This window comes from Actinomycetota bacterium (genome assembly GCA_035697485.1).
GTDB lineage: Bacteria > Actinomycetota > UBA4738 > UBA4738 > HRBIN12 > JAOUEA01.
The window spans coordinates 1-43405 of the sequence record DASSCU010000053.1 but is presented as its reverse complement, the minus strand read 5'-3'; the positions used below and the strand labels follow the sequence as shown (position 1 = coordinate 43405).

Below are 43405 nucleotides of genomic sequence, written 5' to 3'. Positions count from 1 at the left end.
GACAACTGCATATGGGGGTGTACTGGCTTCGATCTGGGCGTTCATCGCTCGGGAGAAGCGGGCCGTGATCCCGGATGTCACGTTAAACGCCGGACAACACACAAGCGCCAACGAAGAGTACGCGCTCGCTGCCTAAGCGGTAGCCGTCCCCCCCGGGACGTCTGCGACCGGGGGATGGGCGTCGTGAGCAGACTCACTCCGCCGGTTCGGCCTCGGGGCCGGCGGGGGACATCGCACCGAGGCTGGCCGATGGGAACTCTGCCGGTGGGAGCCCAGAGGCGAGATCTCACCGCCTGGCTGCGCCCGGAGAAGACCCGAGTGGTCGCCGAGAGACAGGGGTTCGAATCCCCTCACCTCCACCATCGACGCGCGACGATCCATCTCGTCCGCGACTCGTCTCACGCTCGCCGAGGGACCCCGAGGTGGTCGAAGATCACGTCGGCCTTCGTCGCGGCGGTGGCCGCTTCCTCGGCCCGGCCGGTCGCATCGAGCGAGCGGGCGAGTCCGGCGAGGGCGTGCGCCTGCTCGAATCGACCGCCCCAGGCCTCCCAGTCCGGGGCGAGCGAGCCGAAGCTCACGGCGGCCGTCTTCGCGTCCCCGCGAGCCTCGGTGAGCAGGGCGTGCGACGATGCCACGGCGAGTCGCGTGCGTCGCACGTGCACGGGTCGGTCGCCCACGATGCTCGTCGCCAGGTCGAGCCTGCTCGCCGTCAACAATGCGCGGACGACCTCGGGGAGGTACAGCTCCCGGTACTCCGTCGGCCCCCGGCTCGTCGCCACGTCGAACTCCTCGGCGAAGGCCACCGACCGCACGACGTCGCCCGCCGCGGCGTGCGCGTCGACGGCCACGACCAGTGCGGGCGCCAGCACCTGCAGGTCCTCGATCTGGCGGGCGACCGGCGTGAAGGTCTCGGCGAGCTCCACCGCGGCCTCCGCATCGCCGCGGTGAGCGAGCACCCGCGCCTTGTAGAGGTCGGTCACGGTGGCGAGCTGCGTGTCCCCGTGTGCAGCCGCCCATTCGGCGAGGTCGCTCGTCTCATCGAGCAGGTCGTCCCAGAGCCCCGCGTCGAACCGCAGCCAGAACCCCTCGGCGCGCGTCCACATGCCCTGCCCCTCGATGCCTCGGCGCCGGCAGAGATCGACCGTGGCGCGGTTCATCGGCAGGCCGGTCGCGGGTCCGTCCTCGAGGCCGACCCATTCGAGCAGATAGGAGTGCGACGTGACGATGTCGATCGCCACGCCGGACGCCTCGGCGACCTCGAGCGCCTTCCGGAGGTCTTCGACCCCCCCGAGGTCACCGGCCTCGCACCGAGCGTTCCCACGCAGATGCAGCGCCATCAGGGTCACCGACTCACTTCGCGGGAGCTCGAGGGCGCGCTCGGCCCAGCGCAGGGACTCTCGGGATCGACCGGCGAACATCTCGGCCTCCGCTCGGCAGGCGTAGAGCTCCGACAGCACCTCCCGGCCGTCGGGGTCGTCCTCGACGAGGGCGATGCCCTCCTCGAGGGCGCGGTGCGCGGCCCCGGTCTCGCCACGCAGGCCGAGCTGGAAGTAGATCCTCCGAAGCACGCGGGCGGCGAGACGGGGATCGCCCGCCTCCATCGCCTCCCGCTGGGCCGCCCGGTACTCCTCGAGCGCGGCTTCGCTCGTCATGCCACCGGAGCGCCATCCGAGGCTCGTCGCCGTGCGGCGGATGTCGGCGCGCTCGGTGCCGGGGGGCGCCAACGCGAGCGCCTGCCGGTAGTACCCGGCGGCACGGGCCGCGTCGAGCGACTGCTGCCGATCGCCGGCGAGCACGAGGTAGCGCAGGGCGGTTGCCTCGAGCTCGGGCAGCTCATCGTCGAGGCCTGCGGCCCGAGCCAGTTCGAGGGCTCGGGTGGCATGCGACGCGAGCAGGTCCGATCTCGAGGTCAGCCCCGCGTCCTGCACGGTGGCGAGCCACGTCGTCACGGCCCGATGCAGCCGCGACCGGGCTGCCCTGGGGAGGCGGCCGTACGCCACGTCGCGGATCAACGCGTGCGCGAACGAGAACTCGGCTTCCCCTTCGATCGCGCTCGTCGAGGAGCGCCTGATCAGACCCCGCCGTTGGAGGACGTGCACCGACGCGTCCAGATCCGAGGGGTCGGGCTCGAGCGCGACGAGCGCCCCCCGCCAGAAGCGGTCGCCGATCACCGAGGCGGCCTGGAGCAGCACACGCTCGGGGGCCTCGAGCGCGTCGAGGCGTGCCGCGATCAACGCTTGCACCGTGTCCGGCACCCCCACGCCCCCCGGGCCCGCAGGATCGGCGCCGATCGACCGACCTTCCTCCCCGCGGTCCTCCAGCATGTGCACGAACTCCCGGGCGTAGAGGGGGTTGCCCCCCGCGCGACGCAGGAGCGCGCCGCTCTCATCGGTCGACATCACCGATCGCAGCAGCAGCGAGCTGAGCAGCTCGGACATCTCGGGGTCGGTGAGCGGCGAGAGGGAGATCGTCGTCGCGTTCGCGACGCCCGCGGCCCAGCCCGGACGACGCGCGAACAGCTCTGGCCTGGCCGTACACACCAGGAACAACGGAACGTCGGGAGCGCGTTCCATGAGCCGCTCGAGGAACTCGAGCAAGGCGTCGTCGGCCCAGTGCAGGTCTTCGACGACGATCGTGAGGGGCGCGCGTTCCGACGCCGTCTCCAGGTAGCGCGCCCACGCGGTGAACGTCTCATCGACGTCGGCCGGTGTGTCGTCTTCGCTCGGCAAGCCGACGAGCGGGCGGAGGCGAGCGGCGAGCCAGTCCCGATCCTCGGCGTTCAGATCGAGACCGGCGAGCTCGGCGTCGAGACCGGCCCTCAGCGCCCCGCCCGCGGCGCTCGGCTGGATACCGGCGATCGAGCGCACCACCTCATCGAGCGCGGCGTAGGTGATCGACTCCCCGAACGGCCGGCACCGGCCACGATGCCAGCTGACGCCGTCGTGGGCCCGCAAGTGATCGTTCAGGTCGAGCACCAGGCGCGTCTTGCCGATGCCCGGCTCGCCCACGACCGTGACGAGCCGTGGGGTCCGGTCGCCGACCGTGCGCTCGAGCAGGTCGTGCAGCAGCTCCCGCTCGCGGACGCGGCCGACGAACGGGGGAGGGTCGTCCTCCTCCCGCTCGGGCGTGTCGGCGCGCACGGCGGTCGCCACGAACGCCGTGAGTGGCTCGGCCTTGCCCTTCACCCGGGTCGCCGGCAACGGCTCGTAGCCGACCACGTGACGGGTCGCCCGCTCCGTCGGTTCCCCGACGATCACCGAGCCCTGTGGCGCGAACGACTGCAGCCTCGAGGCGGTGTTGACGACGTCGCCGGCCACGCGTTCCCCGACGGTGGGGCCTTGCCCGAACGTGACCAGCGCCTCGCCCGTGTGCACCGCGATGCGCACGGGCAGGTTGCCCTCACGCACGCGGTCGCGGATCGCGAGGGCGGCCCGGACCGCTCGCTCGGGATCGTCCTCGTGGGCCATCGGGGCGCCGAACACGCCCATCGCGGCGTCGCCGATGAACTTGTCGAGCGTGCCGCCGAACCGCTCGATCTCCTCCTTCGCGACCGCGTGGAACGGCACCAGGATGCGCCGCACGTCCTCCGGGTCAGCCTGATCGCTGTGCTCGGTGAAGCCGGCGAGGTCGGCGAAGACGATCGTCACGAGCCGGCGCTCCTCGAGGGGCTGGCCGGCCGCGGTGGGGCCACCGAGCGGCGAGCCACAGGTCGGGCAGAAGCGGGCCTGCGTTGGCACCTCCGCCCCGCACGCCGTGCAACGCAGGCCGAGCGGAGTGCCGCAGCTGGCGCAGAAGCGTGCGTCGTCGTCGTTCGACGCTCGGCAGCTCGGACAGGGGATCGCCACGCGGCGAGTGTAGCCGCGGCGTCTCGATCGCCGGATGGGCGTGGCGAGCTCAGCTGGGCGAGATGTCGACGCGGCCTCCGGCCTCCGCGTTCACCGTCACCGTCGAGCCCGTCACGAGGGCCGGATCGGCCGAGACCACGACGGGGACCGCGATGCCGTACAGCTCCGCGGCGACGATCGCGCCGAGGGCCACGATCGCATCGGCCTCGCCGAGCACCACAGCGACGGGCGCGGTGCCGGCGCGGATCGCCTCGGCCAGCACGTACGAGCTCGAGCTCGATCCCCTGCCCGAGGGCATCACGAGCACCCTCCCGGCGAGCGACGCGCCGACCTGGGGATGGTGGGCGTCGATCAGCGCCCCCGACTCCGGGTCGAGGCCCCCCCAGAAGCTGAGCGGTTCGTCGAGGACAAGCACCTCGCCCGTGGCCATACCGGGCACGAGCGTCCGGGCGCCGGTCGTCGACGACTCACTCATCGCCCCACACCTTCCGGTCGCGGACGAGGTGGCCCGCTTCCGCCGAGTCGACACACTCATCGAGTGTGGCGATGGCGACGTCGAAGCCGAGGTTGCCTGGTGCGTACCACGCCCACTTGCCGGAGTTCGTGACGACCGGTGTGGCGGCCCGCTCGATGATCGGCGTGATGTAGGTGCACGTGTCGGTCACGATCGTGACGCCGGCCGCCGACAGGGCGTCGGCGACCGCCGGAACAGCAGCCAGCACGTCGCGGCCGGTGTTCACGTAGCACGGCACCGCGAGCCTGCGCCCTTCGACGAGTCCGGCGAGGCGCCGGAGTTCGGCCACCGAGCAGTGCGGCGTTCCCAGGCTCACGCTCCCGACGGCGGCGCCGACCTCCACGGTCGACAGCTCGTCGCGCGCCGCCCGCACGTCGGCGGGTCCGATCTCGAGATCGAGCACCGGCTCCGCGCCCCCGGTCGCCGCCTCCAGCGTCGGCGCCTCGGGCGTCACACCGGTCGCGTGGAACATCGCGACGGCGCCCGACGACGCCGCCGCTGCGCCGAAGGCCTTCAAGTGGTCTTCCGTGGTCGACAGCGGCAATCCCACGATCGCCGGCACCGCGTTCCCCGTGCGACGACCCACCAGGTGGCCGATCGCCGCGAACGCCGCCTCGTCGGCGAGCAACGGTGCGGGGAGCGTTCCGAGGCGGAACACCGTCCTCGCGAGTCGTTCCCCGTCCAGATGCAGGCCGGCCGCGGGTGCTCGCCCGGTGATCGCGCAGCAGATGTCGATGAAGTCGCCGTAGCGGCCGGTGCGGGCTCCGAGCACGGAGTTGGCGAAGACGATCGCGTTCGACTCGGCCCAGGCGACGTGCTCGCCGAGGGCCGGCCGCACTGCCAGCTGGTAGGGGGCGCACGTCCAGGTGGGACGGCACCCCATCGCCAGGTATGCGTCCATCAAGGCCCGGGCGTCCGCCACCGTCTCGCGGTCGAGGTGCACGAGCTCGGGGTGGAGCAGGTCGAGCGAGGAGACGTTGAGGGTCGTGGGGATCGCGACGCGGGCACCGCCGTCGGCGAGGCGCCTGGCGAAGTCCAGCCCAGCACGGCCGTGGTACAAGCAGCCGTCGATGTGCGCCGAGGACACCTCGAGCAGGTGCGGGGCGTCCATCGCCTCGGCCGTGCGGGCGAGGATGCGCATCGCGAGCTGCGCAGCGGCACCGCGCTCACCGTCGAGCGCCGCGAGATCGTCGTCGGAGAGGGAGAGCGAGCCGGGCACGCGCGCATCCTGTCACGCGAACGGCCCGTGTGTAACGCTGAGGCTCCCGGGTGCGACGGCGCCGTATCGGACCGAGCGAGGGAGGGGCCGTGACCGACCTGCGAGCTGTGATGCTGAACTGCACGCTGAAGTACGCCCCCGAGGTCTCCAACACCGAGGCGCTGATGCTGAAGGTGAAGGAGTGGTGGGACACGATGGACGTGCAGACCGAGATCGTCCGCGTCACCGACTACGACGTCCGCTTCGGGGTCAGCTCCGACGAGGGGAACGGCGATGAGTGGCCGCGCATCCTCGAGAAGGTGAAGGCCGCCGACATCATCTGTATCGGCACGCCGATCTGGTTCGGGGTGCGTGGATCGGTGGCCCAGTTGGTGATCGAGCGACTCGACGGCACCTACAACGAGCGCAACGAGGCCGGACAGTACCCGCTCTACAACAAGGTCGGTTGTGTCGTGGTCACCGGGAACGAGGACGGCGCCCACGCTGCCGCCGAGACGACCCTGTTCAACCTGTCGCACCTGGGCTGCGCGATCCCGCCGAACGCCGACACCTATTGGGTCGGTGACGCCGGGCCCGGTCCGAGCTATATCGAGGCGGGCGGGGAGCACCACGCGTACACGCAGCGCACGACGCGGTGGATGGCGCACAACACCGTGCACCTCGCGCGCATCCTGAGAGGCACGCCGATCCCGGCCGAGGGGAACACGTTCGACGAGGAGACCGATCACGGTCCGATGCACAACGGGTAGCCGACCGGCGCGGGTACGATGGCAACGTGACCCTCCGGATCGATGTCGTCAGCACGATCGTCACCCGTGACGACCCGGGGCAGGGTCCGACCGAGGTCCAGAACAACGTCTGGGTCGTGGGTGGCGCCAACGAGGTCGTCGTGGTGGACGCCTCGCACGACGCCGGTCCGATCGTTGACGCGGTCGCCGGGCGGCGTGTGACGGCGATCGCCTGCACGCATGGGCACTGGGACCACGTCGACGCCGCGTTCGATCTCCGTGACGCCGTCGATGCCCCGATCCTGCTGCATCCCGCCGACGCGCCCGTCTGGAAGCGCACCTGGCCGGATCGCGCACCCGACCGTGACCTCTCGGAGGGAGACCTGCTCGTGGCCGACGGCGTCGAGCTCCGGGTACTCCACACCCCGGGACACACCCCTGGGAGCGTCAGCTTCCACCACACCGCGAGCCACGATCTGTTCGACGGCGACACGTTGTTCCCGGGCGGCCCGGGTTCCACGGGTGACGAGCTCGGCGATTTCGAGGTGATCATCGCGTCGATCCGCGAGCGCATCCTCATCATGCCGCCCGAGACCGCCGTGCACCCGGGACACGGCGATCCCACGACGGTGGGCGCGGAGGCCCCGCACCTGCCCGAATGGATCGCACGCGGCTGGTAGTCCAGCGTAGACTAGATGAGGCCGGGCAAACCGTCCGGGTCGCCGTCCGCGTAGACGGTGTCGCCGTACCTCGCGAGGTCGCGATCGGCGAGCGACTCGAGGAACGTCGTGCCGAAGACGGCCGCGAACTCCTTCTGGTCGAGCAGGTCCTGCTCGACGGCGCTGCGCGGCACGTAGGCGCCGATGTTCTGCCGGTATCGGTAGTCGGCGAGCGAGGCAGCGACGTCCTCGATCGTGGCGCCGCCATTGTCGCGGAGCCGGTCGACGTTCAGGAAGACCTCCGAGGGTACGACGCTCTCGACCACGCCGGTCACGCCCGAGAACCGTGACTCGACGAAGCGCTCGAGCTGGATCGGGTCGAGCCGCACGCCGCCCACCGAGTCCGGCAGCGGGCACTGTCCGTGGTCGGCGGTCACGATCAACGCGTACTCGTCGGGGAAGCGTTCGTCGAGCATCATCCTCAGCCGCCCCAATTCTTCGTCGACCGCGCGCAGCTGCAGACCGGTCCATTTCGAGCCCATGCCGTAGACGTGGCCCGTGTAGTCCGGCGACTTGTAGGTCGTGGAGAGCAGGCCGGTCGCGCCGTCCCCGATCGGCTCGGAATCGAAGGCCGCTTCGATCACGTCGCCCTGATACCGCACGATCGGCGGGCGGCAGCACGGCGACTGTCGCCCGACGGGCGTGAAGTCGGAGTCCCAGCCCGGGTCGTCGAACTCGTCGAGATAGCGCTGGTAGTCGTCGGGGGTCGGCATCGACGCAGGGAGCCGGAACAGCTCGGGGTTGTGGGGTTGCCAGGTCGCCGTGCCGTCCTCGTCCCAGAAGACGCCGACCGGCAGGTCGTCAGCGGGACGGTCGCGTCCGCCGTACCCCATCATGCCGAGGTGCCAGACCTGATACCCGATCTGCCCGACCCACGCGTTCGTTTCCTCGTGCCAGAGGTCGGACAGGGTAGGGATCCAGATGTCGCCGGGCCGCGCCTTCCCCGGGGTGTCGTAGGCCTTGCGAACGACGCCCTGCTCGTCGCGGATATTGTGCCCGGTCACACCGTGACGGTTCGGGAAGGCGCCCGTGCCGATCGTGCCGTGGGCGCACGCGGTCACCGCGGGGAACGAACCCACGATCGCGTTGCGGAAGTTCGCGCTCTCGTCCATCAGCGCTCGCAGGTTCGGCCAATCGTCCGGGAAGGCCTTCAGCACGTTCCAGCCGCCTCCGTCGATCACGAACGTCACGACGACCCGCGGGGGCCTCGTCGATCCCGTGGCGCTCAGCGGCAGCGGCGAGCCGTCGCGGTCGTCGGGCCAGCCGTCGAACCCGATCAGCTGCGCGGTCGTCGGGGCGAGGTCGGCGAGCGTGACCCGTGCGTCGGAGTCGCTCGCGGCCACGAGGCCGGGTGCGTGCATGAGCAGCGGGATGCGTTCGAGGTACATCCACACGCTGGCGTGGCTCGTGCGCGGATCCTGCGGCACGAGCGAGAGCGACTCCTGCGGGTAGTTGGAGCTGTTGTAAGGAGCGAGCAGCAACTGAAGGTCACCGGAGCGTCGCGGGATGAACGTGCGCCGCACGAGCTCCAAGTACTCCGAGCCGAGGTCGGTCGCCATCGCCTCCTGGATCGGACGCGGGTCGGGGCGCCCGAGCTTGCGCGCCGCCCAGCCGATCGAGGGACCGGCGACCGCCCAGGCGAGCCCGCCCAGGCCGGCGGCGACGAGCAGGTGGCGCCTGCCGGGGTCGGCCTCGGCTCCGCCCCCACGGCCGTGGCCCAAGACGGTGATCGCGAGCCCCATCCCCAGCGTGATCAGGCCGACGATGACGCCGAGCACCCACGATCCGGCGATGCCGACGACGAGCCCGACGAGGCCGGCGAGGGCCGCGAACACGATCAGGGCACGGGTGTCAGAGCGTCGTTCCATCGGCGACTCCATGTTCCCAGAGGCGTGACGGGCGGCGCAGGAGGCGCGTATGGCGTTCCCGTTGCGACGGAAGGTGCGGCTAGGTGCGCTTGCGATCCAGCTCGAGGAAGGGCAGCGGCACGACGGTCGCGGCGACCTTGCCGCGCTCGCCCTCGACGCTCCACTCGACGCTGAGGCGTGTGCCGGGCTTCGCGTGGCCCTTGTCGACCGAGCCGAACCCCACCATCTTCTTGATCGTCGTGCCCCACGTGACCGAGGTGGCGCGACCGACCTGCTTCCCCTCCTTGTTGTAGACCGGCACCGGGTCGCGGTGCACGAAGGGGCTGATCGCGGGGGCGAGGCCGTGCTTCGCGTACATGGCCTCGATGCCGAGCCAGTCGAGCTCGACGCCGACGAGCCGCCGGGCGGGACCACCGGCCGCGTGCTCGGCACGCAGGGCCCGGCGACCGGTGAAGTCGGTGGCCTTGCCGAGGTCGACGAGCGGCTCGAAGCCGAGCTCGTAGGGCGAGTACTGCTGCTCGAGGGCGACGGCGTGGCGTGCGCTGGTGTACTCAGCCTCGATCAGGATCAGGCCGGCTTCCACGCGCGCGACGTCCATCGCGTTGATGCCGACGGGGAAGATGCCGGAGCGCTCGCCCACCTCGAAGATGCGGTCCCAGACGGGCAGCGCCTGGTCGGCAGCGATCCAGAGCTCGTATCCGCGGTCGCCGGTGTAGCCGGTGCGGGTGACGTCGACCGCGACGCCGGCGATCTCGGTCGTGCGGCGGCCGAAGTACTTCAGATCGGTCCAGTCGGCCCCGGTCGCGTCCTGCAGCACCTCGCGGCTCAGCCGTCCCTGCAGGGCGAGGGCGGCGGTGCGGTCGCTGATGTCGCCGATCTCGACGTCGAGCCCGGTCGCGTTCAGCATGAACCAGCGGTAGCAAGGGTCGGCGGCGGTGATGCGGTACGTGGTGTCGTCGAGGCGGGTGATCGTGCCGTCGTCGAGCACCTTTCCCTCCTCGTCGCACCACGGGGAGTAGACGACGCGGTCGACCCGCAGCTTCGTCATGTCGCGGGTCATCACCCGGTCGAGCAGGCGCTGCGCGTCGGAGCCGGAGATCTCGTACTTGTAGAGCGGGCTGATGTCGATTACCGCCGCCGCCTCGCGGATCGCGCTGTACTCGATGTCGTGGAAGTCGGCGTAGACGGGCACCGAGAAGTACCCGGACCACTCGCCCCAGGCCATCTTCGAGTTCAGCGCCTCCTGGCGCGGGAAGAACGCGGTGGGCACGCTCACGGGTGGACCTCCTCGGTGTTCTCGGGCGCACGGGAGACGCTCGACAGCGGGTAGGGTAGCCGACCGTCGCCGAGCCCCGGCACGGACCGGACTGACCTGAGGTCAAAGGGCCGTTGGTGTGCGTTCTGACCCCCGACTAGCATTGGCGACCGGCGACCCGGGCCGTGTTCGGGGACGCCCCGTTGACTTCGAGTCACCCAGGAGGCACCCCATGGCGAAGCGGTACGACGCGGTCGTGATCGGAGGCGGGCACAACGGCCTCGTCAACGCCGCCTACCTCGCGAAGGGCGGGCTGAACGTGCTCGTGCTCGAACGCCGGCACATCCTGGGCGGGGCCACCCTCACCGAGGAGATCGTGCCCGGGTTCAAGTTCTCGGTCTTCAGCTACGTCGTGTCGCTGCTGCGGCCCGAGATCATTCGCGACCTGCAGCTTCCCAAGCACGGGCTCGAGATCCTGCCGCTCGACGGCACGATCACGCCGCTCGAGGACGACTACCTCTGGCGCGTGAACGACCATGGCAAGAACGTGCGCGAGCTGCGGCGCTGGAGCCTGAACGATGCCGAGGTCTACGAGGAGTACGGCCAGCTGATGGCCGAGATGGGCCGGTTCATCAAGCCGATCCTGTCGATCGCGCCGCCCGACCCCGGGAAGATCACACCGGGCCACTGGCTGCCGCTCGGTCCGCTCGCGAAGGCGTTCAAGGACCTCCCGAAGAAGATGCAGTCCACGTTCATCCAGCTGATGACGATGAGCGCGGCCGACTTCCTCGACCAGTGGTTCGAGACCGAGCCGCTGAAGGCCACGATGAGCGCCTCGGGCATCATCGGCACGTTCCAGGGGCCTCGGTCACCCGGCACGGCCTACGTGCTGCTGCACCACTACATGGGCGAGATCGACGGCGCGTTCCGTGCGTGGGGTGTGCCGCGAGGCGGCACCGGGTCGGTGGCTTACGCGATCGCGAACAGCGCGCTCTCGCTCGGCGTGGAGATCCGCACCGAGGCGGGCGTCTCGCACATCAAGACCGCGGGCGAGCGCACCACCGGCGTCGTGCTCGAGTCTGGCGAGGAGATCGAGGCCGACGTCGTGATGAGCTCACTCGACTCCCGGCAGACGTTCATCAACCTGCTCGACGAGCACGACCTCGAGCCGTCGTTCCGCGACGAGGTGATGCGTTACAAGTACCGCGGCTCCAGCGGGAAGGTGAACCTCGCGCTGAGCGGGCTGCCAGAGCTCGCCTGCAAGCCGGGCGTCGGCCCGTGGCTGCGCGGCGCGATCTCGTTCTCGCCCTCGCTCGACTACATGGAGCGCGCCTACGACGACGCGAAGTACGGCCGTCCGTCGAAGCGCCCCTACATCGACTGCATCATGCCGACGCTCGTCGACCCGACGATGGCGCCCCCCGGCAAACACGTGATGAGCTGCTTCGTGCAGTACGCGCCCTACCACCTCGAGAACGGCGAGCGGTGGGACGACGAGAAGCGCGAAGCGTTCGGCCAGAACGTGATCGACACGCTCGAGGAGCGGTTCCCGAACATCCGGTCGCTGATCGAGGGCTCCCAGTTCGTGACGCCCAAGGACATCGAGGACATCACGGGGCTCTCCGAGGGAAACATCTTCGCCGGCGAACTCTCGCTCGAGCAGCTGTTCTTCAACCGGCCCGTGCCCGGCTGGGCGCGGTACGAGACGCCCGTGAAGGACCTGTGGATGTGTGGGTCTGCGACGCACCCGGGCGGGGGCATCATGGGTGCGCCGGGCATGATCGCGGCGCGCGAGTACCTGAAGCAGCGCAAGCGCGGAAGGAGGGCGGCGTAGTGGCGCTCACGCACCGAAGGGGGAGCGCAGGATGATGGCCCGCACCGACGTCGTCGTGATCGGGGGAGGCCACAACGGCTTGGTCGCCGCCGCCTACCTGGCGAAGGCGGGCAGGACGGTTACGCTGCTCGAGGCGGCGCCCGAGGTCGGAGGCGTCCTGCGGACCACCTCGCCCGCCGAGGGCGTCACCGCGCCCGGTCTCGCCCACACGGTGGGCCGCCTGCGCGCGTCGGTCGTGAAGGACCTGCAGCTGTCGTCGTTCGGGTTCGAGGCGATCACGCCCGCGGTGCGGTTGTTCGCCCCCCAACCCGACGGCTCGGCCGTCACGTTCTGGGGCGACCCGGCACGTACCGCGAGCGAGCTGCGTGACCGCAACACCCACGACGCCGATGCGTTCGGAGGGTTCGACGCCAAGGTGCGTGCGATCGCGAGCTTCCTCGCCTACGTCAACGTCGCCACCCCGCCCGACGCGAAGTCGCCGTCGATCGCCGACGCGATGATGGGGCTGAAGCTCGGGAAGGCCTTCCGCGACCTGGGTGGCAAGGCCGGGCGCGAGGCGATCCGGGCGTTGCCGATGGCCGTCGCCGACCTCGTGCAGGAGGTCTTCGAGGACGAGGCCGTGCGCGGACCGCTCACGACCCGTGGCGTGCTCTACACGGCGATGGGCCCGTGGGCGACCGGCACCGCGGCCGTGTTCTTGAACGACTCTGCCGGCACCGACGGGGGCGCGGCCGGCACGACGGTGTTCGCGCGCGGCGGCACCGGCGCCCTCGCGAGCGCGCTCGAGGCTGCCGCGAAGGCGCAGGGGGTCGACGTGCGCACGGGCGCCGAAGTCGTCGCGATCCGCTCGAAGGACGGCCGCGTCCGCGGGGTCACGCTCGCCGACGGCTCGGAACTCGATGCGACGCTCGTCGTGTCGGCCGCCGACCCGAAGCGCACCCTGCGCCTGTGCGATCCGGTGGCGCTGAACCCCTACGAGGTCTGGCGCGCCGAGAACATCCGCCAGCCCGGCTCGACCGCCAAGGTCAACCTCGTGCTGTCGGACCTGCCGTCGTTCAACGGCGGCGACGACGTCGAGCGGCTGAAGGGCCGCATCGTCGTGGGCCTGTCGATCGATCACGTCGAGCAGGCGATGGACGCGAACAAGTACGGGCACGTCGCCGAGGACCCGATGCTCGAGGCGACCATCCCCACCCTCGTCGACCCGTCGCTCGCCCCCGAGGGCAAGCACGTGATGTCGGTGCTGTTCCAGGCGGCGCCGCGGAAGCTCCGCGACAGGGACTGGGCCTCCGAACGCGACGGCGTCGCCGACATCGCCGTGAAGTCGATGGAACGCTTCGCCCCCGGCCTCGGCGAGCTCGTCGAGGCGCGAGAGGTGATCACGCCCGAGGACATGGAGACCGACTACGGGCTCACCGGCGGCCACGTGTACCACGCGGAGCCCGGACTCGACCAGTACTTCGCCTGGCGTCCGTTGAACGGGGAAGCGCGCTATCGCCTGCAGATCGACGGGCTGTACCTCGCCGGATCGGGCGCGCATCCCGGGGGCGGCATCACCGGCGGCCCCGGGGCGAACGCCGCCCGCCAGATCCTCGCGGACACGAAGTAGGGGCTCGCCGTCGCGAGCGCCGCCGCGGGTAGCGCGTGCGACCGACCGTCCTTTCACCTACGGATTCGCCGGCGTGACGTGCGTGCCGATCGTCCGCTCGTTGGACGGTGCCGAGCGGCGCCACTAGGGTCGATCGAACGATGATCTCGCTCGAGCACGTCGAGAAGCGTTACCCCGGAACGACCGTCCCGGCCGTCGGCGACCTCACCCTCGAGATCGACGAGGGCGAGACCGTCGCGCTCGTCGGGCCGTCCGGTTGCGGCAAGACCACGACGCTCAAGATGATCAACCGGCTGATCGAGCCGACCGGCGGGAAGATCGTGCTGGACGGCACGAACGTGCTCGAACAGGACCCGGTGCTGCTTCGCCGGGGCATCGGCTACGTGATCCAGCACACCGGATTGCTGCCACATCGCACGATCCGCCAGAACATCGCGACGGTGCCGCATCTCGTCGGCTGGGACGGCGCTCGCACCGACGCCCGCATCGACGAGCTGCTCGAGATCTTCGGCCTCGACCGCGAGTTGCTCGATCGATATCCGGCCGAGCTCTCAGGTGGCCAGCGTCAGCGGGTGGGCGTGGCCCGCGCGCTCGCCGCCGATCCGCCCGTGATGCTGATGGACGAGCCGTTCGCCGCCGTCGATCCGATCGTGCGGGGGAGGCTGCAGGACCAATTCCTCGACATCCAGGCGCGCCTGCGGAAGACGATCGTCTTCGTGACCCACGACGTCGACGAGGCGATCAAGCTCAGCGACCGCATGGCGATCCTGAACATCGGCGGGGTGCTCGAGCAGTTCGCGCCGCCCGAGACCGTCCTGCGGGAGCCCGCGAACGACTTCGTGCGCGAGTTCGTGGGGGCCGAGCGGGGCCTGAAGCGACTCGCTCTCATCAAGGTCGGCGACATCGAGGTGGAGGCCGGCCCGGTCCTTCCTCCCGGCGCGAGCGCCGACGAGGCCCGGCGGGCCATCGATGCGGCCGGCTTCGGATGGGTCAGCGTGGTCGACGACGGCGAGCTGCTCGGTTGGGTCGACCACCACGCCCTGGAGGGACGCGCCACGGTGGGTGAGGCGACGCCGAAGCGGTTCAGCGCGTACGTGACGGCCCGCGATTCCTTGCGCCAGGCCCTTGACTCGATCGTCACCTCCCGGACCGCCGTCGCCGTCGTCGTCACCGAGGGCCAGCACTACCGGGGGATCCTGACGCTCGAGCGCATCTCGAAGGAGATCGTCGCGTGAACGACTTCGCCGCCGCCATGTGGGGGTCCCTCGCCCAGCAGGACACCGAGCCGCTGATCCGCTGGATCTGGATCTCCGACCATGTCGACGAGATCGTTAGCCGCGGATTGCAGCACGTGTACCTCACCGTGGTGACGGTGGTGATCGGGTTCTTGATCGCGTTCCCGGCAGCCGTCTACGCGTCGCGACACCGGTGGGCGGTCTCGCCGATCACATCGATCTCCGGGGTCCTGTACACGATCCCGGCGTTCGCGTTCATCTTCCTGCTCCTGCCGATCACCGGTCTTTCGCTCACGACGGTGGTGATCCCGCTGATCGCATACAGCCTGCTGATCCTCTTCCGGAACACGCTCGCGGGGCTGGATTCCGTGGAGGCGGAGGTCAAGGAAGCCGCCGTCGGCATGGGGCTGTCGAAGCGGCAGCTGCTGTGGCGGGTGGAGGTGCCGCTCGCGATGCCGGTGATCATCGCGGGCCTGCGCATCGCGACGGTGAGTTCGATCGCGCTGATCACGATCGCGGCGTTGATCGGTCGCGGCGGGTTCGGACAGTTCATCCTCGACGGTCTGAACACGTTCTTCTGGACGCCCCTGATCGTGGGCGTCGTGCTCTCCGTCGCGTTGGCGTTCGCCGCCGATCTGCTGCTGCTCGGCCTGCAGCGGCTCGCGACGCCGTGGGCGCAGGCATCCGGCGTGAGGGCGGTGGCGACGTGAACGGGCTGCTCGAGGGCCTGCGGTGGCTCGTCGACCCGGCGAACTGGTCGGGGATCGACGGCATCCCGACTCGGGTCTGGGAGCACGTGCAGCTCTCGGTGATCGCGCTGGCGTTCGCGACGCTGATCGCCGTCCCGGTCGGCCTGTGGATCGGGCACACGAGGCGAGGGCGATTCTGGACGGTGCAGTTCGCGAACGTCGGGCGCTCGATCCCGTCGCTCGCCGTCCTGTCGATCATGTTCCTGATCGCGGTGAAGGAGTTCCCGACGCTCGCGTTCGGATTCCTGCCGACGATCGTCGCTCTGACGCTACTGGGGATCCCGGTGATCTTGATCAACACGTACGTGGGCATCCAGCAGGTCGACCCCGACTCGGTGGAGGCAGCGAAGGGCATGGGCATGAGCGGGAGACAGGTGCTCTGGACGCTCGAGGTGCCTCTCGCGATGCCGTTGATCATGACCGGCCTGCGGCTCGCGGCCGTGCAGATCGTGGCGACGGCGGGGCTCGCGGCCCTGATCGCCGGGGGAGGGCTCGGTCGCTACATCGTCGACGGGTTCGCGCTGCGCGAGAACGACAGGATCGTCGCCGGCGCGATCCTCGTCGCGGTGCTCTCCCTGATCACGGACGCCGTCTTCACGCTGCTCTCGAGGGTCACGTCGCCGAAGCTCAGCTCAGAGCCCGGGAAGGTTCGCGCGTAACGTTCGGTTCCTTGCCGTCACTGACCTGCACCCTTCGCAGGAAGACACGCACCGTTGATACGGTGCTCGATGTCCACCGTCGGGGAGATGGACACCCCATGACCGGATGGAGGGGTACCCATGCGGAAGCACCGCATGTTCGTCCTCGGGGCGGGCCTCCTGGCGCTGTCGCTGTTCGCGGCCGCGTGCGGGGACTCGGGTGGGGACGGCGCGGGCGACGGCGCCACCGACACGGCGAGCGCCGAGCCCAAGGGCGAGATCGTCGTCGGTGTGTCCGGCGCGTTCGCCGAGAACCAGGTCGTCGCCGAGATGTATGCCCAGGTCCTCGAGGCCAACGGATGGACCGTGACGCGTGAACTCGACATCGCCGACCGAGCGGTCGGCAACGAGGCGCTCGCGGCCGGCGAGATCGACCTCAAGCCCGAGTACACCGGCTTCGACCTGCCGCTGTACGACGAGAAAGCGCCGACGAACGGCGATCCTGAGGCCGTCGCGGACGCGCTGACCGCCGCGCTCGAGCCCGAGGGCCTCGTCACCTATGCGATCTCACCCGCCAACAGCACGAACGTGTTCGTGACGACGCCCGAGACGGCCGAGGCGAACTCCCTCACCGACATGAGCAGCCTCGCGCCGGTCGCCGGCGATCTGTCGCTCGGAGGACCCGCCGACTGCCCGAAGGCCGCGTTCTGCGTGCCGGGCCTCGAGGAGACGTACGGCGTGACCTTCGCGGAGTTCAAGCCGCTCGACTTCGGCGGGCCCAAGACGGTCGCCGCGGTCGACAGTGGAGCGGTCGACGTCGGTGTGCTGTTCTCGCTCGATCCCACGATCCAGGACAAGGGCTACGTGGTGCTGACCGACAACGAGAACCTGCAGGCGAACGGGAACTTCATCCCGGTCGTGCGCGAGGAGGTCGCGAGCGACGAGCTGGGGGCGCTGCTCGACAGCGTGACCACGACGCTCACCGACGAGAACATGCGCGAGATGGTGGGGCAGATCCAGAACGACAAGCGCGACGTGTCAGACGTCGCCGAGGAGTACCTGACCGGGGCGGGCATCCTGTAGCGTTCCGACGACCGCGAGGGCCGGGGGTTCTCCCCGGCCCTCCGCGCTCACCAGCTTCGCGTGCCCGGCTCCCCCTTGAACGGGCCGACGACGTCGGGCGTGATCCACCCGCCGTAGAAGTCCCCGGGCTGCGGCGTCACCTCGACCCCGCCAACCGTGCACCGGTCGACCCGGCCCGCGTAGAAGGCCACGTGGTCACGCAGGATGGCGTAGCGGTGGGCAGGCGCCGGGTAGTGCCAGCCGGCTTCCTGGGCCACTCGGTCGCCGACGACCACGTCGACATAGGCGGCGGCACCCTTCCACTCGCAGAACGATGCGCCCTCGGCGGCTCGCAGCAGGTCGCCGCGGACGTCGTCGAGCGGGAGGTAGAAGGTCGGCGGATGGCTCGTCTCGAGGATCCGGAGCGCCCGGGTCGTGTCGGCGATCGTGGCGCCGCCGAACATCACGACGACGCGACGGGCGTCGGGCACGAGCGCGGGTGGCCGCGGGTAGTCCCAGACCGACTCCTGCGCTCCCGTGGGTTCGATCCGCGCGCGTCGCATGCCTCGAGCATGCAACGGGGTGACGCGAACGACCGGTGATCCGGCCCGCTGCAGAGGTTCAGGCACAGGGGCCGACCGCGACCTCCACGCCGCGGTGATCGGAGCCTGCCGTCTCGAAGGTGCCCCCGTCGGCAGCACACCACGCCGGGACGACGAAGACGTGGTCGATGCGCAGCAACGTGGCCGTCCACCAGCCTGCGACGTAGGTGGTTCGCCCCGCGGATCCTGCGCGCATCGCGTCGGTAAGGGCATCGTCCATCATCCGGTAGCTCACGACCCGATCGCTCATGTTGAAGTCGCCGGCGACGACCACCGGGCGCTCCTCGTCGCCGATCGCAGCGAGGAGCTCGTCGGTGAAGCGACGCTGATCGGCGAAGCTCGTGTCGCCGAGTGGGTTCGAGGCGTGTACCACGTAGAGCACGAAGGGCATGCCGGGGGCGTCGACGCCGACCCGCATCACGCGAGCCGGCCTCAGCTCGAGGTCACCGAGCTCTCGCATCGGGAATCGCGACCAGACCCCGAGCTGACCTTCGTCGACGGTGGAGGGGAGACCCGCCTCGGCGGCGCTCGCGGTCGACGCTGCGTAGAAGGCGTCGTCGGGCATCTCGACCGCAACCATCACGTCGGGCTCGCGCTGCAGCATCGAGGACGGGACCGCCTCGGGGGTCGGGTTGGCATCCCAGACGTTGGCCACGACCAGGCGGACCGCACGCCGGGGTCGCGCGACCGCCGTCGGAAGCCGCGGCGAGAACACCGCGACCGCACAGACCACGAAGATCGAGGTGCCTGCGACCACCGGCCAGGCCCGACGCGTGGCAACGGCGATGATCGCCCCCGTCACGATCGCCGCCACTCCGATCAGCGGCAGACCCACGGCGACCGCGTCGACGGTGCCGCCCGCATCGCGGACCACGAACCACAGCCAGGGCAGGGCGATCGCGATCACGATCGGCAGCTGGCGGCGCAGGCGGCCGCCGCGGGGAGCGGGTTCCACAGCGCGGAGCCTAGCCGTCGCGGTGGCGAGCCAGGCCCCCGGTCGCCGATAGAGGCTCGCGTCGATCGTGTGTGGGAAGCTTCGCGACATGAGCGATGCGCCCGACTTCCGCCTGGAACACAGCGAACTGCGCGGCGACGACGAGTTCACGGAGTTCACGACGACCGACCTGCCCTACTACTCGGACTGGCGGGGGTCGTTCGAGAAGCTGCCCTGGGCGACCGACGACGACGCGCTGCGTGCGGCGAGCGCCGACGTCGCGATCGTCGGCGCGCCGCTCGACGAGGGCACGTCGTCGCGGCCGGGAGCCCGGTTCGGACCGCGCGCGATCCGCATGGCGCCCACCGCCTGGAGCAGCGACTACGCCTGGTCGATCCAGCTCGACGTCGAGCCGTACGAGCGCCTCACGGTGGTCGACGCGGGCGACGCACCGATCGTGCCCACTCGGTTCGAGCGCGCCTTGCGGGTGATCCACGAGAAGGTCTTCCGGGTCGCGAGCGCCGGCCCGGTGCCGATCGTGCTCGGCGGGGACCACTCGATCACGTACCCGAGCGCGGCGGCCGTCGCACGGGCGGTGTGGCCGCGCAAGGTCGGCGTCGTGCACTTCGACGCGCACGCCGACACCGGCGCCGATCAGTGGGGAAACCTGTACGGCCACGGCGAGCCGATGCGGCGGCTGATCGAGGAAGGGTGGGTCGCCGGCCCGAACTTCGTGCAGGTGGGCCTGCGCGGCTATTGGCCCGAGCGGGAGACCTTCGACTGGATGCGCGAACAGGGTCTGCGCTGGCACACGATGGTCGAGATCGAGGACCGTGGGAGCGAGGCCGTCATCGCCGACGCGATCGCCGAGGCGCTCGACGGGCCGGACTGCATCTACCTGAGCCTCGACATCGACGTGGTCGACCCCGGCATGGCGCCGGCGACCGGCACGCCCGAGTCCGGCGGCATGCTCGCGCGCGAGATCCTGCGCGCGGTCCGGCAGATCGTCGGCCAGGTCGACCTCGTCGGCATGGACGTCGTCGAGGTGTCGCCGCCCTACGACCACGCCGAGGTGACCGCGATCCTGGCCCACCGAGCCGTGATGGAGGCGATCAGCGCCATCGCGAGGAAGCGGGTCACGTGAGCGAGCGGGTCTAGGTAGGCTTCGGAGCATGTGCCGGAGCATCAAGACCCTGCGCAGCGCCGAGGATCCTGCGACCGATGAGGAGATCCGCGCCGCCGCGCTCCAATACGTGCGGAAGGTGAGCGGCTACCGCCAGCCCTCGCGGAAGAACGAGGAAGCGTTCGAGCGCGCGGTCGAGGCCGTCGCCGAGGCGTCGAAGGTGCTGCTCGACGACGTCAGCCCCGCGGGCACGACGCGCTGAGGCGCAGCGTCCCGCATCTCGCCCCGCGGCTACGATGGTCGTCATGCTGCCGCTCGACCCCGCTCCTCAGGACATGCGCGCGATGGGGGAGTCCGCGCTCGAGTACCTGATCGGCTTCATCGACGGTCTCGACGACGCGCCCGCCGAAGCCACCGAGGGCGCGATCGAGCTCGCGCGGGAGTTGCGGGCGGCGCCGCCCGAGCGAGGCGGCGACTTCGCGCCGCTGTTCGACGAGGCGCGGCGCGCGATCGAGAAGACGTTCGAGTACGCCGGTCCCGGCTACCTCGCGTACATCCCGGGGGGCGGGCTCTACACCGCGGCGCTGGCCGACTTCCTGGCGCAGGGCGTGAACCGATACGTGGGGCTGTGGCAGCCGAGCCCGGCCGTCGTCCAGATCGAGGAGAACGTCACGCGCTGGCTCTGCGGCGTCTTCGACTACCCGGCGACGTCGCAGGGGCTGCTGCTCACCGGCGGCTCGATGGCGAACCTGTCGGCGATGGTCACGGCCCGTCACACGAAGCTCGGGGAGGACTTCCTCGACGGCACGTACTACGTGAGCGAGCAGGCGCACGCGAGCGTGACGAAGGCCGCGACGATCGCCGGCTTCTCGAAACGGAACCTGCGCGTCGTGCCGACCGACGCGGAGCTGCGGATGGACCCCGAGGCGCTCCGGGCCCTCGTGCGTGAGGACCGCGAGGCCGGACTCCGGCCGTTCCTCGTCGTTCCGAGCGCGGGCACGACGAACACCGGCGCGATCGATCCGCTCGACGCGATCGCCGACATCGCCGCCGACGAGGTCCTCTGGATGCACGTCGACGGCGCCTACGGAGGGTTCTTCCAGCTCACCGAGCGCGGGCGTGCCGCGTTCCGCGGCATCGAGCGCAGCGACTCCGTCACGCTCGACCCCCACAAGGGCATGTTCCTGCCCTACGGGACGGGAGGGCTGGTCGTCCGCGACGGACGGGCGCTGCGCGATGCGCATTTCGAGGGTGCGGCCTACCTGCAGGACCTGCCGCCCACCGGAGAGCTGCCGAACTACAGCGAGTACTCGGCCGAGCTCTCGCGCGACTGGCGGGGCCTGCGGGTGTGGTTCCCGCTGCGGCTGCACGGCGTCGCGGCGTTCCGCGAGGCGCTCGATGAGAAGCTCGACCTCGCGCATGTGGTCGTCGAGGCGCTCGAGGCCGACCCGAACGTCGAGGTGTGCTGGCGCCCGCAGCTGAGCACGGTGGCGTTCCGGCTCGGCGGTGACGCCGACGACGACCGCCAGGCCGAGTTCCTGCGTCGCATCAATGCGTCGAAACGGGTGTTCCTCTCGTCGACGCGCATCCACGGCCGGTACGTGCTTCGCATCTGCATCGTGTCGCATCGAACGCACCGCGACCGCATCGACGAGTGCATCGAGATCGTGGCGAAGGCGGCCGCGGAGCTCGCGGTGTAAGGGCGCCCGATGCCCGAGATGCCGGAGGTGCAGGCACTCGCCGAGCGGCTCGACGAGGTGCTCTCGGGTGCGCCGCTCGACGCCCTCGACATGCTGCAGTTCTCGTCGCTCAAGACCTTCGCGCCGCGGCCGGCCGAGGCGCTCGGCCGCACGGTCGAGCGAGTGACCCGTCGCGGGAAGTACCTGGTGCTCGAGCTCGAGGGCGGTCTGCGAGTGCTCGTGCACCTCTCGCAGGGCGGGCGCGTCGACGTCGAGGCGCCGCCGAAGTCGACGAAGCCCAGGGGCGCGGTGCTGCGCATCCGTGCGCACGACCGGCCCGGCGTGCTCGTGAAGGAGTTCGGCAAGGAGCGCAAAGCCGGCTGGTGGGTGCTGGCCGACGGCGACGACGGTCCGCTCGAGAGGCTCGGGCCCGAGGTCGCGAGCCCCGAGGCCGACGAGCTGTTCCTCTCGGGCGACGACGCACGGCGCGTGCACACGATCCTGCGAGATCAACGCACGGTGGCCGGGGTGGGCAGGGGCTACAGCGACGACATCCTGCACCGGGCGAAGCTCTCTCCCTACGCGAGCCTGGCGAAGCTCGAGGCCGACGAGCGGGAACGGCTGATCGAGGCTGTGCACGCGATCCTCGACGAGGCGCTCGGGGTCGAGCGACAGCGACGAGGCGGTCTCCCGACGAAGATCGGCGACCACTTCACGGTGCACAACCGGGCAGGGGAGGAGTGTCCGGTGTGCGGCGCCGACCTGCGCCGGGTGAGCTACGAGTCGCACGAGGTGACGTACTGCCCCGACTGCCAGACGGGCGGGAAGGTGCTGGCCGACCGCCGCATGAGCCGGCTCCTTCGGTAGCGGTGGTCGGCCATCGTGGCCGACCATCTGGGATCGCCCCCGCACGACCCGCAGCCCAAGGGCGTCCTCGCGCGGGCTCGTGGGCACCTGGTCGACGTCACGCCGCTGCGCGTCTCACGGGACTTCCGGCACCTGTTCGTCGGGCGGTCGGTCTCGGACTTCGGCGACGAGATCGTCGCGGTCGTGATCCCGTTCCAGGTCTACGACCTCACGGGGTCGACGCTCGCCGTGGGGCTGCTCGGGCTCGTGGAGCTCGTGCCGGTCTTCGTCTTCCCGATCGTCGGCGGCGCCTTCGCCGACGCGCTCGAGCGGCGGCGGCTCACGATCGCGACCCACGCGATCCTCGCCGTGATGTCCGCCCTGATGGCCGTGAACGCGCTGCTCGACGAGCCCCTGCTGTGGCCGCTGTACGTGTTCGCGTTCGTCTCGGCGGGCCTGTACACGTTCAACCGACCCGCCCTGTCGACGTGGCCGGCGCGGCTGCTCGAGCCCGGACTCCTGCCATCGGCCAACGCGCTGGAAGCCGGGTTCGGCACGCTCGACTCGATGCTCGGACCCGTCGCTGCCGGCGTGCTGCTCGCCACGATCGAGCCCGCTGGCGCGTTCGTCTTCGACGCGGCGACGTTCGTCGCCGTGATCGTGCAGATCGCGCGCATGCACCCGTCGCCCCCGAGCGACGAGGAGATCGACGTGAGCTGGGAGGCGATCAAGGACGGCTTCCGGTTCCTGCGGGGCAAGCGCACGCTGCAGTCGGTGTTCCTGGCCGACCTGAACGCGATGGTGTTCGGGTTTCCGATCGCGCTGTTCCCGGCGGTTGCCGACCGGCTCGGCGGTGACGGGATGAGCGCGGAGCTGGCGCTCGGCCTGCTGTACGCCGCGCCGGCGGCCGGGGCGTTCCTCGCGACCCTGTTCTCGGGGCGCGCGAAGCACGTGCACCGCCAGGGGCGGGCGATCCTGCTCGCGATCACGGTCTGGGGCGCGGCGATCGTCGTCTTCGGCCTGTCCGACGTGCTGTGGCTCTCGCTCGCGATGCTCGCCGTCGCCGGGGCCGGCGACATGGTGAGCGGCATCTACCGCTCCACGATCCTGCAGACGGCGGTCGAAGACCGGCTGCGCGGTCGGCTCGACGGCATCGACATGGCCGTCTGGGCGACGGGCCCGTCGCTCGGCAACGTCGAGTCGGGTGCGGTCGCCTCGCTCACGAGCGTGCCCTTCTCGATCGTGTCGGGCGGGCTGCTCACGATCGTCGGCGTGGGGATGCTGCGGTGGGTTCGCACCCGGCTTCTGTCGCTACGACGCTCGGGATCCGAGCCCCTGACGCGCTTCCCTCGACCTCGCCCCACGGGTATCGTGCGCGGCGCCGGACCGACACGGGAGGGATGCTCGGCGATGGAACTGCTCGCGTACAACACGACCCTGTACGAGGCGATCGCCTTCGTGCACGTCTTCGCGGCGATCATCTGGGTGGGAGGAGCGTTCTTCTTCCAGGTGAAGATCGCCCAATTCAAGCGGGCGAACGACAACGAGGGGTTCCTGCAGCTCGGGAAGGACGCCGAGCACATCGGCCAGCGCCTCTTCATGCCGATGTCGATCGTCGTGCTGCTCGCCGGCATCGCCATGGTCTGGTACGGCCCGTACTCCTTCGAGCTGTGGATCGCGCTCGCGCTGGTGGGCATCGTGGCGACGGCCCTCACGGGCTCGCTCTACCTCGGGCCGACCGGCGGGAAGCTCGCGAAGCTCGCGCAGGACGAGGGGTTCGACGATCCGGGCGTGACCGCGATGCGCGATCGGCTGATCGTCGTCTCGCGCCTCGACTACGCCGTGCTGGCGCTGGTCGTGCTCGACATGGTGTTCAAGCCTGGCGCCTAGCCCCTCGCAGTACCCCACGGTCCGAGGACCACATCGCGTAGGGCGCGTCGGTGAGCTCCGCCAGCTCGAGCAGCACGGTGTCGTAGTTCACGCGCCATCCGGCGAAGTCGCGCCACGCCTGGTCGCGATCGGCTTTGACCGCGACGCCCGCCGCCGCGAGGTCGTCGATCGCGTCTCCCCACTCCTGCCGGGTGATCGAGATCGGGTCCTCGGGGGTGGGTTGTCGTTCGAACGGCATGCCGAACCCTTCCGCGATGCGGCGCAGCGACAGGTAGCCGGCGCGGATGCAGATGTCGGCCTGCACGTCGTGCGGCACATCGATGCTCGAGATCGTGAGCGCGGCGCCGTCCAGCACCGCGCCCGCGGCCGTGACCCACGAGTGATCGGTCTGCGGCGAACGGAAGAAGACCAGCGCCGAGAACGAGGTATGCGTCTCCTCGACGTCGACGAACCAGCGTTCCCACTCGACCCAGACCTCGTGCAGCTCAGACATGCGCTCGAGCCGCCAGAAGCGCAGGACCATCTCGACACCCGACGGCGGCTCGCCCGCCCGCACGGCGAGCGCCGTGACGCCCCGTTCCCGTCGCGAGAACGCGCCGTTGATGCTCGGCAGATAGGTGATCAGCAGCGCCAGCAGGAACAGGCCGATCGCGGCCTCGGTGAACGAGACCATCATCAGCCAGAACTCGCCCGGTCGCAGGAAGCCGAGCGTGAACAGCGAGGAGCCGCTCAGCTCGAGCGCCACCGTGGAGCTGGTGGCGCCGTCGAGTCCCCAGAAGATCGCCGCGTAGCCGAGGAACGTCAGACCGATCCACGCGACCAGCAGCCCGAGCATGCCGAGGGGCGCGTACGTCGCGAGCACGCGATCGCGCCGCTCGAAGGACATCGAGGCGGGGGTCGCTACGTGGTAGACGCGGCGCAGCACCGTGAAGACGGTGCGCGTGATGATCGAGGCGGCCTGGCGGGGGATCACCACGGTCTTCACCGCCGAGACCACGGCCGCCGCGACCAGTGCCACCCCGGCGCCGACAGACAGGATGCGCAGCGCGAGTCCCACGGGCAGATGCTCCCACAGCGGTGCCGGACCCCGAAGCGCGGGCGGCTGGGTTCCCTCCGGGTCAGTCGAGCATGCCGTAGTAGGTCTGAGATGTGCCGTCGATCGTCTTGAACTCGCCGCCGAGATGCAGGCGGCCGTCGTGGACGAAGACCGCGCGGACCCCGAAGTAGAGGGGCTCGATGTCGGGCGCCCAATCAGTCACCAGGAACCCGTTGGACACATCGAAGGCGGCGAGGCGGAGCCGCTTCGTGCACTTGCCTGTCGGGTTCTTGTTGCTGCCGCACGCGATGCCGGGCTTCGCGCCGACCGCCTTATAGTGCCCTCCGAAGACCACCGAACCGTCACCGAAGCCCGCGACCGCCTGCGCAGCGCCGGACGTGTCGGTCTTCCAGATCAGGGCGCCGTTGGACAGCCGATAGCGGGCCGCGTAGTCGGATCCCCCCACCGCCAGGAACAGGGCGTCCAGGCCTGGGTCGACGTACATGTCCACCCCGACCGCCTTGTCGCCGAGGAAGCCGCCGAGCGACCACGAGCGCCGCTGTCCCGTGACCGGGTCCAGCTTCGCCACCACTCGCTGGTTCGCGCCGTTCAGCGTGTCGAACGCTCCCGACGTGAACACGTCGCCGTCGGGGACGAAGGCGAGGTCGCGGATCGTTGGTCCGTTGGAGCTCTTAGTGGTGTCGGGGACCTGGCGTGTGAACGCGCCGTCGAGGGCCCCCGAGGCCGTGTAGTGACGCAGGTCGGTCCGGCCACCGGCGTAGACACTGCCGTCGGGTGCCGCGAGGACCGTCCGCAGCCCCGGAGCGTTCGCCGTGAAGGCCGAGAGGAGCTGTCCGGTGTTCGGGTTCAACGCCGCGATGTTCTTCCGCGCGCTGCCGTCGACGCTCGTGAACTTCCCGCCGATGAAGAGCCGTCCACCGCCGAAGCTCACGTCATACACGATCGGAGACGTTCCTCCGGTCACCTTCGGCAGGTGGAGTCCGGCGACCGGAAGACCGGTGTCGATGTCGACCGCGGCGACGTTGTTCACGTTCACGACCGTGCCGCCGCTGGCATCGGAGCGGAACTGAGTGAAACGACCGACGATCCAGAGCACGCCGTCGGCCGACTCGAGCGACCAGACGGGGCCGTTGACCATCCATGTGTCTGCGGGTTGCTCCCCGGGAAGGGCCACGGCGGGAGTGACGGTCGCAGCCATGATCGCCACCGACGACACGATGGCGCATGCCGCGACCCGCATCCTGAGTGCCCGCCGAAGATTACTGCTCGTCACGGGCCGCCTCCTCTGAGGGTAGTCATCCGATACAACCGGGAAGTGGACCCAGGAGTCAACCCCGGGGAGCGTCAAAGTCACGATAGGGATGGATAGGGATGTAGATGGAGTGGGCCGAGCGGGTCGACTCGGAGCGCACGATCGGCGTCTGCTGACGAGACGGTGCGGCCGATCCGGATCCTCGCGATAGCGGGCATCGGTCAGAACGGCGCCACCCTGGTCTCGACGATGCTGGGTAGCGCCATCTCCACACGGGATGCTCCCACAGCCAGCGGCGGACCCTGTTCAGCGGCTCGGTCAGACGAGCATGCCGTAGTAGGTCTGCGGTGTTCCCTCGATCGTCCTGAACTCGCCACCGAGATGGAGCGCACGTTCGTTCACGAGGACCGCACGGATGCCGAAGTACAATGGCTCGATGTCGGGAGCCCAGTCGCCGACGAGGAACCCGTCGTCGACGTCGAAGGCGGCGAGCCGCAGCCGCCTGGTGCAGTTCCCGGTCGGGTGTTTGTTGCTCCCGCAGGCGATGCCCGGCTTCGCGCCGACCGCCTTATAGTGCCCTCCGAAGACGACGGAGCCGTCGCCGAAGCCCGCGACCGCCTGCGCAGCGCCGGACGTGTCGGTCTTCCAGATCAGGGCGCCGTTGGACAGCCGGTAGCGGGCCGCGTAGTCGGATCCTCCCACCGCGAGGAACAGGGCATCCAGGCCCCCGTCGACGTACATGTCGACGCCGACTGCCTTGTCGCCGAGGAATCCGCCGAGCGACCACGAGCGCCGCTGTCCCGTGACCGGGTCCAGCTTCGCAGCGACACGCTGGTTCGCCCCGTTGAGCGTGTCGAACGCACCGGACGTCAGCACGTCGCCGTTGGGCGCGAAGGTCAAGTCGCGGATCGTCGGCCCGTTCACGCTGTTCGTGTCGGGAACCTGCAGTGTGAAGGCGCCGTCGAGCGCGCCCGATGCCGTGTAGTGACGCAGATCGGTCCTGCCGCCCGCGTACACGCTGCCGTCGGGCGCCCCCAGCACCGTCCGCAGTCCCGGGGCGTTCGCCGTGAACGGCAGGAGCTCACCCGTGGCAGGATCCAGCGCCGCGATGTTCTTCCTGGCCTTGCCGTCGACGCTCGTGAACTTCCCACCGATGAAGAGGCGCCGTCCACCGAAGCTGAGGTCGTACACGATCGGGTTGGTGCCGCCGGTGACGCTCGGCAGGTGCAAGCCGTCGACCGGAAGCCCGGTGTCGATGTCGACGGCGGCGACGTTGTGCACGTCGACGATCTTGCCGCCGCTCGCAGCGGAGCGGAACTGATCGAAGCGGCCGACGATCCAGAGGACCCCGCGCCTGGTGCCGAGCGACCACACCGGGCCGTTCACCATCCACGTGTCTGCGGGTTGCTCCCCCGGAAGGGCGATGGCGGGAGCGACGGTCGCTCCCACGATCGCGATCGACGACACGATCGCGCAGACTCCGAACCGGGTCACCCGTCTCCGTCGAGCTGTGATCGTCACCGGAACCGCCTCCTCGTGCCACTATGCTTCGGATACAAGAGGGGATGTGACCCGAGAGTCAACCCCGGCGAGCGTGGACGACGGGGGAGGGGCGCAGATGGACGCGGCCGAGCGGGTCGGGCTGGAGCAGGCTCGGTCGGTGTCAGCCGGCGGGCGGGCCCCGCCGATCAAGATCCTCGCGATCGCGGGAACCGGCCAGAACGGCGCGACCCTGGTGTCGAGGATGCTCGGTGAACTCCCAGGGTTCCTGGCGATCGGCGAGGTCGGTCGGCTCTGGGACAAGGGGCTGATCGAACACGTCGAGTGCAGCTGCGGCGCCGTCTTCGATGCGTGTCCGTTCTGGACCGAGATCGGCCGTGTCGCCTACGGCGGCTGGGACCGCCTGGATGCCGCCGACATCGTTCGGCTGCGCGACTCCCTGGTCCTCAAGGAGAGCCGACTGCAGCACCCCTTCGCCCTGCCGTTCCTGCTTGCCCCTGGGCTCTGGCCCGCGTACCGGGATCGCCTCGTCGCCTACCAGGAGCTGATGTCGACGTTGTACCGCGGCATCCATGAGGTGAACCCCGACCGGATCATCGTGGATGGCATGAAGATCCCGGCCCACGTGTTCATGCTCAGCGGCTTGATCCCCGAATTCGACGTGCGCTTCGTTCACCTCGTTCGCGATAGCCGCGGGGTGGCCAACTCCAACGCCAAGGTCGTGCCGCGACAGGGGTCGCTCGCGGAACAGCCGTATCGCGGCCAACGCGGACCGGCGAAGAGCGCGGTCAGGTGGACCTGGTTCAACCTGTCCTCGGAGGTTCTCTCCCTCGTGCGGCGGGTCCCGATGATGAGGATCCGCTACGAGACGTTCGTCCACGATCCGGCCGTGGCGCTCAAGCAGATGGCCGCGTTCATGGGTGAGTCGATCGACGACGTGGCCTTCCTGCACGGCCGTGAGGCGAGCCTGTCGCCAGGCCATCTCGTCGCGGGCAACCGTATGCGCCTGCAGTCCGGCCCGATCGTGATCAGGGAAGACGATGCCTGGCGTCGGAACCTTCCACCCACGTCACGGCGAGTCGTCACGGGGCTGACCTGGCCGCTGCTCCGTCACTACGGGCACCTGCCCTCGACCCAACGCTAGGCCTCGGCGGCGACCGGGAGCTCGCCCGGAGCCCGCACGACCTCGGCGTCGCGGCCGGGGATGAAGCGGTTGGCCACCAGCGCCGCCGCGAGCAGCGCGAACCCCGCCACGACGAGCGCGAGCCGGAACCCGCTCAGGAACGCCTCACCGAACGCCCGGCCGACCGCCGCCGCCTGGTCGGGGGTGAGCCCGAGCGCGCCGACATCGAGTTGGCCGTGGCCGGCGGCGGCCGTGATCGTCTCCTGCTGCGCCGGTGAGAGTCCGAGCCCCGCGATGCTCGGCGCCAGGACCGCCTCGAGCCGAGTGAACAGGATCGTGCCGAGCAGCGCGATGCCGAACACGCCGCCGACCTCGCGACTCGTGTTCGTCATCGCCGAGCCGAGCCCCGCGCGCTGCGGCCCCACCGAGTTCATCACCGCGGCCGTCATGGGCGCCATCGTGGAGCCCATGCCGTGGCCCATGATCGCGAAGAGCACGCCCATGACCCAGTACGGCGTGTCGGGCGTGAGGCGCGAGAGCGCGATCAGCCCGCCGCCCGCCAGAAGCAGCCCGTAGGTCATCGGCGCCCTCGACCCGTGTTTCGAGGCGTAGCGTCCTGCGTTCGGAGCCGTCACGACGATCATCAACGTCATCGGCAGGAACCGCAGCCCGGTCTCGAACGCGGTGTAGCCGCGGAGGAACGGGTTCTGCATGAACAGGCTCAGGAAGAAGAACGTGGCGAACATGCCGAGCGAGACCGAGAACGCCACGACGTTGCCGGCCGTGAATGCCGGGATGCGGAAGAAGGCGAGCGGCATCATCGCGTGGGGGTTGTGCCCCTCCCACACCAGGAACGCCACCCCGAGGGCCGCGCCGGCCACGAGGCCCGCAACGATCAGGGGGTCGGCCCAGCCTCGCTGGTTCGCCTCGATCAGGGCGAACGTGATCGCGAAGAGCGCGCCGGTGCCGATCGCGAGCCCAACGACGTCGAGGCTCCGCGCCTCGTCGGAGCGCGACTCGCGCACGGTGCGCATCGCCACCGCGTACGCGACGACGCCGATCGGCACGTTGAGGAAGAACACCGATTCCCAACCGAGGTGCTCGACCATGTAACCGCCGAGGGTGGGGCCGAGGGCGAGGGCCAGGCCCGAGACCCCCGCCCACAACCCGATCGCCTTGGCCCGCTCCTTCGGAGGGAACGTCACGGTGAGGATCGACAGGGTGCCGGGCATCAGCATGGCGGCGCCGACGCCCTGCACGGCTCGCGCGCCGATCAGCTGCATGCTCGTCGAAGCGAGCCCGCACGCGAGCGAGGACAGGGTGAAGATCGCGAGGCCGAGCAGGAACATCCGCTTGCGCCCGTATCGGTCGCCGAGGATGCCGCCGGTCAACAGGAACGAGGCGAATGCGAGCACGTACCCGTCGACGATCCACTGCAGGTCACTGATGCTCGCGCCGAGCTCCTGGTTGAGCGTGGGCAGCGCCACGTTCACGACGGTGTTGTCGATCATCACCATGGCGAGGGCGAAGCACATCGTGAGCAGCACGATGACCTTCTCGCGCGCGTCGTCACCTGAGAAACCGAACAGACCCACGGCACTCCTTCTTCGAATGGGTTGCTCAGCCTCGCAACGCCGCCGTTGCCGGCGATGTTCCGATGCTCAGTCGAGGCGGCGGTAGAGCCGGATCGCGAGCGGCACGAAGATCACGAGCAACGCCACGATCCAGACCACGGACTTGAGCACCAACGCCTCGAACGTGTCGACGGGAAGACCCGTCTCGATGTCGATGATCCCGATGTCGCCGTTCGACAGGTAGCGGGCGAGGTTGCACCAAACCGTGACCGGGTTGGCACGGGCGATCGGCTGCAGCCAGCTCGACATGCCGGCAACCGGCACGAAGGCCGCGCTCACGAAGACGATCGGGAAGATCACCGTGAACGAGGCAGCCTGCACCGCTTCGACCTTCTTCAACGCGAGGCCGATGCAGGCGAATATCCAGGAGAACGTGAATCCGACGGCGAGCACCAGCAGCACGACACCGAGCGCCTGCACCGGCCCGTTCTCGAAGCGGAAGCCCACCAGATACCCGATGCCGATGACGAGCACGACCAGCAGCAGGTTCTTCAAGAGGTCGGACGTGGTGCGGCCCGCCAACACCGCCGACCGAGCCATCGGGAGAGATCGGAATCGGTCGATGATGCCGGTCTTGAGGTCCTCGGCCAGGCCCACGGCGGTGGTGGTCGCGCCGAAGATCGCGTTCTGCACGAAGATGCCCGGCATCAGGAACTGCACGTACTCGAAGCCGGGGGGCAAGGTCGCGAACTGGTTCGCGTAGATGTAGCGGAACAGCAACACGAACATGATCGGCTGCACGAGCTCGAAGATGAAGACGGTCGGCACGCGCGTCAGCGTGACCAGGTTCCGCCTCGCCACCAGCAGACCGTCGGCGAACGCGAGGGCCACGCGCCCGCCGAGACTCGACGGAGCCCGTCGGTCGATCGGGGTCTGCACGATCGCGCTCATACGTTCTCCTCCGAGGCTCGGCGGCGCTTCCCGCGACCGCGACTCGCCGGCTCGCCGTCGGGTTCCGCACCGTCCTCAGTCGTCCGGCCCGTGAGCGACAGGAACACATCGTCGAGCGTCGGTCGGTGCAGGGCGATGTCGGCGACCCAGATCTTGTTCTCGTCAAGTCGACGCACGCTGTCGCGGAGCGCGTCGAACCCGTCGTTGCCGACCGGGATGCGCACGAGTCCCGCATCGTCGTCGACCGATGGCGGTCCGGCGCCGACGCCGGTCAGGGTCTCGGCGACGCGGGTGATGTTGACGCCGTCCTCGACGTGGAGCTCGAGCACCTCCCCGCCGATGCGATCCTTCAGCTCGTCGCTCGTGCCCTCGGCGATCACCGTTCCCAAGTCGATCACCGCGATGCGGTCGGCGAGACGGTCGGCTTCGTCGAGGTACTGCGTCGTGAGCAGCAGCGTCGTGCCCTCAGCCTGGAGCTCGCGCACGAAGTCCCACACGTCGATCCGGCTGCGTGGGTCGAGCCCGGTCGTGGGCTCGTCGAGGAACAGGATCTCGGGTCGCCCCACGAGGCTCGCCGCCAGGTCGAGGCGCCGGCGCATGCCGCCCGAGTAGGTCTTCGAGGGCCGACCGGCGGCCTCGGTCAGCCCGAAGCGCTCGAGGACCTCGCCGGCCCGTCGCCGCGCCTCGGTCTTGGGCAGGTGATAGAGGCGCCCGACCAGCTCGAGGTTCTCGAGTCCCGTGAGGTTCTCGTCGACCGCCGCACTCTGCCCGGCAAGGCCGATGCGGAACCGGAGCTCCTCGGCGTCGCGCACGACGTCGAGCCCGTCGACCTCGGCCCGGCCGCTCGTGGGCGCGAGCAGGGTCGCCAGGATGCGTACCGCGGTCGTCTTGCCCGCCCCGTTGGGGCCGAGCATGCCAAGCACGGTCCCCTTCTCGACCTCGAGATCGACTCCCTTGAGAGCCTGGACCTCACCGAAGTGCTTGACGAGCTGTTCGGTCCTGATGATGGGAGAGGACATGACCCTCAACCTTACCGATGAAGGGCGACGAACGAGTCGCCGGTTCCGTCAACGGCTTTGGATCCCTTGCCCTGCGTTGCGTGTGGTCCGGCCGCGTCGTCGCCCATCGCTCCTCCTCGGTGGTCCTCCCCACGTAGGACGAACATCCAACCCGGAACTCATCGGCAGGTGATCGGCCGGCTTCGCGAGCGACTGTGCCTCGGAGTGGCCATGGTACCCGCGGGCTGTCGGGAATATACCCCTGGGGGTATATGGTTGCATGACCACGTGGACGTGGGAAGGAGCCGCCGATGAACGTCGATGTCACCGAACTTCGCGAGGTCGTGAACCGCCTGCACCGGGTGCAGGGTCAGGTCGACGGCCTCGGGACGATGATCGAGGAAGGCCGGGACTGCCGCGACGTGGTGCGGCAGTTCGCCGCCGCGACACGCGCGCTCGAGCGAGCGGGGGCGCGCTACCTCGTGGCGAACCTCACCGCATGCCTTCGCGACGAAGAGGCGGCCGCGGCCGAGGGGTACGACCCCGAGGAGCTGCAACGGCTGTTCCTGCAACTCGCCTGAGCACCGATGGACGACCTGGCCTTGGCCGCGCTGTTCGGCCTCGCGATCGGCGGCGCCCTGGGAGCCCTCGGCGGCGGGGGATCGATCCTGGCGGTGCCCGCGCTCGTCTACGGCCTGGGCATGCCCGTGCGCCAGGCGATCCCCACGTCGCTGCTGGTCGTCGGCCTCACGGCGGCGGGCGCGGCCGCCGCCCACGTGCGAGCCGGCACCGTGTGGTTCCGCACGGCGGCCGTCTTCGCAGCGGCCGGCATCGTGGGTTCGTTCGTCGGCGCGTGGGTGAACCATCGCCTCGACGAGGGCCTCGTGCTGGGTGGGCTCGCCGTCGTGATGGTCGTGGCCTCGATCGGCATGTGGCGCCGGTCCGGCCGGCCGGAGCCTGACCCGACACCGGGCGCAGTGACCCGCGCGGTCGACCGGGTGACGGCCCACACGGCGCCGAAGGTGATCGTGGCCGGGCTCGGCCTGGGCGTGATGACCGGCCTGTTCGGTGTCGGGGGCGGGTTCCTCGCGGTGCCGGTCATGGCCCTCGTGCTCGACCTGCCGACGCCCGTGGCGATCGGCACGTCGCTCGTGGTGATCGCGGTGAACGCGTCCGCGGGCCTCGTGGCACACCTCGGTCTCGGCCCGATCGACGTGCCGGTGGCGCTGGCGTTCGCCGCCGGCGGGCTGCTCGGCGCGCTCGGCGGCCAGTGCCTCGCGTCCCGGCTGAGCTCGGGGGCGCTGGGGCGGGCGTTCGCCGTGTTCGTGATGCTGGTCGGTGGGCTGACGCTCGTCGACGTGATGACGACCTGAGGAACGGAGGAACATGATGTTCGGACGACACGAGGTGGCACCTGTGGCGGTGCACGACCAGACGGACGAGATGACCGTGCTCGACGTGCGCGACCACCACGAGTGGCAGGAAGGACATGTGTCGGGCGCGACGCACCTGCCGCTGGCGAGCCTCCCGGCGAGGATCGGCGAGATCGATCGCGGTCGGCCCGTCGCGGTGATCTGCCGCAGCGGGAACCGCAGCGCTGCGGCCACGCGATTCCTGCGCAAGCACGGGGTGGACGCGATCAACGTCTCCGGCGGTATGGTCGCGTGGGAGCGCCACGGGCTGCCGATCGCGACCGAGACCGGCCGCCCAGGGAGGGTCGTCTGATGTTCCTGCAGCAGTTCCACCTCGAGAGCCTCGGACACGCGTCGTACCTGGTCGGCGACGAGTCGACGGGCGATGCCCTCGTGCTCGACCCGCAGCGTGACGTCCGCGACTACTTCGAGGCCGCGCGCGAGCACGGGTTCCGCATCGCGTACGCGATCGACACGCACGGCCACAACGACTACCTGTCGGGTATCTCCGAGGTGGTCGCGCGGGCGCCCGGTATCACGGTGCTGGCGTCGGCGCTCGGCGAGTACGGGTACGAGCATCGCCCCATCCGTGACGGGGAGTTCGTCGAGATGGGCGAGGTCGCGTTCCAGGTGCTGCACACCCCGGGGCACACCCCCGAGCACGTGAGCCTGCTCGTGCACGACCGTGCCGTCGGCGAGGATCCGGCCGTGCTGCTGTCGGGCGGCGCGCTGCTGGTCGGCGACGTGGCCAGGCCCGACCTCCTCGGGGGAGCGGCGCAGACGCGGGAGAGCGCGGCTGCGATGTGCGAGATGCTGCAGACCAAGATCCTCGAGCTGCCCGACCACGTCGAGGTGTTCCCGACGCATGTGGCCGGCTCCCTGTGCGGCGGCAACATCGGCGCGCGGCTGTCGACCACGATCGGCTACGAGCGACGAACGAATCCGATGCTGCGTCGGCTGACGAGCGAGGACGTGTTCGTGCGCGAGTGCATGGACCTGCACGACCTGCCCGCCGTCCCCCCGTACTGGAAGCGCATGCGGGGCCAGAACATGGCAGGTCCGGCCCTGCTGGGCACGCTGGCGGAGCCGCCGGCCCTCGACGTCGAGCAGGTCGCGAAGCTGCACGCGGGGGGCGCGGTCGTTCTCGACGCGCGCCAGCCGGAATCGTTCGCCGGCGGGCACGTGCCTGGCGCGCTGAACGTCGCCCTCGGCAGCTCGTTCTCGACGTGGGCCGGCACCGTGGTCCCCGAGGGCGCCGAGGTGGTGCTGGTGCTCGACCGGGCGGACGACCTCTGGGAGGCGACCTGGCAACTGTTGCGTACGGGGTACGCCCCGCCCGTCGGATGGCTCGGCGGGGGCATGGCCGACTGGCGCACGTCGGGCCAGCAGATCGTGACCCTCGACCAGCTCTCGGTGCGCGAGGCCCACGACCACGTCGTGCGAGGCGAGATCGACCTGCTCGACGTGCGCCAGCCCGGGGAGTGGCGAGAGGGTCACGCCGAGGGGGCGACGTTCCTCACGGCCGGCGAGCTTCCCGAGCGCCTCGACGAGGTCGCACGGGAACGGCCGGTGGCGGTGATCTGCGGCAGCGGATTCCGCTCGTCGGTGGCGGCGAGCCTGCTGGTTGCCCACGGGCGCGAGGCGACCACGGTCGTCGGCGGCATGACGGCGTGGCGGGCGGCGAGCCTGCCGGAGATCTCCGACCCGGTGAGCGCTTAGGACGGGCTGAGGGGGATCCTCACGTCGAGAGGGATCTCCACCTCGTCGAACGCCATGCCGTCCTGGTCGATCGCACGCACGAGCATGTGGTCCTCGAAGACGTTGACGTCGAGGAAATGCAGCACTGCCCACGAGACCTCGGTGAACCACTCCTCGCCGGTCCCCCTCGTGAGCCCGCCTGCTCCTGTGACGATGTAGGTCACGCCGTCGATCGGCCGGCTGCGCTGGTAGTCGTGGTCGTGGCCCGACAGCACGAGTTGCGCGCCGAAGCGAGCGAAGATCGGCGCGTATCGTCGACGCACCTCGAGGTTTGAACCCTGGTAGCCGGCCGAGTACGGCGACTCGTGGATCGCCACGATCTTCCAGGGTTCGGCCGCCTCGCGGAGGGTCCGCTCGAGGAACGCCGTCTGCGCGGGATCGCCGAGCGAGTCGGCGTCGAGCCCGACCAGCCGGACGTCGCCGATCACGTCGGTCCACCACCGTCCCGGCATGCCGAGGTCGGACATCTGCTCGTCGCCCCATCCGCCGGCGACGTCGTGGTTGCCGAGGATCGCGTAGAGCGGCACGCCTCGGTCGAGCAGGATGCCGAACGGCTGGAAGACGGTGTACGGCAGGCGCTCGGGGTCGCCGCTCGGGTAGACGTTGTCGCCCAGCAGCAGGAGCGCATCGTATCCGGGGTTCCCGCGTTCCAACATCGTCATCGAGTACGCGGTCCGCCACTCTTCCTCCTCGCCCTCGCCGACGTCGCCCACCGCAGCGATCCGAACATCGGGCCGCTCCCCGGGCGGGAAGGGGGCCACGACCACGCTGGTCGAGGGCGGGCCTTTGCGGTGGGTGAGTAGCGCAGCGATCTGCCGGCGGTAGTACAGCCCGACCGCGGCGGTCAGCGAGAACATGACCACGAGCACCCATACCCACCAGGGACGACGTGACGGCCGCGCGGTCGATCCTCGCAGCGCCGCATCGGATGCGCTCGTACTGGCGTGCATCGCGCCCTCCATCTCTATCGTGCGCCGCTGCCGCGCAGCGGATCACGCCGAACGACCCTTCGGTGTCGGGTCGCGCAGCACGACCCACCGAGGATCAGGCCCGCGACGATGGAGGCGTAGGGGACGACCGTGGGCAACAACGCGATGCGTGCCGAGAGCGAACTGGAACGCGCGACGGGCAGGGCCGCCGTGGTCGAGCTCGGCGACCCTCGGGCGCGCGATGCGATGTTCGCGGGAGCCAAGGCCGCCTCCCTCGCCCGAGCGACGTCGGCCGGATTCCCGGTGCTGCCCGGGTACGTCGTGGCGACGTGGGCAGACCTCGAGCGCGACCGCCTCGACGTCGAACGTGCGTGGGAGCGGTTGGGCGCGGGGGGCCGGCCGCTGATCGTGCGGTCGTCGTCGACCGTCGAGGACGCCGAACGCTCGTCGATGGCGGGCCGTTTCCGCTCCGTGGGCGGGGTGACGGGGTGGTCGGCGTTCCTCGATGCCGTGGACCTTGTGCGGGCCTCGGCCTCGGACGGGTGCGGCATCGAGGCGCCGATGGCCGTGCTCGTGCAACCGATGCTGGATGCCGTCAGGGGGGGAGTCGTCTTCGGGGTCGACCCGGTGACGGGCGACCGAGGTCGTTTCGTGGTCGAGTGCGTCGCGGGATCGCCCAAGCGGCTCGTGGACGGGGTGGAGACGGCGACCCATGTCGCCGTCCGGCGATCCGGCCTCCGCCTGCGCCCTTCGGGGAAGGGCCGAGGCGCCGAGCGCCTGACGCGCCGCGACCTGATCCGGATCGCAGCACTCACACGGAGGGCCGAGCGTGTCTTCGGGTTCCCGCAGGACATCGAATGGGCGGTCGATGCGGCGAGCCGTCTCTGGCTCCTGCAGAGCCGCCCGGTGACCGCGATCGGGCAGGCCGCGGCCCGCGGTCCGGTGCTCGGCCCCGGTCCGATCGCGGAGACGTTCCCGGAGCCCCTCTCGCCGCTCGAGCAGGAGCTGTTCCTGGAGCCGCTGCGCGACGGTATCGTCGGCGCCCTCCGCGCGGTCGGCGTGGTGTCGCCCTCACGGATCGCTGTGTCGCCGGTCGCCCTCACGGTGGGCGGTCGCGTAGCGGCCGATCTCGAGCTCCTCGGCGTCGCGCCCCGTCGTCACACGGTGTGGCGGGCGGTCGATCCTCGCCGCGGGGCCCGGCGGCTGGGGGCCGCCTGGCACACGGGGCGCCTGCGGCTCGCGATGCCACAGGTGACCCGCGACCTGCTGCGGTGGATCGACGAGTGGCTCGCCTCCCTCCCCGCGCTCAGTTCCCTCGACGACGGCGCTCTGCTCGCGCTGCTCGACGAGGCGGTGGAACGGCTGTGCGGCCTCCACGGTCACCAGGTGTTGGCGGGGATGCTCGTGCCCGCCTCGGAACACGGGCCGGGCGCGAGCGCGCTCGCGATCGACGCGATCGCTGCAGGACGAGCGGCGGGGATGAGGGACGAGGAGATCGTCGCTCGGACGCCCTCGACGCTCGCCGTCGTACCTCCGGCCATCGGCGAGGTGACGCCGCTCCCGGCCACGGCAGCGAGGACATCGACGTCGCCGCCGTGCAGCGAGGGGAGCGTATCGTCGCTCGGTCCCCGCGAGGCGCTGCGGCTCCGGGCTCGATGGGTCGACGAGCTGGCGGCGCGCGCCACCTGGACCCTCGCCACCCGCCTCGAGCGGGCGGGCCGACTGCCGTCGGCCGGCGACGTGCGCTCCCTCTCCCGGCAGGAGCTCGCGGAGATGGTGCGCGGGGGACCCGCGCCAGCCGACCTCGACGTTCGAGCGGGGGCCGAACCCGGCCCACCGCTGCCCGCGTCGTTCCGGCTCGCGGTGGATGGATCGGTCGTGCCCGAGCTCGATGGACGGTCGGACGCCGCCGGCGTCGCCGCGGGCGGCGGGCGCGGGGCCGGTGTGGTCCGCCACATCGACCGTGCGGAGCCGGGCGACGTGCTCGTGGTCGACGTGCTGGCGCCGTCGCTGGCGCCACGGCTGCCGGGGCTCGCCGGTCTCGTCTCCGAGACGGGCAGCACCCTGTCCCACCTCGCGATCCTCGCGAGGGAGCTCCACGTGCCCACGGTGGTCGCCGTTCCCGGCGCGATCGAGCGTTTCCCCGTCGGCAGTCGAGTCGTCGTGGACGGCCTCACGGGCGAGGTCGCCGTCGCGGACGAGGGGGCGTCGACATGACGCTCCGTCGCCTCGTCTCGCTCGCGGCTCGGCTGCTCGGCCTGGTCGTGCTCGCGACGTCGGGCGTCTACCTGCTGGTCTACCTCTACCGGTGGGAGTGGAACCGAGCGCTGATCTCCGGGCTCTTCTTCGTCGCGGCTGAGATCGCACTGGCGACCGGCGCGCTGATGCAGCGGCTCGATCGTCTCGAGCACCGCATCGACGACCTCGACGGCGGCCTGCCCACCGGCGTCGCCGCGGGCCGGCCGTCCGAGGATGACGAGACCGCGGCACGGGATCATCCCTTCGCGTGGCTCGAACCGGACGGGCTCGGCGTCTTCGTGCCGGTGCTACTGGGCATCGGCGTCATCCTGTCGGCGATCGCCTACGTGGTGGAGCGGGTCGCCGCGCTCTCGGGAACCTGGACGAGCGGCCGCGACACCGAGCGCCGGCTCGCGTTCGTCGGCGGCCTCGCCGGAGCGCCGGGACCGGCCGCCACGCTCCGCGAGCCCTCGTCCGCGACCGTGCCCCAACGATCCGATCGCATGAAGACGGCAGTGGTCGTCCTCACGGCGCTCGTCGTGCTCGGCGCGTCGGTGCTCGGTCTTGCCGCGCTGACCGAGTATCGAGCGGACGCGCCCGCGGTGCCCGGGAGCGCCTCCACCTACCTGCTGACGGTGGAGTTCCGCGACGATGGCGATCCGGTCGCGGCGACCGAGACGCTCACGTCGTCGTGCCGGGCACTCATCGACGAGGCGAGCGAGATCAGGATCACCGGGAACGGGGAGACAGTCGTCATGCGTGTCAGCCCGAGCCCCGGGAGCAACGACGAGCGCCGTTTCCTCGGATGCCTGAACGACGTGACGCTCGATCGGGTTCGGGTGGAGGCGGAACGGCTCGAACCCGAGGCGGAGGAGGGCTCCGCCTCGCGCGGGACCGTCGGGTAATTCGGATTACATCTCGGGAATAGCCTCCGGACGCCGGTCGTTCTTGCACCTGCAAGGCGGCTCCGGCCGCTTCCTCGCGAACCGACGGAGACACGAGATGCCCGATATCGACACCCCAGAGATCGACCAGCACGTCCTACCGCTCCTTCCCCTGACCACCGGGGTCGTGCTGCCCGGCATGGTCGTGACGCTCACCCTCGAGACCGGCGAGGCGCACGCGGCATCCGAGGCCGCGGCCTCGACCGACGACGCACTGTTGTTGCTGGTGCCCAGGGTCGACGGTCGTTACGCCCGCGTGGGCACGGTCGCCAAGATCGAGGAGCTCGGCCAGACGAGAGGTGGCGTCGAGGCGCTCGTGATCCGAGGGCTGTCGCGCGCCGTCGTCGGGGTCGGCGTGCCCGGCACCGGCGAGGCGGTGTGGGTGCAGGCCGAGCCTGTCGAGGAACCCGAGCCCACCCCCCGCGCTCGCGAGCTCGCCCGTGAGTACCGGGCCGTGATCCAGAACATCGTCGAGGCGCGCGGCGTGCCGCAGGTGGCGGAGTTCCTACGAGGCATCGACGACCCCGGCCAGATCGCCGACACGAGCGGCTACTCGCCCGACCTGAGCTTCGAGCGCAAGGTCGAGGTGCTCGAGACGGTCGACGTCGAGGCGCGGCTCGAGCTCGTCACCGGGTGGGCCAAGGACACGCTCGCCGAGATCGAGCTGAAGGACAAGATCCGCTCCGACGTGAGCGAGGGCATGGAGAGGCGCCAGCGCGAGTTCCTGCTGCGCGAGCAGATGAGCGCGATCCGTAAGGAGCTGGGTGAGGACGGCGAGGAGGACGTCGTCGAGGACTACCGCGCGAAGATCGACGAGGCCGGGATGCCGGACGATGTGCGAGCGCAGGCCGAGAAAGAGCTCGGGCGCCTCGAGCGCACCAGCGAGCAGTCGCCCGAGTACGGCTGGATCCGCACCTACCTCGACTGGCTCATCGATGTGCCCTGGAGCGTGCGCACCGACGACAACTTGGAGATCGTCGAGGCGCGTGTGGTGCTCGACGCCGACCATGAGGGCCTCGAGGACGTGAAGGATCGGATCCTCGAGTACCTGGCCGTGCGGAAGCTGCGTGCCGATCGCGGACTCGGCGAGGCGACCGGGCGCGGCTCCGGGGCGATCCTCACGTTGGTGGGGCCTCCCGGCGTCGGCAAGACCTCGCTCGGCGAGTCCGTCGCGCGCGCTCTCGGACGTGAGTTCGTGAGGGTCTCGCTCGGCGGCATCCACGACGAGGCCGAGATCAGGGGGCACCGGCGCACGTACGTCGGCGCGTTGCCGGGCCGCATCGTCCGGGCGCTGAAGGACGCGGGTTCGAAGAACCCGGTGATGATGCTCGACGAGATCGACAAGGTCGGCGCCGACTGGCGCGGCGACCCGTCGAGCGCGCTGCTCGAGGTGCTCGACCCGGCGCAGAACCACACGTTCCGCGACCACTACCTCGACGTCGATCTCGACCTGTCGGAGGTGCTGTTCATCACGACGGCCAACGTGGCGGAGACGATCCCCGGCCCGCTGTTCGACCGCATGGAGGTGATCCGCATCGACGGCTACACCGAGGACGAGAAGGTCGCGATCGCGAAGCACCACCTCGTCGGCCGTCAACGCGAGCGCAACGGCCTGCGCGAGGACGAGGTCGTCTTCACCGACGACGCCCTGCGCACGATCGTGGGCGACTACACGCGGGAAGCCGGCGTACGCAACCTCGAGCGCGAGCTCGGCAAGGCGCTTCGGAAGATCGCGACGAGGATCGCGGCGGGTGACGCCAGGGCGCCGATCACGATCGACGCCGCCGATGTGCGGGAGTACCTCGGCCGTCAGAAGTTCTTCTTCGAAGCGGCCGAGCGCACGGCGGTTCCGGGCGTCGCGACGGGTCTCGCGGTCACCGGGGTCGGCGGCGACGTGCTGTTCATCGAGGCATCGCGTGAGGCCGATGGTGACGCGCCGGACGGCTTGACCCTCACCGGCCAGCTCGGCGACGTGATGAAAGAGTCGGCGCAGATCGCGCTCAGCTACGTGCGATCGCACGCCGAGGGGCTCGGCATCGCGCCGGAGCGCCTGCGTGGGCGCTTCCACGTGCACGTGCCCGCCGGCGCCGTCCCCAAGGACGGTCCGAGCGCAGGCGTCACGATGACCACCGCGTTGGTGTCGCTGCTCACCGACACCCCGGTGCGCGCCGAGGTCGGCATGACCGGCGAGGTCACCCTGCAGGGACGGGTGCTCCCGATCGGCGGGCTGAAGCAGAAGGTGCTGGCGGCCCACCGTGCCGGACTCACCGAGGTGATCGTGCCGAAGCGCAACGAGGGCGACCTCGACGACGTGCCCGAAGCAGTGCGGGAGCTGATGACGTTCCACGTCGCGGAGAGCATCGACCGGGTGCTCGCGGTGGCGTTGCGCCGTGAGGCGGCGCCCGAGGAAGCGGGAGTGTCCGCCGCGTGAAGCTCGCGGTGTTCGGGGCGACCGGTCGGACCGGTCGCCTCCTCGTGGCACGGGCGCTCGAACGCGGTCACTCCGTGACCGCGTTCGCCCGTTCCACCCCCGCCGGGGGCTCGCTCGGCCCTGTGGACCGGGTGGTCACCGGCGACGCGCGGAACGAGGCCGCCGTGGCCTCGGCGCTCCGCGACGTCGAGGCGGCGATCTCTGCCATGGGGCCGAACGGTCCCGCCCCCGGATCGGTGTACTCCGAGGCGATCGGCAGCCTCGTCCGCTCGATGCGCCGGGCAGAGCTGCGCCGCCTTGTGATCTCGGCGAACTCGCGGGTCCTCGACGATGACGAGCTCGAAGGACCGTACGCCGCCGTTTCCCTGGAGCACCGCGAGGCGTTGGCCACGCTCGGGGCGAGCGATCTGGAGTGGACCGTGGTGTCGACCCCGCTGCTCACGGAGACGCCCCCGGTGAGCTCCTACGAAGTCGTCGTGGATGCCAGGGCCCCAGGGGGATCGATCGCCCGCGGGAACTTCGCGTCGGCCCTGCTCGACGCCGTTGCCCGCGCGGACTGGATCCGCCACATCGTCGACGTGTCGGACACCGACTGACCCGGCGGCATCCCGACGTTCACGGGCTGCGTCCCTAAGCTGGCGTGCGTGCCCGTGCCGATGATGTCCGCATGCTCGAGCTGACGGGTCTGCGCCGCACGTTCGGCGACCTCGTGGCGCTCGACGATGTCTCGTTCACCGTCCCCGAGGGACGCATCGTCGGGTTCGTGGGTCCGAACGGTGCCGGCAAGACCACCGCGATGCGCATCGCCCTGGGGGTCCTCACCCCCGATGCCGGCAGCGTTCGGTGGCGGGACGAGCCGGTCGACGCACGGGTGCGGCGCCGCTTCGGC

Annotated in this window: 37 protein-coding genes and 1 other RNA gene; 24 read left to right on the top strand and 14 right to left on the bottom strand. The window is 70.3% G+C overall.

What is annotated here, in order from left to right; all coding sequences use genetic code 11:
• The first annotated feature begins 13 nt into the window (after positions 1–13).
• Positions 14–362, top strand: a transfer-messenger RNA (tmRNA) gene (gene ssrA, locus VFI59_13535).
• Positions 363–398: 36 nt separating this feature from the next.
• Here the strand turns inward: ssrA and VFI59_13530 are convergent.
• Genes VFI59_13530 through VFI59_13520 form a run of 3 tightly spaced genes read right to left on the bottom strand, consistent with a single transcriptional unit; the run spans position 399 to position 5578 of the window.
• Positions 399–3845, bottom strand: a complete 3447-nt coding sequence (locus VFI59_13530) for an AAA family ATPase (GenBank protein HET6714717.1) — start codon at positions 3843–3845, stop codon at positions 399–401.
• 49 nt (positions 3846–3894) lie between these two features.
• Positions 3895–4320, bottom strand: coding sequence for a DUF126 domain-containing protein (locus VFI59_13525; GenBank protein ID HET6714716.1), 426 nt, complete (start codon positions 4318–4320; stop codon positions 3895–3897).
• Positions 4313–5578 carry an aconitase X catalytic domain-containing protein gene (locus VFI59_13520; GenBank protein ID HET6714715.1) on the bottom strand — a complete coding sequence of 422 codons (1266 nt, stop codon included), beginning with the start codon at positions 5576–5578 and terminating at the stop codon, positions 4313–4315. The genes VFI59_13525 and VFI59_13520 overlap by 8 nt, the downstream gene beginning before the upstream one ends.
• Before the next feature lie 110 nt (positions 5579–5688).
• Here VFI59_13520 and VFI59_13515 point away from each other — a divergent pair, with 110 nt between their 5' ends.
• The gene (locus VFI59_13515) at positions 5689–6327 is read left to right on the top strand and encodes a flavodoxin family protein (protein HET6714714.1); all 639 of its coding nucleotides are present in this window, start codon (positions 5689–5691) and stop codon (positions 6325–6327) included.
• Positions 6328–6353: 26 nt separating this feature from the next.
• A complete protein-coding gene (locus VFI59_13510; GenBank protein ID HET6714713.1) occupies positions 6354–6986 on the top strand; it encodes an MBL fold metallo-hydrolase in 633 nt (210 codons plus the stop codon).
• Between the two features lie 11 nt (positions 6987–6997).
• On the opposite strand, the gene VFI59_13505 is transcribed toward VFI59_13510, so the two are convergent.
• Together VFI59_13505 and VFI59_13500 are read right to left on the bottom strand one after the other, a co-directional pair.
• Positions 6998–8893, bottom strand: a complete 1896-nt coding sequence (locus VFI59_13505; protein ID HET6714712.1) for an alkaline phosphatase family protein — start codon at positions 8891–8893, stop codon at positions 6998–7000.
• 79 nt (positions 8894–8972) lie between these two features.
• Positions 8973–10169 (bottom strand): aminomethyltransferase family protein, encoded by a 1197-nt coding sequence (locus VFI59_13500; protein HET6714711.1) that lies wholly within the window; start codon positions 10167–10169, stop codon positions 8973–8975.
• A 211-nt stretch (positions 10170–10380) separates the two neighbouring features.
• Between VFI59_13500 and VFI59_13495 the strand changes: the two genes are divergently transcribed.
• The 6 genes from VFI59_13495 (at position 10381) to VFI59_13470 (ending at position 17296) form a co-directional block, all read left to right on the top strand.
• Positions 10381–11982 (top strand): NAD(P)/FAD-dependent oxidoreductase, encoded by a 1602-nt coding sequence (locus VFI59_13495; protein HET6714710.1) that lies wholly within the window; start codon positions 10381–10383, stop codon positions 11980–11982.
• Between the two features lie 31 nt (positions 11983–12013).
• Positions 12014–13591 (top strand): NAD(P)/FAD-dependent oxidoreductase, encoded by a 1578-nt coding sequence (locus VFI59_13490; protein HET6714709.1) that lies wholly within the window; start codon positions 12014–12016, stop codon positions 13589–13591.
• A gap of 140 nt (positions 13592–13731) precedes the next feature.
• Positions 13732–14826 carry an ABC transporter ATP-binding protein gene (locus VFI59_13485; protein HET6714708.1) on the top strand — a complete coding sequence of 365 codons (1095 nt, stop codon included), beginning with the start codon at positions 13732–13734 and terminating at the stop codon, positions 14824–14826.
• Complete coding sequence (locus tag VFI59_13480; protein ID HET6714707.1) at positions 14823–15536, top strand: ABC transporter permease; 714 nt, start codon at positions 14823–14825, stop codon at positions 15534–15536. Before VFI59_13485 ends, VFI59_13480 begins: the two co-directional genes overlap by 4 nt.
• Positions 15497–16234, top strand: coding sequence for an ABC transporter permease (locus tag VFI59_13475; GenBank protein HET6714706.1), 738 nt, complete (start codon positions 15497–15499; stop codon positions 16232–16234). The genes VFI59_13480 and VFI59_13475 overlap by 40 nt, the downstream gene beginning before the upstream one ends.
• 120 nt (positions 16235–16354) lie before the next feature.
• Positions 16355–17296, top strand: a complete 942-nt coding sequence (locus VFI59_13470; protein ID HET6714705.1) for an ABC transporter substrate-binding protein — start codon at positions 16355–16357, stop codon at positions 17294–17296.
• Between the two features lie 47 nt (positions 17297–17343).
• Here the strand turns inward: VFI59_13470 and VFI59_13465 are convergent, their stop codons facing one another.
• The gene (locus VFI59_13465; GenBank protein HET6714704.1) at positions 17344–17838 is read right to left on the bottom strand and encodes a DUF427 domain-containing protein; all 495 of its coding nucleotides are present in this window, start codon (positions 17836–17838) and stop codon (positions 17344–17346) included.
• Positions 17839–17896: 58 nt separating this feature from the next.
• Entirely contained in the window at positions 17897–18832 is a 936-nt protein-coding gene (locus tag VFI59_13460; GenBank protein HET6714703.1) for an endonuclease/exonuclease/phosphatase family protein, read from the bottom strand.
• A gap of 88 nt (positions 18833–18920) precedes the next feature.
• Here VFI59_13460 and speB point away from each other — a divergent pair, with 88 nt between their 5' ends.
• The 5 genes from speB to VFI59_13435 are packed head-to-tail and all read left to right on the top strand — an operon-like array spanning position 18921 to position 24349.
• Positions 18921–19955, top strand: a complete 1035-nt coding sequence (gene speB, locus VFI59_13455; GenBank protein HET6714702.1) for an agmatinase — start codon at positions 18921–18923, stop codon at positions 19953–19955.
• A 28-nt stretch (positions 19956–19983) separates the two neighbouring features.
• Positions 19984–20196, top strand: coding sequence for a DUF2277 domain-containing protein (locus tag VFI59_13450; GenBank protein ID HET6714701.1), 213 nt, complete (start codon positions 19984–19986; stop codon positions 20194–20196).
• Positions 20197–20239: 43 nt separating this feature from the next.
• A complete protein-coding gene (locus tag VFI59_13445) occupies positions 20240–21634 on the top strand; it encodes a pyridoxal-dependent decarboxylase (GenBank protein HET6714700.1) in 1395 nt (464 codons plus the stop codon).
• 9 nt (positions 21635–21643) lie between these two features.
• Entirely contained in the window at positions 21644–22480 is an 837-nt protein-coding gene (locus tag VFI59_13440; GenBank protein HET6714699.1) for a DNA-formamidopyrimidine glycosylase family protein, read from the top strand.
• Positions 22481–22495: 15 nt separating this feature from the next.
• Positions 22496–24349, top strand: a complete 1854-nt coding sequence (locus VFI59_13435; GenBank protein HET6714698.1) for an MFS transporter — start codon at positions 22496–22498, stop codon at positions 24347–24349.
• Here the strand turns inward: VFI59_13435 and VFI59_13430 are convergent.
• The 3 genes from VFI59_13430 to VFI59_13420 all read right to left on the bottom strand — a co-directional run bounded on the left by VFI59_13430 (position 24333) and on the right by VFI59_13420 (position 28179).
• On the bottom strand, positions 24333–25406 hold the full coding sequence (locus VFI59_13430; GenBank protein ID HET6714697.1) for a hypothetical protein: 1074 nt from the start codon (positions 25404–25406) through the stop codon (positions 24333–24335). The two genes, VFI59_13435 and VFI59_13430, sit on opposite strands and share 17 nt — an antisense overlap.
• A 61-nt stretch (positions 25407–25467) precedes the next feature.
• On the bottom strand, positions 25468–26679 hold the full coding sequence (locus tag VFI59_13425) for a hypothetical protein (GenBank protein HET6714696.1): 1212 nt from the start codon (positions 26677–26679) through the stop codon (positions 25468–25470).
• A 297-nt stretch (positions 26680–26976) separates the two neighbouring features.
• On the bottom strand, positions 26977–28179 hold the full coding sequence (locus VFI59_13420) for a hypothetical protein (protein HET6714695.1): 1203 nt from the start codon (positions 28177–28179) through the stop codon (positions 26977–26979).
• A gap of 97 nt (positions 28180–28276) precedes the next feature.
• Between VFI59_13420 and VFI59_13415 the strand changes: the two genes are divergently transcribed.
• On the top strand, positions 28277–29302 hold the full coding sequence (locus VFI59_13415; protein HET6714694.1) for a sulfotransferase: 1026 nt from the start codon (positions 28277–28279) through the stop codon (positions 29300–29302).
• Here VFI59_13415 and VFI59_13410 read toward each other — a convergent pair.
• From VFI59_13410 to VFI59_13400, 3 genes are all read right to left on the bottom strand, one after another.
• Positions 29299–30876, bottom strand: coding sequence for an MFS transporter (locus VFI59_13410; GenBank protein HET6714693.1), 1578 nt, complete (start codon positions 30874–30876; stop codon positions 29299–29301). The genes VFI59_13415 and VFI59_13410 overlap by 4 nt on opposite strands.
• A gap of 66 nt (positions 30877–30942) precedes the next feature.
• A complete protein-coding gene (locus tag VFI59_13405; protein HET6714692.1) occupies positions 30943–31806 on the bottom strand; it encodes an ABC transporter permease in 864 nt (287 codons plus the stop codon).
• On the bottom strand, positions 31803–32825 hold the full coding sequence (locus tag VFI59_13400; GenBank protein ID HET6714691.1) for an ATP-binding cassette domain-containing protein: 1023 nt from the start codon (positions 32823–32825) through the stop codon (positions 31803–31805). The genes VFI59_13405 and VFI59_13400 overlap by 4 nt, the downstream gene beginning before the upstream one ends.
• A 290-nt stretch (positions 32826–33115) precedes the next feature.
• Between VFI59_13400 and VFI59_13395 the strand changes: the two genes are divergently transcribed.
• The 4 genes from VFI59_13395 to VFI59_13380 are packed head-to-tail and all read left to right on the top strand — an operon-like array spanning position 33116 to position 35935.
• The gene (locus VFI59_13395; GenBank protein HET6714690.1) at positions 33116–33385 is read left to right on the top strand and encodes a metal-sensitive transcriptional regulator; all 270 of its coding nucleotides are present in this window, start codon (positions 33116–33118) and stop codon (positions 33383–33385) included.
• Between the two features lie 6 nt (positions 33386–33391).
• Positions 33392–34177 (top strand): sulfite exporter TauE/SafE family protein, encoded by a 786-nt coding sequence (locus tag VFI59_13390; protein ID HET6714689.1) that lies wholly within the window; start codon positions 33392–33394, stop codon positions 34175–34177.
• Positions 34178–34190: 13 nt separating this feature from the next.
• On the top strand, positions 34191–34529 hold the full coding sequence (locus VFI59_13385) for a rhodanese-like domain-containing protein (GenBank protein HET6714688.1): 339 nt from the start codon (positions 34191–34193) through the stop codon (positions 34527–34529).
• Complete coding sequence (locus tag VFI59_13380) at positions 34529–35935, top strand: MBL fold metallo-hydrolase (GenBank protein ID HET6714687.1); 1407 nt, start codon at positions 34529–34531, stop codon at positions 35933–35935. Before VFI59_13385 ends, VFI59_13380 begins: the two co-directional genes overlap by 1 nt.
• On the opposite strand, the gene VFI59_13375 is transcribed toward VFI59_13380, so the two are convergent.
• Positions 35932–36924 carry a metallophosphoesterase gene (locus tag VFI59_13375; protein HET6714686.1) on the bottom strand — a complete coding sequence of 331 codons (993 nt, stop codon included), beginning with the start codon at positions 36922–36924 and terminating at the stop codon, positions 35932–35934. The two genes, VFI59_13380 and VFI59_13375, sit on opposite strands and share 4 nt — an antisense overlap.
• Before the next feature lie 129 nt (positions 36925–37053).
• Between VFI59_13375 and VFI59_13370 the strand changes: the two genes are divergently transcribed.
• The 5 genes from VFI59_13370 to VFI59_13350 form a co-directional block, all read left to right on the top strand.
• Positions 37054–39120, top strand: a complete 2067-nt coding sequence (locus VFI59_13370; GenBank protein HET6714685.1) for a PEP/pyruvate-binding domain-containing protein — start codon at positions 37054–37056, stop codon at positions 39118–39120.
• On the top strand, positions 39117–40046 hold the full coding sequence (locus VFI59_13365; protein HET6714684.1) for a hypothetical protein: 930 nt from the start codon (positions 39117–39119) through the stop codon (positions 40044–40046). Before VFI59_13370 ends, VFI59_13365 begins: the two co-directional genes overlap by 4 nt.
• A 97-nt stretch (positions 40047–40143) precedes the next feature.
• Positions 40144–42516 (top strand): endopeptidase La, encoded by a 2373-nt coding sequence (lon, locus tag VFI59_13360; GenBank protein HET6714683.1) that lies wholly within the window; start codon positions 40144–40146, stop codon positions 42514–42516.
• Complete coding sequence (locus tag VFI59_13355) at positions 42513–43112, top strand: NAD(P)H-binding protein (GenBank protein ID HET6714682.1); 600 nt, start codon at positions 42513–42515, stop codon at positions 43110–43112. The genes lon and VFI59_13355 overlap by 4 nt, the downstream gene beginning before the upstream one ends.
• 71 nt (positions 43113–43183) lie before the next feature.
• Positions 43184–43405, top strand: a 222-nt coding sequence (locus tag VFI59_13350) for an ATP-binding cassette domain-containing protein (GenBank protein ID HET6714681.1), incomplete at its 3' end; no start/stop codon positions are given.

Excerpts from the sequence above, each read along its gene's own strand:
- VFI59_13385 (HET6714688.1), top strand. The coding sequence starts at position 34,191 with ATGATGTTCGGACGACACGAGGTGGCACCTGTGGCGGTGCACGACCAG.
- speB (HET6714702.1), top strand. The coding sequence starts at position 18,921 with ATGAGCGATGCGCCCGACTTCCGCCTGGAACACAGCGAACTGCGCGGC.
- VFI59_13405 (HET6714692.1), bottom strand. The coding sequence starts at position 31,806 with ATGAGCGCGATCGTGCAGACCCCGATCGACCGACGGGCTCCGTCGAGT.
- VFI59_13395 (HET6714690.1), top strand. The coding sequence starts at position 33,116 with ATGAACGTCGATGTCACCGAACTTCGCGAGGTCGTGAACCGCCTGCAC.
- VFI59_13450 (HET6714701.1), top strand. The coding sequence starts at position 19,984 with ATGTGCCGGAGCATCAAGACCCTGCGCAGCGCCGAGGATCCTGCGACC.
- VFI59_13495 (HET6714710.1), top strand. The coding sequence starts at position 10,381 with ATGGCGAAGCGGTACGACGCGGTCGTGATCGGAGGCGGGCACAACGGC.
- VFI59_13365 (HET6714684.1), top strand. The coding sequence starts at position 39,117 with ATGACGCTCCGTCGCCTCGTCTCGCTCGCGGCTCGGCTGCTCGGCCTG.
- VFI59_13375 (HET6714686.1), bottom strand. The coding sequence starts at position 36,924 with ATGCACGCCAGTACGAGCGCATCCGATGCGGCGCTGCGAGGATCGACC.
- VFI59_13490 (HET6714709.1), top strand. The coding sequence starts at position 12,014 with ATGATGGCCCGCACCGACGTCGTCGTGATCGGGGGAGGCCACAACGGC.
- VFI59_13525 (HET6714716.1), bottom strand. The coding sequence starts at position 4,320 with ATGAGTGAGTCGTCGACGACCGGCGCCCGGACGCTCGTGCCCGGTATG.
- VFI59_13505 (HET6714712.1), bottom strand. The coding sequence starts at position 8,893 with ATGGAACGACGCTCTGACACCCGTGCCCTGATCGTGTTCGCGGCCCTC.
- VFI59_13515 (HET6714714.1), top strand. The coding sequence starts at position 5,689 with ATGCTGAACTGCACGCTGAAGTACGCCCCCGAGGTCTCCAACACCGAG.
- VFI59_13440 (HET6714699.1), top strand. The coding sequence starts at position 21,644 with ATGCCCGAGATGCCGGAGGTGCAGGCACTCGCCGAGCGGCTCGACGAG.
- VFI59_13390 (HET6714689.1), top strand. The coding sequence starts at position 33,392 with ATGGACGACCTGGCCTTGGCCGCGCTGTTCGGCCTCGCGATCGGCGGC.
- VFI59_13380 (HET6714687.1), top strand. The coding sequence starts at position 34,529 with ATGTTCCTGCAGCAGTTCCACCTCGAGAGCCTCGGACACGCGTCGTAC.
- VFI59_13485 (HET6714708.1), top strand. The coding sequence starts at position 13,732 with ATGATCTCGCTCGAGCACGTCGAGAAGCGTTACCCCGGAACGACCGTC.
- VFI59_13445 (HET6714700.1), top strand. The coding sequence starts at position 20,240 with ATGCTGCCGCTCGACCCCGCTCCTCAGGACATGCGCGCGATGGGGGAG.
- VFI59_13465 (HET6714704.1), bottom strand. The coding sequence starts at position 17,838 with ATGCGACGCGCGCGGATCGAACCCACGGGAGCGCAGGAGTCGGTCTGG.
- VFI59_13400 (HET6714691.1), bottom strand. The coding sequence starts at position 32,825 with ATGTCCTCTCCCATCATCAGGACCGAACAGCTCGTCAAGCACTTCGGT.
- VFI59_13415 (HET6714694.1), top strand. The coding sequence starts at position 28,277 with ATGGACGCGGCCGAGCGGGTCGGGCTGGAGCAGGCTCGGTCGGTGTCA.
- VFI59_13470 (HET6714705.1), top strand. The coding sequence starts at position 16,355 with ATGCGGAAGCACCGCATGTTCGTCCTCGGGGCGGGCCTCCTGGCGCTG.
- lon (HET6714683.1), top strand. The coding sequence starts at position 40,144 with ATGCCCGATATCGACACCCCAGAGATCGACCAGCACGTCCTACCGCTC.